Source organism: Humibacillus sp. DSM 29435 (assembly GCF_001758225.1).
GTDB lineage: Bacteria > Actinomycetota > Actinomycetes > Actinomycetales > Dermatophilaceae > DSM-29435.
This window is the reverse complement of sequence record NZ_MAST01000008.1, coordinates 1-56,436: the sequence shown is the minus strand read 5'-3', so window position 1 is coordinate 56,436 and position 56,436 is coordinate 1. Positions and strand designations below refer to the sequence as shown.

The 56,436-nt window shown below is 68.6% G+C and carries 57 protein-coding genes (1 of these 57 only partly in view); 19 read left to right on the top strand and 38 right to left on the bottom strand.

Features of this window, described 5'->3' with window-relative positions; all coding sequences use genetic code 11:
• Both BA895_RS06815 and BA895_RS06810 read right to left on the bottom strand, forming a co-directional pair.
• Positions 1-328, bottom strand: partial view of an RNA methyltransferase gene (locus BA895_RS06815; RefSeq protein WP_070191149.1) — the start only. 428 nt of this gene lie to the left of the window's left edge; 328 of the gene's 756 nt are visible here — the first part of the coding sequence; its start codon is at positions 326-328; the stop codon falls past the left edge of the window.
• 4 nt (positions 329-332) lie between these two features.
• Positions 333-809 (bottom strand): NUDIX hydrolase, encoded by a 477-nt coding sequence (locus tag BA895_RS06810; RefSeq protein WP_070191148.1) that lies wholly within the window; start codon positions 807-809, stop codon positions 333-335.
• A 148-nt stretch (positions 810-957) separates the two neighbouring features.
• Here BA895_RS06810 and BA895_RS06805 point away from each other — a divergent pair, with 148 nt between their 5' ends.
• The 3 genes from BA895_RS06805 (at position 958) to BA895_RS06795 (ending at position 3,240) form a co-directional block, all read left to right on the top strand.
• Positions 958-2,061 carry an LLM class flavin-dependent oxidoreductase gene (locus tag BA895_RS06805; RefSeq protein WP_070191147.1) on the top strand — a complete coding sequence of 368 codons (1,104 nt, stop codon included), beginning with the start codon at positions 958-960 and terminating at the stop codon, positions 2,059-2,061.
• Positions 2,058-2,687, top strand: a complete 630-nt coding sequence (locus tag BA895_RS06800) for a CE1759 family FMN reductase (protein WP_070191146.1) — start codon at positions 2,058-2,060, stop codon at positions 2,685-2,687. The genes BA895_RS06805 and BA895_RS06800 overlap by 4 nt, the downstream gene beginning before the upstream one ends.
• Positions 2,688-2,853: 166 nt before the next feature.
• A complete protein-coding gene (locus tag BA895_RS06795; protein WP_070191145.1) occupies positions 2,854-3,240 on the top strand; it encodes a DUF2695 domain-containing protein in 387 nt (128 codons plus the stop codon).
• A gap of 18 nt (positions 3,241-3,258) precedes the next feature.
• On the opposite strand, the gene BA895_RS06790 is transcribed toward BA895_RS06795, so the two are convergent.
• Positions 3,259-3,606, bottom strand: a complete 348-nt coding sequence (locus tag BA895_RS06790; RefSeq protein ID WP_070191144.1) for a GNAT family N-acetyltransferase — start codon at positions 3,604-3,606, stop codon at positions 3,259-3,261.
• Positions 3,607-3,631: 25 nt separating this feature from the next.
• Between BA895_RS06790 and BA895_RS06785 the strand changes: the two genes are divergently transcribed.
• Positions 3,632-4,252 carry an L-threonylcarbamoyladenylate synthase gene (locus tag BA895_RS06785; RefSeq protein ID WP_070191143.1) on the top strand — a complete coding sequence of 207 codons (621 nt, stop codon included), beginning with the start codon at positions 3,632-3,634 and terminating at the stop codon, positions 4,250-4,252.
• 52 nt (positions 4,253-4,304) lie between these two features.
• Entirely contained in the window at positions 4,305-6,242 is a 1,938-nt protein-coding gene (locus BA895_RS06780; protein ID WP_070191199.1) for an alpha-amylase family protein, read from the top strand.
• A 22-nt stretch (positions 6,243-6,264) separates the two neighbouring features.
• Here BA895_RS06780 and BA895_RS06775 read toward each other — a convergent pair whose 3' ends face one another.
• Genes BA895_RS06775 through BA895_RS06750 form a run of 6 tightly spaced genes read right to left on the bottom strand, consistent with a single transcriptional unit; the run spans position 6,265 to position 11,803 of the window.
• Positions 6,265-7,425: a DUF2332 domain-containing protein gene (locus BA895_RS06775; protein WP_083283062.1), complete on the bottom strand. Its 1,161-nt coding sequence runs from the start codon at positions 7,423-7,425 to the stop codon at positions 6,265-6,267.
• A 36-nt stretch (positions 7,426-7,461) separates the two neighbouring features.
• Positions 7,462-8,244, bottom strand: coding sequence for a putative hydro-lyase (locus tag BA895_RS06770; protein WP_070191142.1), 783 nt, complete (start codon positions 8,242-8,244; stop codon positions 7,462-7,464).
• Positions 8,241-9,122: a biotin-dependent carboxyltransferase family protein gene (locus BA895_RS06765; RefSeq protein WP_070191141.1), complete on the bottom strand. Its 882-nt coding sequence runs from the start codon at positions 9,120-9,122 to the stop codon at positions 8,241-8,243. The genes BA895_RS06770 and BA895_RS06765 overlap by 4 nt, the downstream gene beginning before the upstream one ends.
• Positions 9,119-9,799 (bottom strand): 5-oxoprolinase subunit PxpB, encoded by a 681-nt coding sequence (pxpB, locus tag BA895_RS06760; RefSeq protein WP_070191140.1) that lies wholly within the window; start codon positions 9,797-9,799, stop codon positions 9,119-9,121. The genes BA895_RS06765 and pxpB overlap by 4 nt, the downstream gene beginning before the upstream one ends.
• A complete protein-coding gene (locus BA895_RS06755) occupies positions 9,796-10,554 on the bottom strand; it encodes a LamB/YcsF family protein (RefSeq protein WP_070191139.1) in 759 nt (252 codons plus the stop codon). The genes pxpB and BA895_RS06755 overlap by 4 nt, the downstream gene beginning before the upstream one ends.
• Positions 10,555-10,564: 10 nt before the next feature.
• Positions 10,565-11,803 carry an NRAMP family divalent metal transporter gene (locus tag BA895_RS06750; protein WP_070191138.1) on the bottom strand — a complete coding sequence of 413 codons (1,239 nt, stop codon included), beginning with the start codon at positions 11,801-11,803 and terminating at the stop codon, positions 10,565-10,567.
• An 80-nt stretch (positions 11,804-11,883) separates the two neighbouring features.
• Here BA895_RS06750 and BA895_RS06745 point away from each other — a divergent pair, with 80 nt between their 5' ends.
• Entirely contained in the window at positions 11,884-12,582 is a 699-nt protein-coding gene (locus tag BA895_RS06745; protein WP_083283061.1) for a GntR family transcriptional regulator, read from the top strand.
• Positions 12,583-12,594: 12 nt separating this feature from the next.
• Here the strand turns inward: BA895_RS06745 and BA895_RS06740 are convergent, their stop codons facing one another.
• Positions 12,595-13,158, bottom strand: a complete 564-nt coding sequence (locus BA895_RS06740; RefSeq protein WP_254666360.1) for a DUF664 domain-containing protein — start codon at positions 13,156-13,158, stop codon at positions 12,595-12,597.
• A gap of 213 nt (positions 13,159-13,371) precedes the next feature.
• On the opposite strand from BA895_RS06740, the gene BA895_RS24340 reads away from it, so the two are divergent.
• Positions 13,372-13,809 (top strand): protein phosphatase, encoded by a 438-nt coding sequence (locus tag BA895_RS24340; RefSeq protein WP_070191135.1) that lies wholly within the window; start codon positions 13,372-13,374, stop codon positions 13,807-13,809.
• Between the two features lie 22 nt (positions 13,810-13,831).
• Complete coding sequence (locus tag BA895_RS06725) at positions 13,832-15,253, top strand: sulfatase (RefSeq protein WP_175442262.1); 1,422 nt, start codon at positions 13,832-13,834, stop codon at positions 15,251-15,253.
• 362 nt (positions 15,254-15,615) lie between these two features.
• Here the strand turns inward: BA895_RS06725 and BA895_RS06720 are convergent, their stop codons facing one another.
• The 7 genes from BA895_RS06720 to BA895_RS06690 are packed head-to-tail and all read right to left on the bottom strand — an operon-like array spanning position 15,616 to position 24,218.
• Positions 15,616-16,629, bottom strand: a complete 1,014-nt coding sequence (locus BA895_RS06720) for an N-acetylglucosamine kinase (protein ID WP_070191133.1) — start codon at positions 16,627-16,629, stop codon at positions 15,616-15,618.
• A gap of 1 nt (position 16,630) precedes the next feature.
• On the bottom strand, positions 16,631-17,890 hold the full coding sequence (locus BA895_RS06715) for a 6-phospho-beta-glucosidase (RefSeq protein ID WP_070191132.1): 1,260 nt from the start codon (positions 17,888-17,890) through the stop codon (positions 16,631-16,633).
• Positions 17,887-18,780 (bottom strand): carbohydrate ABC transporter permease, encoded by an 894-nt coding sequence (locus BA895_RS06710; RefSeq protein WP_070191131.1) that lies wholly within the window; start codon positions 18,778-18,780, stop codon positions 17,887-17,889. Before BA895_RS06710 ends, BA895_RS06715 begins: the two co-directional genes overlap by 4 nt.
• A 12-nt stretch (positions 18,781-18,792) precedes the next feature.
• Positions 18,793-19,803 carry a carbohydrate ABC transporter permease gene (locus BA895_RS06705; protein WP_217493839.1) on the bottom strand — a complete coding sequence of 337 codons (1,011 nt, stop codon included), beginning with the start codon at positions 19,801-19,803 and terminating at the stop codon, positions 18,793-18,795.
• 10 nt (positions 19,804-19,813) lie between these two features.
• Complete coding sequence (locus tag BA895_RS06700) at positions 19,814-21,154, bottom strand: ABC transporter substrate-binding protein (RefSeq protein WP_070191130.1); 1,341 nt, start codon at positions 21,152-21,154, stop codon at positions 19,814-19,816.
• Positions 21,151-22,371 carry an ROK family transcriptional regulator gene (locus BA895_RS06695; protein ID WP_070191129.1) on the bottom strand — a complete coding sequence of 407 codons (1,221 nt, stop codon included), beginning with the start codon at positions 22,369-22,371 and terminating at the stop codon, positions 21,151-21,153. The genes BA895_RS06700 and BA895_RS06695 overlap by 4 nt, the downstream gene beginning before the upstream one ends.
• The gene (locus tag BA895_RS06690) at positions 22,368-24,218 is read right to left on the bottom strand and encodes a glycoside hydrolase family 9 protein (RefSeq protein ID WP_217493838.1); all 1,851 of its coding nucleotides are present in this window, start codon (positions 24,216-24,218) and stop codon (positions 22,368-22,370) included. Before BA895_RS06690 ends, BA895_RS06695 begins: the two co-directional genes overlap by 4 nt.
• A 636-nt stretch (positions 24,219-24,854) precedes the next feature.
• Between BA895_RS06690 and BA895_RS06685 the strand changes: the two genes are divergently transcribed.
• Positions 24,855-25,079 carry a hypothetical protein gene (locus BA895_RS06685; protein ID WP_070191127.1) on the top strand — a complete coding sequence of 75 codons (225 nt, stop codon included), beginning with the start codon at positions 24,855-24,857 and terminating at the stop codon, positions 25,077-25,079.
• A 523-nt stretch (positions 25,080-25,602) separates the two neighbouring features.
• On the opposite strand, the gene BA895_RS23865 is transcribed toward BA895_RS06685, so the two are convergent.
• From BA895_RS23865 to BA895_RS06625, 12 genes are all read right to left on the bottom strand, one after another.
• On the bottom strand, positions 25,603-25,761 hold the full coding sequence (locus BA895_RS23865; protein WP_175442261.1) for a hypothetical protein: 159 nt from the start codon (positions 25,759-25,761) through the stop codon (positions 25,603-25,605).
• An 85-nt stretch (positions 25,762-25,846) separates the two neighbouring features.
• Positions 25,847-26,338 carry a universal stress protein gene (locus BA895_RS06675; RefSeq protein WP_083283058.1) on the bottom strand — a complete coding sequence of 164 codons (492 nt, stop codon included), beginning with the start codon at positions 26,336-26,338 and terminating at the stop codon, positions 25,847-25,849.
• 16 nt (positions 26,339-26,354) lie between these two features.
• Positions 26,355-26,816 carry a universal stress protein gene (locus BA895_RS06670; protein WP_070191125.1) on the bottom strand — a complete coding sequence of 154 codons (462 nt, stop codon included), beginning with the start codon at positions 26,814-26,816 and terminating at the stop codon, positions 26,355-26,357.
• Between the two features lie 81 nt (positions 26,817-26,897).
• Complete coding sequence (cadA, locus tag BA895_RS06665) at positions 26,898-28,775, bottom strand: cadmium family heavy metal-translocating P-type ATPase (RefSeq protein WP_371327699.1); 1,878 nt, start codon at positions 28,773-28,775, stop codon at positions 26,898-26,900.
• 62 nt (positions 28,776-28,837) lie between these two features.
• Entirely contained in the window at positions 28,838-31,228 is a 2,391-nt protein-coding gene (locus BA895_RS06660) for an excinuclease ABC subunit UvrA (protein WP_139142540.1), read from the bottom strand.
• A 90-nt stretch (positions 31,229-31,318) separates the two neighbouring features.
• The gene (locus tag BA895_RS06655) at positions 31,319-32,446 is read right to left on the bottom strand and encodes an FAD-dependent oxidoreductase (protein WP_217493837.1); all 1,128 of its coding nucleotides are present in this window, start codon (positions 32,444-32,446) and stop codon (positions 31,319-31,321) included.
• Positions 32,443-33,234 carry an alpha/beta fold hydrolase gene (locus tag BA895_RS06650; protein WP_139142534.1) on the bottom strand — a complete coding sequence of 264 codons (792 nt, stop codon included), beginning with the start codon at positions 33,232-33,234 and terminating at the stop codon, positions 32,443-32,445. The genes BA895_RS06655 and BA895_RS06650 overlap by 4 nt, the downstream gene beginning before the upstream one ends.
• A complete protein-coding gene (locus tag BA895_RS06645; protein ID WP_070191193.1) occupies positions 33,231-34,217 on the bottom strand; it encodes a LacI family DNA-binding transcriptional regulator in 987 nt (328 codons plus the stop codon). Before BA895_RS06645 ends, BA895_RS06650 begins: the two co-directional genes overlap by 4 nt.
• Before the next feature lie 37 nt (positions 34,218-34,254).
• On the bottom strand, positions 34,255-35,046 hold the full coding sequence (locus BA895_RS06640) for an HpcH/HpaI aldolase/citrate lyase family protein (RefSeq protein WP_070191121.1): 792 nt from the start codon (positions 35,044-35,046) through the stop codon (positions 34,255-34,257).
• Positions 35,043-35,954 (bottom strand): carbohydrate ABC transporter permease, encoded by a 912-nt coding sequence (locus BA895_RS06635; protein WP_070191120.1) that lies wholly within the window; start codon positions 35,952-35,954, stop codon positions 35,043-35,045. Before BA895_RS06635 ends, BA895_RS06640 begins: the two co-directional genes overlap by 4 nt.
• Complete coding sequence (locus BA895_RS06630) at positions 35,951-36,817, bottom strand: carbohydrate ABC transporter permease (RefSeq protein WP_070191119.1); 867 nt, start codon at positions 36,815-36,817, stop codon at positions 35,951-35,953. The genes BA895_RS06635 and BA895_RS06630 overlap by 4 nt, the downstream gene beginning before the upstream one ends.
• 76 nt (positions 36,818-36,893) lie before the next feature.
• Positions 36,894-38,201: an ABC transporter substrate-binding protein gene (locus BA895_RS06625; RefSeq protein ID WP_070191118.1), complete on the bottom strand. Its 1,308-nt coding sequence runs from the start codon at positions 38,199-38,201 to the stop codon at positions 36,894-36,896.
• Between the two features lie 211 nt (positions 38,202-38,412).
• Between BA895_RS06625 and BA895_RS06620 the strand changes: the two genes are divergently transcribed.
• The 4 genes from BA895_RS06620 to BA895_RS06605 all read left to right on the top strand — a co-directional run bounded on the left by BA895_RS06620 (position 38,413) and on the right by BA895_RS06605 (position 42,588).
• On the top strand, positions 38,413-39,423 hold the full coding sequence (locus BA895_RS06620) for an ester cyclase (protein WP_070191117.1): 1,011 nt from the start codon (positions 38,413-38,415) through the stop codon (positions 39,421-39,423).
• Positions 39,423-40,751 (top strand): 3-oxo-tetronate kinase, encoded by a 1,329-nt coding sequence (gene otnK / locus BA895_RS06615; protein WP_070191116.1) that lies wholly within the window; start codon positions 39,423-39,425, stop codon positions 40,749-40,751. Before BA895_RS06620 ends, otnK begins: the two co-directional genes overlap by 1 nt.
• Positions 40,748-41,371, top strand: coding sequence for a class II aldolase/adducin family protein (locus BA895_RS06610; protein WP_070191115.1), 624 nt, complete (start codon positions 40,748-40,750; stop codon positions 41,369-41,371). The genes otnK and BA895_RS06610 overlap by 4 nt, the downstream gene beginning before the upstream one ends.
• 77 nt (positions 41,372-41,448) lie before the next feature.
• Positions 41,449-42,588 carry a hypothetical protein gene (locus tag BA895_RS06605; RefSeq protein WP_217493836.1) on the top strand — a complete coding sequence of 380 codons (1,140 nt, stop codon included), beginning with the start codon at positions 41,449-41,451 and terminating at the stop codon, positions 42,586-42,588.
• 38 nt (positions 42,589-42,626) lie between these two features.
• On the opposite strand, the gene BA895_RS06600 is transcribed toward BA895_RS06605, so the two are convergent.
• Complete coding sequence (locus BA895_RS06600) at positions 42,627-43,058, bottom strand: YbhB/YbcL family Raf kinase inhibitor-like protein (RefSeq protein WP_175442260.1); 432 nt, start codon at positions 43,056-43,058, stop codon at positions 42,627-42,629.
• A gap of 170 nt (positions 43,059-43,228) precedes the next feature.
• Positions 43,229-43,813: a winged helix-turn-helix domain-containing protein gene (locus tag BA895_RS06595; protein ID WP_070191113.1), complete on the bottom strand. Its 585-nt coding sequence runs from the start codon at positions 43,811-43,813 to the stop codon at positions 43,229-43,231.
• Between the two features lie 52 nt (positions 43,814-43,865).
• Here BA895_RS06595 and BA895_RS06590 point away from each other — a divergent pair, with 52 nt between their 5' ends.
• From BA895_RS06590 to BA895_RS06575, 4 genes are all read left to right on the top strand, one after another.
• Positions 43,866-44,444, top strand: coding sequence for a dienelactone hydrolase family protein (locus BA895_RS06590; protein WP_070191112.1), 579 nt, complete (start codon positions 43,866-43,868; stop codon positions 44,442-44,444).
• Positions 44,445-44,544: 100 nt separating this feature from the next.
• Positions 44,545-45,030 (top strand): hypothetical protein, encoded by a 486-nt coding sequence (locus BA895_RS06585; RefSeq protein WP_070191111.1) that lies wholly within the window; start codon positions 44,545-44,547, stop codon positions 45,028-45,030.
• Positions 45,031-45,136: 106 nt separating this feature from the next.
• Complete coding sequence (locus BA895_RS06580; RefSeq protein ID WP_070191110.1) at positions 45,137-46,513, top strand: MFS transporter; 1,377 nt, start codon at positions 45,137-45,139, stop codon at positions 46,511-46,513.
• 120 nt (positions 46,514-46,633) lie between these two features.
• Entirely contained in the window at positions 46,634-46,996 is a 363-nt protein-coding gene (locus tag BA895_RS06575; protein ID WP_070191191.1) for an RNA polymerase-binding protein RbpA, read from the top strand.
• A gap of 201 nt (positions 46,997-47,197) precedes the next feature.
• Here BA895_RS06575 and BA895_RS06570 read toward each other — a convergent pair whose 3' ends face one another.
• The 7 genes from BA895_RS06570 to BA895_RS06540 form a co-directional block, all read right to left on the bottom strand.
• On the bottom strand, positions 47,198-47,770 hold the full coding sequence (locus BA895_RS06570) for an FxsA family protein (RefSeq protein WP_070191109.1): 573 nt from the start codon (positions 47,768-47,770) through the stop codon (positions 47,198-47,200).
• Positions 47,767-48,573 carry a polyprenol monophosphomannose synthase gene (locus BA895_RS06565; protein ID WP_070191108.1) on the bottom strand — a complete coding sequence of 269 codons (807 nt, stop codon included), beginning with the start codon at positions 48,571-48,573 and terminating at the stop codon, positions 47,767-47,769. The genes BA895_RS06570 and BA895_RS06565 overlap by 4 nt, the downstream gene beginning before the upstream one ends.
• Positions 48,554-50,239 (bottom strand): apolipoprotein N-acyltransferase, encoded by a 1,686-nt coding sequence (lnt, locus tag BA895_RS06560; RefSeq protein ID WP_070191107.1) that lies wholly within the window; start codon positions 50,237-50,239, stop codon positions 48,554-48,556. The genes BA895_RS06565 and lnt overlap by 20 nt, the downstream gene beginning before the upstream one ends.
• A gap of 70 nt (positions 50,240-50,309) precedes the next feature.
• Positions 50,310-50,714: a hotdog domain-containing protein gene (locus tag BA895_RS06555; protein ID WP_070191106.1), complete on the bottom strand. Its 405-nt coding sequence runs from the start codon at positions 50,712-50,714 to the stop codon at positions 50,310-50,312.
• Positions 50,711-51,460 carry an OAM dimerization domain-containing protein gene (locus BA895_RS06550; RefSeq protein WP_070191105.1) on the bottom strand — a complete coding sequence of 250 codons (750 nt, stop codon included), beginning with the start codon at positions 51,458-51,460 and terminating at the stop codon, positions 50,711-50,713. The genes BA895_RS06555 and BA895_RS06550 overlap by 4 nt, the downstream gene beginning before the upstream one ends.
• Positions 51,457-53,091 (bottom strand): lysine 5,6-aminomutase subunit alpha, encoded by a 1,635-nt coding sequence (locus tag BA895_RS06545; RefSeq protein WP_070191104.1) that lies wholly within the window; start codon positions 53,089-53,091, stop codon positions 51,457-51,459. The genes BA895_RS06550 and BA895_RS06545 overlap by 4 nt, the downstream gene beginning before the upstream one ends.
• Positions 53,088-54,221: an L-erythro-3,5-diaminohexanoate dehydrogenase gene (locus BA895_RS06540; RefSeq protein ID WP_083283055.1), complete on the bottom strand. Its 1,134-nt coding sequence runs from the start codon at positions 54,219-54,221 to the stop codon at positions 53,088-53,090. The genes BA895_RS06545 and BA895_RS06540 overlap by 4 nt, the downstream gene beginning before the upstream one ends.
• Before the next feature lie 135 nt (positions 54,222-54,356).
• Between BA895_RS06540 and BA895_RS06535 the strand changes: the two genes are divergently transcribed.
• Entirely contained in the window at positions 54,357-55,799 is a 1,443-nt protein-coding gene (locus BA895_RS06535) for a KamA family radical SAM protein (RefSeq protein WP_070191103.1), read from the top strand.
• Positions 55,800-55,840: 41 nt separating this feature from the next.
• Entirely contained in the window at positions 55,841-56,362 is a 522-nt protein-coding gene (ybaK, locus tag BA895_RS06530) for a Cys-tRNA(Pro) deacylase (RefSeq protein ID WP_070191102.1), read from the top strand.
• Positions 56,363-56,436 lie beyond the last annotated feature (74 nt).

The window sequence follows — 56,436 nt, the reverse complement described above, 5'->3', positions numbered from 1 at the left end:
TGCCGTCGAGCACGAGCACGGTGCGCATCGTCTGCTGCTCGAGCGCGACGTCGAGAGGAAGCATGCGGGGGGCCACCACGTCGGCGAAGACGCCCTGGTCCTGCCGCCCGTTGCCGGCCAGCTTCTTGACGCGTTCGGCGCTCGCCTCCTGCACGTCGACGCCCCGGCGACGCGCTGCCTGGCGGATCTCCCGGATGCCGCTGCCCCTCGCGCCCTCGGCGATGACGACCTTGTCGACGTGCAGGTCATCGTCGAGCAGCACCTCGTGCACCGGGTTTCGGCCGTAGACGGTGATGAACCTGTCCTTCGGGGAGATCTCGGCGCTCACCGCGTCAGGATGTCACAACGAGGTCGATCAGCCCCAGGTGCTCCGGGCGCAGCCGGCGGCGCGCCTCGGCGACGTCGACGAACTCGGCAGCCAGCACCTCGGTGCCGTCGGGCCGAGGAACCGCGGGCGCCGGAGCCCGAGCCGCGAGCAGCACCTCGATGCGGGGGCCACGCCGGGCGGCGGCTACCGGGGTTACCCGCACGACGCGAACGTCGGTCACCGTGAGGCCGGTCTCCTCCTGCACCTCGCGGACCAGGCCCTGTTCCCAGGTCTCGCCGACAGAGGCCCAGCCCGACGGCAGGCCGCACGGGTTGCCCATCCAGTAGCGGTGCACCTGTATGAGCACCCGTTCGTCATCGTCGAGCACGACGCCGGTGAGGCCAACCAGGAAGGTGGCCTCCCGCCAACGCAGCAGCCGCCACTGCCACCGCCCGCCGATGCGTCGCCAGACGGCGGTCGCAAGACGATGCACAGGTGCCATGGGGACACCCTGTCAGAGGCGACCCCGTTCGCTGGCGCCCTGGCTGAGGATCGGCGCAGCGGGGTGTCGGCCGGCGACCCACCGGGAATGCCCAGCCATGCTCTACGGTTATATGGTTGAATTCTTAACCACATAGGAGCTGAGAGACATGCAGTTCGGCATCTTCACCGTCGGCGACGTGACCACCGACCCCACGACCGGAGCCACACCCACCGAGCACGAGCGCATCACGGCCACCGTCGCGATCGCCAAGAAGGCGGAGGAGGTCGGCCTCGACGTCTTCGCCACGGGGGAGCACCACAACCCGCCGTTCGTGCCGTCGGCGCCCACCACGACCCTGGCCTACATCGCCGCCCAGACCGAGCGGATCCTGCTGTCGACCTCGACCACCCTCATCACCACCACCGACCCGGTACGCATCGCCGAGGACTACGCGACGCTGCAGCACCTGAGCAACGGGCGGCTCGACCTGATGATGGGTCGCGGCAACACCGGCCCGGTCTACCCCTGGTTCGGCAAGGACATCCGCGACGGCATCCCGCTCGCGATCGAGAACTACGCGCTGCTGCACCAGCTGTGGCGTGAGGACGTCGTCAACTGGAGCGGCCAGTTCCGCACCCCGCTCCAGGGCTTCACGGCCACGCCCCGCCCGCTCGACGGCATCCCGCCGTTCGTGTGGCACGGGTCGATCCGCAGCCCCGAGATCGCCGAGCAGGCCGCCTACTACGGCGACGGCTTCTTCTCCAACCACATCTTCTGGCCGGCTAGCCACACCAAGCAGATGGTGGCGCTCTACCGCAGGCGCTTCGAGCACTACGGTCACGGCAGCGCCGACCAGGCCATCGTCGGCCTCGGTGGGCAGGTGTTCATGCGCAAGAACAGCCAGGACGCCGTTCGCGAGTTCCGCCCCTACTTCGACAACGCCCCGGTCTACGGCCACGGGCCCTCGCTCGAGGAGTTCACCAGCCAGACGCCGCTCACCGTCGGCAGCCCCCAGGAAGTCATCGACAAGACGCTCGGCTTCCGTGAGTACGCGGGTGACTACCAGCGTCAGCTCTGGCTCGTCGACCACGCCGGGCTGCCCTTGAAGACCGTGCTCGAGCAGCTCGACCTGCTCGGCGAGGAGGTCGTGCCAGTGCTCCGCAAGGAGTTCGACGCCCTGCGGCCGGCTCACGTGCCCGAGGCGCCCACCCACGCCTCGCTGCTCGCCGCCACCAGCAGCTCCGAACCCGTCAAGGAGAACGCTCGATGACCACCTCCCACCTCGCCGTCATCACCGCCGGCCTCACCCAGCCCTCGTCGACGCGACTGCTCGCCGACCGCCTCACCGAGGCGGTCGTGCGGTCCGTGCGCGAGACCAACGACTCGACCGACGATGTTGTGGTGGAGGTCGTCGAGGTCCGTGATGTCGCCCACGACCTGACCAACCATGTGCTCACCGGGTTCGCCTCACCCGAGCTGCAGGTGCGCCTCGACGCGATCGCCGAGGCGGATGCCGTCATCATCGTGACCCCGATCTACGCCGCGTCGTTCAGCGGCCTGTTCAAGATGCTCATCGACGTTCTGCCCGCCGACGCACTTCGCGACACGCCGGTGCTGCTCGGCGCCACGGGCGGCACGTCACGCCACTCGCTGGCCATCGACCACGCCCTACGGCCGCTGTTCGCCCACCTCGGCGCTCTCGTCGCGCCGGTGGCAGTGTTCGCGGCGTCAGTCGACTGGGGCAGCCAGGATGCCGGTCTGCTCGGTGATCGCATCACGCGAGCCGGCCGGTCGTTCGCGGGACTCATCACGGGCGCGTCGAAGGTTCGCGCGTCCGACCCGTTCGACGATGTGACGCCCTTCGCCGAGCTGCTCCACGGCTCGTCGCGCGCCTGAGCCGGCATCCATCAGGCGTGGCGCGGGAGTTTGTCCACACCCGCGCAGATCATCCGCGGTCCGTCCACAGATCGCGGGTGACGGGTTCTCTCGACCGGGTGGTCGCGCTTGACTTCGTCGCAAGGACGGTTCGCCCGTGCCGGCCTCTGCAGACAGGAGCACCCGAGTGTCCAACGTGGTTCACATCCTCACCCGTCGCCCCCTCGACGAGCGGCTCGGCACATCGGTGCGGCCAGGGGAGTGCCTCGTCTGCTTCCTTCGGCGGATGGTCGGCGCCCAAGCCTGCCTGGGGTCGTTCACGTGGGCGGAGCACTACCGCCTCTCGCGTGCGCCGCGGGCCGTGGCCCTCGAGCGACGGCTGCGCGCCGAGGGCGCGACCTGCGACTGTGAGGTGCCGGGTCGGGTCTGGAGACTCAACGGCAGCCTCCTCGTGCGAGACCCGGCGTCCGGTGCGCTGGTCGAGCCCGACGAGCCGCCGCGCTGCTCGGCCTCCCGGCCCACGTCGACCAAACCGTGCGACAACTGGGGCCTGGTTCGCGACCTGGCCCTGTGACGCCGCCGCCGGGCCCTCTCAGTGGCGCAGCGCGGCGAGGTCAGCCTGAGTGGCTCTCGACACGTAAGCGGCATAGGGCTCCGGGTGATGCTCCACGAAGCGCGCGATGTACGGGCAGACCGCCACGATGGTTCGACCCTCTGCGATGGTGTCGTCGAGCGCAAACCTCGCCAGCACCTGTGCAAGGCCGCGACCGCCGTAGGTTTCGTCGACCTCGGTGTGGAAGAAGACGACCCGGTCGGAGCCTCCCTCCACGGGCACGACCACGTACTGAGCCTGCCCGATCAGCCGGCCCGCGTCACGCAGCTCGTAGCGACCCAGATCGGGGGCATTGACGACTTCTGGCGCAACATCCTCGGCACTCATCGGCCCAGCATGGCAGGGTGAGGTCATGGCGAGGTACTTCGACGTGCATCCAGTTGACCCGCAGCCCAGAGCAATCGGCCAGGTGGTCGACATCCTGCGTGGGGGAGGTCTGATCGCCTACCCCACCGACTCCTGCTTCGCACTGGGGTGCTCGCTCGACAACCCCGAGGGCAAGGACCGCATCCGGCGAATCCGGCATCTCGACGACAAGCACCACTACACGCTCGTGTGCGCCGACTTCGCTCAGCTGGGCCAGTTCGTGCAGCTGGACAACTCGGTCTTTCGAGCCATCAAGGCGGCGACGCCAGGGCCGTACACCTTCATCCTGCCGGCCACCCGAGAGGTGCCACGTCGACTGCTGCATCCGAAGAAGAAGACGGTGGGCGTGCGCATCCCCGAGCACCCGGTGGTTCGCGAGCTGCTGAGCGCGTTGGGCGAGCCGATCCTCTCGAGCACCTTGATCCTGCCCGACGACGACGACCCGATGACCGAGGGCTGGCTCATCAAGGACCGGCTCGACCACGAGATCGACGCCGTCATCGACTCGGGCGAGTGCGGGCTCGAGCCCACGACGGTGGTCGACTGGTCAGAGGGTGCCCCAGTCGTCACCCGGGTCGGCGCCGGAGACCCGGGCCCCTTCGAGTGAGCGGTCGGAGTGGATGTCGCTCCGTCGGGCACCGGTGCTGTTGGATCAGCACATGAACCCTCTCGCGGGCCCGACGAAGCAGTCGGTACAGGCAGTGTTGAACCAGCTGAGTGATCACGAACGAGAGACGATCGAGCTGCGGCTCGAGCGCTGGACCCCCGATCTTGTCGCCGCGCTGACGGTGCTCTACCCCGAGATCGACGTCGAAGAGCTCGTCGGGCGGCTCGCAGAGAGGGCAGTCCAGGCCTTCCGCGAACGCGACCCCGAGCTGAGGCGTCTTGACCAACGCCGGCTGCTCACACCCGACTGGCTGCAACAGCCGACCAGGTTCGGGTACGCCTGTTACACCGAACGGTTCGGTGACAACCTGGCTCGGCTGCCCGAGCACCTCGACTACCTACGCGACCTGGGTGTCGACTACCTGCACCTGATGCCGCTGCTGCGCCCTCGAGAGGGCGACAACGACGGCGGCTACGCCGTGCAGAGCTATCGCACCGTTCGCGAGGACCTCGGCGAAATCGACGACCTGCGAAACCTGGCCCGCACGCTACGCGGTCAAGGCATCTCGCTGGTGCTCGACCTCGTGCTGAACCACGTGGCCCGTGAGCACGAGTGGGCCGAACGAGCCCGGGCAGGAGATGACCACTATCGCCGCTACTTCTACATCTACCCCGACCGCACCGCGCCCGACGCGTACGAACGCACCCTGCCCGATGTGTTCCCCGACTTCGCCCCCGGCAGCTTCACGCATGACGACGAGGTCGACGGCTGGGTCTGGACGACCTTCAACGAGTGGCAGTGGGACCTCAACTGGGCCAACCCCGACGTGCTCGTCGAGTTCGCCGAGATCGTGCTCTTCCTCGCCAACCTCGGCGTCGAGGTGCTGCGCCTCGACGCCATCGCCTTCACCTGGAAGCGCCTCGGCACGAGCTGCCAGAACCAACCTGAGGTGCACGCCCTCACGCAGGCGCTACGTGCCGTCGCCCGGATCGCCTGCCCAGCAACGGTTTTCAAAGCGGAGGCCATCGTCGGGCCACGCGACCTGGTGCAGTATCTCGGTCAGGGCGAGCACGCCGGCCGGGTCAGCGATCTCGCCTACCACAACAGCCTCATGGTGCAGGTCTGGTCGATGCTCGCCACGGGCAACGTCGTGCTCACACGACAGGCCCTCTCCGCACTGCCGACGACCCCGCCCGCTGGCACCTGGATCTGCTACCTGCGCTGCCATGACGACATCGGCTGGGCGATCGACGACGGTGACGCCCGGGCCGTCGGGCTCGAGGGCTACGCCCACCGACGCTTCCTCTCCGAATGGTATGCCGGCGAGTACCCGGGCTCATGGGCCGACGGGCTGGTCTTCCAGGCCAACCCCGTCTCCGGCGACAAGCGGATCAGTGGCACAGCGGCATCCTTGCTCGGCCTCTCTGCCGAAGGGGACATGCCCGGTGACGATGCGGCTCTGGCCCGCCTGTTCGTCGCCAGCGCCATCGTGTGCGGCTGGGGAGGCATCCCGGTGATCTGGAGCGGTGACGAGCTCGGCATGACCAACGACCCACACTGGGCCGACGAGCCAGGCCACGAGGACGACAACCGTTGGGCCCACCGGCCTCGCCTCGACTGGCAGCGGGCCGAGCGACGGCACGACCGGGCAACCAGCGCCAGCAAGGTGTTCGAGGGGGTGGCCCACCTGGCCCGCGTGCGTGCTGCCCTGCCGCAGCTGCACGCCGCGGCCGACAGCACGGTGCTGATGCACACCGACGCCGGAGTGCTCGCCGTGGTGAGGTCGCACCCGAGCGGGCCGATGCTCTGCGTGTACAACGTGACCGACAGCTGGCGTCCCTTCGAGTACCGGCATTTCACCGAGGCCGGCATCCACCACCCGCACGATGCCATTGAGAACCGCGACATTCACATCGGCGACGACGGCATGGTCGGGCTCAGCCCCTACGCGGCCTGGTGGGTCGTCGAGGGACGCCCCGGCGTCAGCTGAGCGAGGCGACCGCCGCCGTCTGTCACCGCGCCGTGAGGTCGGTGAGGTCGATCCACAAGCCGTGCGGGTGGCAGGTACCCAGCACCAGCGGCTCGGTCTCGACGCCCTCACGCCAGCGCCGCACCGCCAGCACCGTGGAGTCGTCGCCCGCAGCCGGCAAAGGCAGCGGAGGCAGCGGGATGCCGGGCATGCAGCCCCACGGCTCGGCGGTGACCCAGCTGACCGGAACACCCTGTGCCGCCACGTGGTCGAGTACCTCGGCGACACGCGCACGCCGCTCTTTCGCGACGTACGTCAGCGCCCAGGAGCTGAAGACGACCACGTGCGAACCAGGGCCGGCGCCCTGCTGGGCCAACGCGACGACGGCAGCCAGGTCATCGACCATGTCGCCGCGCACCAGCGTAGGCGGACACTCCCGCGCCATCTCGATGGCGGCGCGAAAGCGCTCCACCCGGCCCGGTACATCGGGCCACAGGCAGGCCTCGAGCCACCGCAGCCCCGCCTCGTCGTCGACCGCGACGGGGTGAAGATCGACCCCGGCGCGGGTGACGATGCGGGGGAGAGGTGTCGCCATCGAGGGGGGGTCGGAGCGGTCCTGCCCGACGCAGACCACCGGGGCGTCGGGGTCACCGACGTGGGTGGTTCGATGTGCCGACCACCGCTCGATGCGGTAGTGGTCAAGGAGTAGAAGCAGACCCGCGCTGGCGCCCATCTCCACCAGCGCCACGCCGACACCCACGACGTCGGCGCAGGCCGCCGACAACGCAGCGGCGAGATAGACGACGCGGTTCACCTCGTTGGTCTGCGTCGAGTGGGTCGCGATCGCCGCCGTCAGCTCTTCGCGGTGCTCGAGCACCGTCTGGCGCACATCGGGCCACGGGTCTCCGTTCGGCACCCGTCCCTGCCCCACGACACTCGGGTACCACCGGGCGGCCGCGACGTCGGGCCGTCGCAGCACGAGGTCGTGCAGGGCGGCCAGCCACAGCACCGGTCGACGTTGGCCGGGGGAGGCCGCCAGCAGAAGGGAGGCCGTGTCGGCGTCTCCCGCCACTTCGCGGCAGATCGCGGAGTAGAGAGTCAGGTGGTTGTGGCTGCTGGCGAACTCGTCGAACATCGCCCGCACCCTGACGAGGTCGGGGACTCCCTCGGGGCCCTCGAGAACGCCGTCGTACCCACTGCTCATCACACTGACGCTAGCCTCCCACGACCTCGACCGCTGTCAGGGAACGACGTAGGCGCTGTCCTTCGCGTCGGTGATCAGCATGTGCCCTGGCGCATGACTGATCGCGAAGGCTGGGCGTGAGGCCATCACCGCGGCCTGCGGGGTGACGCCGCAGGCCCAGAACACCGGCACATCGCCGGGCTCGATGACGGGTGGGTCGCCGAAGTCGGGGTGATGGAGGTCGGTGATGCCCAGCACGGCCGGGTCGCCGACGTGCACCGGAGCGCCGTGCACTGCGGGGTAGCGGGAGGTGACCCGCACCGCGTCGACCACCTGGGCGGCCGGCACGGCACGCATCGAGACGACGAGCGGGCCCCCGAAGCGGCCGGCCGGCCGGCAGGGCCTGGAGGTGATGTACATGGGCACGTTGCGGTCTGCGTCGATGTGCCGCACCGGGATGCCGGCGTCGCGAAGCGGGTGCTCGAACGTGAAGCTGCAGCCGAGCAGGAAGGTGACGAGGTCATCGCGCCAGTGCTCCCTCGCGTCGGGCACCTCCGCCACGAGCTCGCCGTCGCGGTAGACCCGGTAGAGGGGCACGTCGGTGCGCACATCGCCGTCGAGGATGCCGCCGCCCACCTCCCCTGCGTCGATGACCTCGAGCACGGGGCACGGTTGGGGGTTGCGCTGGGCGAAGAGCAGGAAGTCGAAGGCGTCCTCCTTCGGCACGGCGAGCACGTTGGCCTGGGTGTACCCGGGGCACCACCCCGAGGTGGGGGTCACCAGTCCCTGGGCGAACCGGGCCCGGGCTGCTGGTGGTGTCATCTCGCTGGTCTCTGTCATCGGTTGCTCCTGTTGTCGTGGATGTGGAACCTGACGGGCTGGCCGGGTCGTGCCTGCGCCGCCCGGTCGAGGTCGTTCGAGCGCACCACGGCGATCACCGGATATCCGCCGGTGACCGGGTGGTCGGCCAGAAACACCACCGGCCGCCCGTTGCTCGGCACCTGCACCGCACCGAGCACGACGCCTTCACTGGGCAGCTCGCGGTCGACGTAGGCCGATGCTCGGCGCAGCGGGTCGCCCTCGAGCCGGATGCCGACCCGGTTGCTCTGCGATGACACCGTCCAGAGACGATGGGCCAGGCTCGACGGGTCGGCAAACCAGTCGTGGCGGGGCCCGAGGTCGACCCCGAGCGTGAGCACCTCCGGGAGTGGCTGCACTGGCGCGACATCGAGGCACGGGAAGCCGGTGCCCGACGGGTCACCCAGGGGCACGGTCGACCCGTCGGTGAGCGGCTCCGGGCCGACACCTGAGAGCACATCGGTGGATCGCGACCCGAGCACCGGGTCGACGTCGATGCCACCGCGGACCGACAGGTAGGTGCGCAGGCCGAGCGGAGGGATGCCGAGCACGAGCCGTTGACCGTGCCGCGTCGCGAACGGGGCGGCGAACGGTACCGGCCGATCGTCGAGTGACGCCGGGGCGACGGCGCCGCTCAGGACGAGCGTCTGGGCCCCCTCGATCGTGGCCTCGAGCCCACCGAGGGTGATCTCGAGGCCGGCTGACGTGCAGGGGTTGGCCAGCAACCGGTTGCCCAGGGCGAGGGCGCCGCGGTCCACGGCGCCCGACCCCCCTACCCCGATGGCGGCGAGTCCGGGGCGACCGAGGTCTTGCACCAGCACCGGAAGCCCGGTTCGGACGATGGTCAGGTGCCCACTCATGTCGCGCCCGAGTCGATGAACTGCACCGACCAGCCGGGCTGGAGCAGCGCCGGTGGGTCGCGGTCGACATCCCACAGTGTGGCGTCGGTGGTGCCGATGAGCTGCCAGCCCCCGGGGGAGGGCCGTGGGTAGATCCCGCTGAACGACCCGGCGAGTCCGACTGCGCCCGCGGGTACCACGGTGCGGGGTTCGGTTCGTCGGGCCACCTCGAGACGAGCATCGCCACCGGTGAGGTAGGCGAAGCCGGGGGCGAACCCGCTGAAGCCGACCCGCCACGGTGTGGCCGTGTGCAGGGCCATCACCTCGGAGGGGCTCAGGCCGCAGAGCCGTGCCACCTCGCGCAGGTCGGGGCCGTCGTAGCGCACCGGGATCTGCACGACCTGGTCGTCGCCCAGCAGGTTCTCTGCGACATCTAGGTCGACCAGCAGCTCCGTGACGGCGCGACGCAGGGCGGGCAGCTGCCCGGTCGACCCGAGGGTGACGAGGAGGGTCTCGGCTGCGGGCACGATGTCGACCACCCCGGCCCACGTCGTCCCGGGGCTCGCACCGTGGGCGGCGCTGCGCACCGCGGCGTCGGCGGCCAGCACGGCATCGAGGGTGCCGAGCTCGACCAGCAGAGCACTCTGCCCGCACGACAACAGGGTGGGCTCGACCGCCGATGGCGCGGTCGTGTTCACGCGAACGCCCGGATGCTCACACCCGACGCCGACAGCGCCGCCCGTACCGCTCGGGCGATCTCCACCGCATCCGGGCTGTCGCCGTGGGTGCAGATCGAGTCGGCCCGCAGCAGCAGGTCGCTACCGTCGACCGCCGTGAGCCGGCCCTCTGTGACCAGCCGTGTCATCCTCTCGGCAACCACCCGGGGGTCGTGCAGCACGGCACCCTGCTCCCGCCGAGACACCAACCGGCCCTCAGGGGTGTAGGCCCGGTCAGCGAAAGCCTCAGTGACACAGCGCAGCCCGGCATTCGATGCCTGACGAAGCAGCTCCGAACCGGGTAGGCCCACGATCGGCAGGGTCGGGTCGTACGCGACGACGGCTGCCACCACGGCACCAGCCTGGGCGGCGTGGTCGACCACCGCGTTGTAGAGGGCGCCGTGAGGTTTGACGTAGGCGACCCGGGTGCCCGCCGAGCGGCATACCCCGTCGAGCGCCCCGAGCTGGTAGATCACATCGGCGCGCAGCTCGTCGGGGCTCTCGTCGAGGAACCGGCGGCCGAACCCCGCGAGGTCGCGGTAGGACACCTGCGCGCCGACGGTGACCCCAGCCGCGGCTGCGAGCTCGCAGGTGCGCACCAGCGTGAGGGGGTCGCCGGCGTGGAAACCACATGCAACGTTGGCACTGGTCACCACCTGCAGCATCGCGGCATCGTCACCGAGATTCCACGCCCCGAACGACTCTCCAAGATCGGCGTTGAGATCGATGGTGTTCATGACGACAGCCTCAGGCCCACAGCGACGACAGGCCGCCCAGCGACCGGTAGCCGAGATACAGGGTGAGCAGCCACGCGAGAACCCCGATGACCAGCAGCCACGCGGGGTAGGCGTAGTCGTGCAGCAGGTCGCGACGGCGCCAGGCGACCCAGAGGATCACCGTGAAGCCGATCGGCAGGATGAGGCCGTTGAAGGCCCCGGCGAAGATCAGCAGGGTGACCGGTGCCTTGCCCAGCACGAGGAAGAGCACAGCGCACACCGCGATGAAGCCGACCGTGAGCAGGCTTCGGGTGCGCTCGGTGCTGCGGTGCGTGGTGAGGAAGGAGACGGAGGTGTAGGCCGCGCCGATGACCGAGCTGATGGCCGCGGCCCAGAGGATGACGCCGAAGGCCCGGAGCCCGAACCCTCCGGCGGCCTGCTCGAAGGCACTGGCCGCCGGGTTGTCGGCTGCGAGCGTCGCCCCACCGGCCACGACCCCGAGAATGGCCAGGAAGAGCAGCACACGCATCACGCCGGTGATCAGGATGCCGATGACCGAGGAGCGAGCGATCTGCCCCGCATAGCGGGTGCCCGTCATTCCCGAGTCGAGCAGTCGGTGGGCCCCGGCGTAGGTGATGTAGCCGCCGACGGTGCCGCCGATGAGGGTGGTGATCACGAGCCCGTCGATCTGGTCGGGTAGTACCGCATTTCGCAGCGCAAGTCCGACGGGAGGGCTGGCGGTGACGGCCACGTAGGCCATGAGCGCGATCATCACGATGCCGAGAACGACGACGATGCGGTCGACGGCCGCGCCGGCGCGCTTGACCAAAAAGATGCCGATGGCGAGAAGGGCCGAGAGGGCTCCCCCGATGCGTGGGTCGAGGCCGATCATCGCGTCGGTGCCGAGGCCGGTGCCGGAGATGTTGCCGATGTTGAAGACGACACCGCCGAGCACCACCAGCGCGGCAAGCGCGTAGCCGGAGCCGGGCAGCACCCGGTTGGCGAGGTCGTGGGCCCGCTCACCGGAGATGCCGATCACCCGCCACACGTTCAGCTGAACGGCAACGTCGACGAGGATCGAGACGAGGATCGCGAAGGCGAAGGCCGCGCCGAGCTGCACGGTGAACTCGGTGGTCTGGGTGATGAAGCCGGGGCCGATGGCGCTGGTTGCCATCAGGAACATCGCCCCGAGCACGCCGGCACGGCGACTCTTGGCGGGGGCTGGGATGGGGTTGTCGGTCACGTCTGCTGCTGCGTTCGTGTCTGCCATGGGACCCAAGAGTAGGGATTGTTGAACAATCCGGCAATAGGCATGACCAACAATATGTCGACCCTTGCTATCGTCTCCTCGTGAGCACCCGACCGTCCGACGCCGTGGCTACGCTGCTGGGCCAGCGCATCAAGGCCCCCACCAGCGCCGTCGAGCGGGTGGCCGACGTGCTTCGTGAGCAGATCGTCGACGGTGCGCTCCGGCCGGGCACCCAGCTCACCGAGGAATCCCTGAGCACCGCGATGCGGGTGTCGCGCAATACGGTTCGTGAGGCCTACTCGCTGCTCATCGGTGAACGCATCGCCGTTCGGGTACCCAACCGCGGTGTCTTCGTCGCGGCTCCTGACGTGGCTGCCATCACCGACCTGTACGCCGTTCGTGCCCTGCTCGAACCGGCCGCTCTGCGATGGGGTCCAGGTCTCGACGAGCGGGCGGTGGCGGGCCTACGCGCCGACGTCACCGAGGCGCAGCGGTGCCGAGAGGCCCACGACTGGGTCGGTGTGGCTTCCGAGAACCAGCACTTCCACCGGCACGTGGTGGCGGTCGGTGGCAGTGAGCGACTGTCGACGATCTTCGCGACCGTGCTGGCCGAGATGCGCCTGGTCTTCCACGAGGCGGGCGGACCGTTCCACGCGCCCTTCGTCGACCAGAACGTCCACATCGTCGAGCTGCTCGAGCAGGGCCACCGCGAGGCCGCCGCCGAAGAGCTGACCCGCTACCTCAGCGACGCCTGCGCGGCGCTCATCTCCGCGGTGTCGAAACCACCTTCGCACGGCTGAGGTCGCCGCAAGTCAGTAGCCGGTCTCGCCGTCGATACGTTCGCGCACGAGATCGGCATGCCCGTTGTGCCGGGCGTACTCGCCGATGAGGTGCAGGTACACGTAGCGCAAGGAGTACGGCCCCTTGCCGTCGTCGAACACCTCGTCGAGGTCATGCCCGGCGACAGCGGCATCCGCGGCCCGGGTCTCCGCGACGAACGCGTCGTAGTCGGCAGCCGCCGTGGCGGCGTCGACCTGTTCGAAGTCAACGTCGACACCGCTCCCGAAACCGTGTAGCGCGGCGACCGGCTCCTGTGCGACCCGAGTGCGGAACCAGACCCGCTCGACCTTGCGCAGGTGGCGCAGCAGGCCCAGCAGGCTGAGGTTCGACGGGGCGGCTGAGCGTTCGGCCAGCTGTTCGGCCGTGAGGCCTGCGCACTTCGCCAGCAGGGTAACCCGGTGCCAGCTCAGCAGGCCCGGAAGCAGCAGGGCCTCGGGCGCGGTCATCGACCCGTCCGGTCGGTCGGCGGGAGGTGCGATCCAGTCCATGGCCACCAGTGTGTCCTTCGAGCGCCTCTTGGCGCCAATGGTTCTCACGCCCGTCACTGTCGTCTTCACACCGACGACCCTGGGTCACGCCGTCGGCCCCACGGCGGCAGTGGCTCGAGGCGAGCCCTCGCCGTCGCGGAGCGGAAGCAACCCCGGTCGCGCACGGAGGCGGTGTAACGTGCCACGGATGTGGTCGTCGACCGGCTTGCGGAACCGCATCGAAGCCGCCTTGGCCGGCTGCCTCGCGGGCTGGCTCTGAACGTGGACGGTGACTCGTGCTGGGGGACCGACCAGAGCGGCATCCTCGAGCTGCCGTCGGGTAGGCGGCTGCGAGGTCGCGGACTCGGCCGACCGACGCCTCCGGGCGCGCCCCCACAGTTCGGCCTCTACCTGCTCGGAACGCGACCACCAGTCATGGACTGGTCGGCCCGGTGGCTGCGGTGGCGCGACTTCCGGCTTCCGGGCGACCGAGAGGACGCCGGCCACGCGTTCGCCGAGGCGTGGGGCAGAGCGGCATCCGAGCGGGTTGAGGTGGCCTGTCATGGCGGAATCGGCCGTACCGGAACCGCGCTCGCCTGCATCGCGATACTCGATGGCGTGACTGCTGCGGATGCCGTGGCGTTCGTGCGTGAGCACTACGACCCTCGGGCGGTGGAGACCATCCGGCAGCGGCACTTCGTCGAGCACTTCAACGGATGACAACGCCGATATCGTCATCTCCATGGGAACGACAGGAGACCACTCTCCTCCGGATGTGCTGCTCGTTTACACCGACCAGTGGCGTTGGGATGCGCTGGGCTGCGCCGGATGGCCTGTTCTCACCCCCAACCTCGACCGGCTCGCGGCTGACGGAGTCCGCTTTTCCAGGGCCGTCGTGCAGTCTCCGGTCTGCATGCCGAGTCGCGTATCAATGCTCACCGGCCGCCTCCCCTCCGACCTGCGCATCACCCGGATGGGTATCCCGGTGCCACCGGACACGCGCACGATCGCTGACCTGCTCGGCCACCGAGGCTGGCACACGGCCACCATCGGCAAGCTGCACTTTTTGCCCCACGCCAACCGCGACCATGCGCAACCGCATCCGTCGTACGGCTTCGACACCCTCGTCATCTCCGACGAACCCGGCGTCTACGAAGACGACTACCGGGCCTGGCTGCGCCGGATCGCGCCCGAGGCCCTCGACCAGCTCCCGACGGAGCTGCCACCCGCTGCAGCGGTGTGGCAGAACACCCTTGGCCACGTATCGGATGATGCTCAGGCCACGACCGGTCGCGACGACTTCGCCGACGCTCACGTCTTTGCGGCAGACGAGTCGCTGACCCACTCGGCCTGGGTGGCGACACGGACGATCGACCACCTGCAGTCGCTTCCTCCGGGGCAGCGCGCCTTCACGATCGCGAGCTTCTTCTCGCCACACGCGCCGTACCGGGTGCCTCAGCGCTTCTATGACCTCTATGACCGGTCCACGCTGCCGTTGTCCGTGCTTGCGCCGCTGGAACGCTCGCAGGCAGCGGCCGCTGGGCTGACCGAGGAGCGACTGAGGGCCATTCGACACGGGTACTTCGCGGCCTGTAGCGAGGTCGACTTCCATGTCGGTCGCATCCTTCGCGAGCTCGACCGGCTCGGCCGAGCTGAGAACACGCTCGTGGTGTTCCTGGCCGACCACGGTGAGTGGCTCGGCGACCACGCACGACTGGCCAAGGGATTTCCGGCTGACGACCCCGTGTCCCGAGTACCGCTCATCGTTCGTTGGCCCGGTCACACGATTGGTGGGCACGTTGTGGAGGCCGTGGTCGAAGCGCTCGACATCGTTCCGACCTTGCTGGAGGCGTGCGGCGTACCAGCGCCGCCCGAGCTGCAGGGCGACTCTCTGGTACCCATGCTTCGCGGTGCTCGGCTCGATCGGCCTGAGGTTGCGATCACCGAGCACGACGACTGGACCTCGATCCGCTCGGCCACCCACCACTATCTCGTCACCGCCGGTGGTGACGAGATGCTCTGGGACCTCTCAGCTGACCCGGGGGAGTACGAGGACGTCGCGGCCGAGGCCGCTCAAGCCGGCGAACTGGCCCGCCATCGCGGGCTGCTGCTGGCGCGGCTGCTGAGAGCCCGACGAACCCTCCCGCGCACCTGGCCCTACTGACCTCGTCGCCAGCGACACGCTGAGCTTCTTCTACCAGCTCGGAACCGCCTCCGGCCTCAAGCCCATGACGCGCCTCTACAGCACGAACGCGGCCAACATCTTCGGCTGGGGTGTCGCGGGTGGGGGACATCAACGGCGACGGGCTTCAGGACATCTACGGGCTGGTGTTGAACAACGCCCTGACGACATCGTCCTCCTCAGTACGGGCGGTCTGCAGTATGCACGCCTCACGCCGCCCCCGGCCGGCGGAAACGGACCGGCGGGCGCGACGCAGGTGATCGTCCTACCGGCAGAGCCCGTAGCACGCGCATTCGGCGCGAGGTTGTTCCACCGGTGACGGGTGTGACCCCGCCGGCCGTGAGTCAGGGGCCGGCCGCTGTCAGCGCCCGCAGTCGGTTCTTGGACTGCTGGTCGGCGCCGATCCGGTCGAGCCCCAGCAGGGCGGCCCCAACCACCGGGGGAGCAGTGACGACCCGGGTGCGCGCGTGGGGTGCCCGCTGGGCCAGCCGCCGGTCTATGCCGTCCATGAGCTGCGCGTGACCCGCCGTCAGCACGCCGCCTCCTAGCACGACGTCGATCGGCTCGTGCTCGACCCCGAGTCGCCGTAGGGCCGCCCAGGCCAGAGCCACGACCTCCTCAGCCTGCCGGTCGACGATGCGCAGGGCGATGTCGTCGCCGGCCAGAGCTGCCGAGAAGAGCACGGGGTTGAGACTCATGCAGGCGGGCCCGTCGACTCGTCCGAGGTGAACCGCCTCGATGAGCTCGGTCATCGAGTCGAGTCCCAGGTGGTGCGGAAGCAGCTGGCGCAGCACGGTGTCAGCGCCGCGGCCGTCTTCGGCGCGGGCGGCCCACCACATCGCCTCCTGCCACAGCAGCTCACCACCTCCCCAGTCACCAGAGATGTGTCCCACGGCGGCGAACCGCACCGTTCGCCCGTTGGGGAGCATCCCGGAGCAGTTGATCCCCGCTCCGCACACGACCGCGACACCTCGAGGCTCGTCGAGACCGGCCCTGAGCAGGCCGAACGTGTCGTTGTAGACCTCGGTGGCGATTCCCCAGCGACGGTCGACGAGAGCTGCGTGCAGGGCGGCCACCTCCGGTGCCAGGTCTGCGTTGGCGAGGCAGGCCGTCACCTGCTCGGCCAACACTGAAGTCTCAGCTCGTAGACCGGCGTTCAATCGCACCTTCTCGACCACTTCGGCGAGTCCTGCCACGGCGAGTTCTGCGCCCACGACGTGTGGGCGGAACGGGCCGCCCCGGGCGCTGGCCAACCACCGCCCGTCCCGACCTACGAGTGCGACATCGGTCTTGCTGTTGCCGGCGTCGACGGCCAGCACCCCGGCCAGACCCTCGGCCGCCCGCCGGTCTGTGGTCACGTCAGGCCCAGGCCAGGTAGGTGCGGTTGTGCGCGACCAGACGGTCGGCAAGCCTGGTCGCCACGTCGACCTGGCCCACGAGCGGGTGGGCGAGCAGGGCTTGGAACACCCGGGCGTACCCGCCCTTGAGCGCGGCCTCGAGGGCCAGCTGCTCGTAGGCCGTGACGGCACCGACGAGCCCGGCGTACAGCGGGTCGAGGGGCGCGACGGGCACGGCTATCACGCCAGACGGGTCGACCCGAGCGGAGGTCTCGATGACCGCGTCGTCGGGCAGGAAGGGCAGGATGCCGTTGTTGCGCAGGTTGACGACCTGGGTCGCCGGGCCGGCGCCGCTGCCGAGCAGAGCAGCGGTCAGCGCCACGGCAGCCTCGGAGTAGTAGGCGCCGCCGCGCTCCATGAGGAGCGCAGGTTTGGTGTCGAGGGACGGGTCGGCGTACATCTTCAGCAGCCGTGACTCGATCTCGCGCACGCGGGCGGCCCGGCTCGGTGACCTCCGCAGCTCGGCCACGACCTCGTCATGGGCGTAGTAGTAGCGCAGGTAGTAGGAGGGCACCACCCCCAGCTGGGAGATCAGGGCGGCCGGCAGCTCGATCTCGTCGGCAACCTCCTCCGACCGTCTGGCGATGATCTCCGGCAGCCGGTCCACCCCGTCGACGAGAACGGCACGCTCCCACGTGAGGTGGTTGAGGCCGACATGGTCGAGGCTGACGGCATTCGGCTCCACGTCGAGCATGCGCGCGAACCGCCGCTGGAACCCGATAGCAACGTTGCACAGACCGACGGCGCGATGGTCAGCCTGGAGCAGGGCGCGGGTGACGATGCCGACCGGGTTGGTGAAGTCGACGATCCAGGCGTCGGGGGCCCTCCGGCGCACGCGCTCGGCGATGTCGAGCACGACCGGCACCGTGCGCAGCGCCTTGGCCAGCCCGCCCGCCCCGGTGGTCTCCTGCCCGACGCACCCGCACTCGAGTGGCCAGGTCTCGTCCTGCTCTCGCGCGTCCTGACCGCCGACGCGCAGCTGGAGCAGCACCGCATCCGCGCCCTCGAGGGCAGGGTCGAGGTCGGTGGCAGTGGTGAGCCGGGCCGGATGGCCGAGGCGGGCGAGGATTCGGCGCCCGATTCCGCTCACGAGCGCGAGCCGCTCTGCAGCGGGGTCGACGAGAACGATCTCACTGACCGGGAGGGTGTCACGCAAGCGGCCGATACCGTCGATCAGCTCTGGGGTGTACGTCGATCCGCCTCCGACGACGACGAGCTTCATCCCTTCACCCCCGTCAAGGTGACCCCGTCGACGAATGCCCTCTGCGCGAAGAAGAAGACGATGATGACCGGCGCCATCACGAGCAGGGTCGCGGCCATGGTCAGGTTCCAGTTCGTGTGGTGGGCGCTCTTGAAGGTCTGGAGGCCATAGCTGAGGGTCCAGGCGGCCGGGTTCTCGCTCGTGTAGATCTGCGGTCCGAAGTAGTCGTTCCAGCAGTAGAAGAACTGGAACAGCCCGACGGCCGCGATGGCCGGCTTCATCAGCGGGAGCACGATCTTGGTCAGGGCCCGCAGGTCGCTGCAACCGTCGACCTTCGCTGCCTCGAGATACTCCCTGGGCAGGGTCAGCATGAACTGCCGCAGCAGGAAGATCGAGAAGGCGTCGCCGAAGGCCATCGGGATGATGAGCGGCCACAGCGTTCCCGTGAGGTGGAAGTCCTGCGCCCACACGAGGTAGAGCGGAACGATCGCCACCTGCGGCGGCAGCATCATCGTCGCGATGACCATCATCATGGCGACGGTGCGTCCACGGAACCGGAAGCAGGCCAGGGCGTAGGCCACGGGAATGCTCGACAGCAGGGTCAGGGTGGTGCCGAGCACCGCGTAGATCAAGGTGTTGCGCCACCACGTCGGGAAGCCGGGTGTGTGCCAGACCTGCACGAGGTTGTGCCACACGAACGGAGTCGGCCACAGGTCTGGTGTCAGCGACTGGCTGTCGCTCATCAGGGCGGTGAGACCGACGAAGACGAAGGGCAACACGAACAGGAGGGCCGCGGCCACGGCGAAGGCGTGCAGGGCGATCCACTCGAGGGCGGCCTTGGGGCTGCGGTGCTGCTTCCGGTTCGGGTCGGCAGCACGAGTGGCACCAGCCGTGCGAGCGGGAGAGGTCATGGTTGTCACCGGTCAGTCCTCCACAGAGAGAAGCCCGCTGCGACGGCGCATCAGCAGAGCGGCAAAGGCCATCGACAGCACGAACAGGATGAGGGCGACCACGCAGGCGGCGCCGATGTCGAACCGTTGGAAGCCAAGGTTGTAGACCAGCTGCGGAAGCGTCAGGGTCGAACCGGAGGGGTAGCCGGGTTCGACCTGCTGGCCGGAGCCGCCGATCTGTCCGCTGGCCACCTGCCCGGCGACGAGCGGCTCGGTGTAGTACTGCATCGTCGCGATGATGCCGGTGATGATGGCGAACCCCAGGATGGGTCGGAGGTGGGGAAGGGTGACGTGCCGGAAGCGGTTCCAGGCCCCGGCGCCGTCGAGCATCGCTGCCTCGTAAAGCTGCTGGGGCACATCGAGCAGCGAGGCCATGAAGATGACCATGAGGTCGCCGACACCCCACACCGCCAGCAGGGCCAGGGCGGGCTTGGACCACGACGGGTCGTTGAACCAGCCCGGTTGGGGCAGACCGAGCTTCCCGAGCAGGTGGTTGACGGGTCCGGTGCCGGGGTTGAGAAGGAAGACGAACGCCAGCGTGCCGGCGACCGGCGGCGCGAGATAGGGCGCGTAGAAGACTGTTCGCAGCAGGTTGCTTCCGCGCTTGATCCGGATGACGAGCATCCCGAGGGCCAGCCCTGACAGCACTCGGAGGCTCACGATGACCAGAACGAACCACAGGGTGTTGGCCAGCGCCGGCCAGAAGAAGGGGTAGTCGCCGAGAACGAAACGCCAGTTGGCCAGGCCGCTCCAGGTGGGTGTTCCGAACCCGTCGTAATGCGTGAACGAGAGCCAGCCGGTGGTCACGAGCGGATAGATGAAGAACAGGCCCGTGCCGAGCAGCCATGGCGACAGGAAGGCAAGGGTGCGCAACGTCTCGCGGCGGCGTCGCCCCTTGAGGGTCTGACCGGGTACCGACCGGCCCTTGATCAGCGGATGCCGGGCGCCTTGGATGCCGCGTGTCGACGCCGACTGCACGCTCACGGCTGCAGGCTCACTTCGCCCGAGCGACGTCGGTGTCGATCTGCTGGGCTGCCTTGGTCAGGCCAGCACCGAGGTCGCTCTGCTTCCCGGACTCGTACGCGTAGCCGACGTCCTGCAGGGTGAGCTGGTAGGCACCCCCGTTCGGGCTCGAAGGTGTGGTGTTGCTGTTCGCGTTCGAAGCGATGCTGACGAACGTCTGGAAATGCGGGTCCTGGCTGACCTTGGGAGAGCCGAGGGCGGCCTTCGTCGACGGCACGTTGTGGATCGCGTTGGCGAAGTTGACGACAGCGTCGGTGTCCGTCGTGAGGTACTTGACGAACTCCCACGCAGCGTTCTGCTTCTGGCTCGTCTTCGCGATGCCGACGATGGTTCCCGTGATGTAGCCCTTGCCGTACTGGTCGGCCAGGTTGTCAGGAACCGGGAACGGTGCCACACCGTAGTCGAGCTTGCCCTTGGCATCGTCGATCATGCCGGCCCGCCACTCGCCGTCGATGGCCATGGCGACCTTGCCGACCATGAACGGGTTGTTGTCGCTGAACTCGTCGCCGAAGGTCGAACGGTACTTCTCCAGCGGCGCGTAGCCTCCCAGCTTGTCGACCAGCCCCTTCTGCCAGTCGTAGGCAGCCTTGATGCCAGCATCGTTCGCGACGTTGGCCTTGCCGTCGGCAAAGTACTTGGGTGACCACTGGGCGGCGAAGTGGGTGATGGTCGACTCGTAGCCGTGGTAGTTCGGCATGAAGCCGAGCTGGGAGTAGCTGTCACCCGACATCTTGGTCAGCTTGGCCGCATCGGCGTCGAACTCCGACAGCGTCTTCGGAGGATCGGTGATTCCGGCCGCCTTGAACATCGCCTTGTTGTAGTAGAGCCCGTAGGCGTCACTCAGCAAAGGAAGCGCACACTGGTCACCGTTGTAGCTGGTGTAAGACAGCTGCGCTGCAGGGAAGGTGGCGGCGGGGTCGATGCTCGACTTCTTCAGCAACGACGTCAGGTCGATGAACGCCCCGGAAGAGCAGAACTCGCCGACGTTGTCGGTGGTAAACGACGACACGACGTCGGGGGCATTGGACCCTCCGGCCCGAAGCGCCTGGTTGATCTTGTCGTCGGTGATGTTGCCGACGGGCTTGACGTGGATGTTTGGGTGAGTCTTCTCGAACGCGTCGATGGTCGACTGGATCCCCTTGACCTCGTTGGGGGCACTCCACCCGTGCCAGAAGGTGATCGTCACATCCTTGGCGCTGGGGTCGTCGGCGGCGCCGGTCGAGCTCGAACCGATGCACGCCGACGCAGTGAGCACGACGGTGAAGCCGGCCGCGGAAGCGGCCAGGCCGCGACGGAGTCGTTGGTGGGTCATGGCTTTCTCCTTTGGACGGTTGCGCCCGCATGGTTGGCGGTCGAAGGGTGTGCGACGGTGTCGAAGATCTCGTCACGGGTGGCGACCAACGCGGTATGCAGCGCACCCGTGAGCACGGAGTGGGGTCGGACGGCCGAGAGGGCGAGCCGGGGCTGAGCGGCAGCGAGCGAGCCGAGCTCGTTGCCAATGAGGGAGAGCAACCGCGGGCCGCCGGCGGTGAGAACCTCTCCGGACAGGATGACCAATGCCGGGTCGACCACCGCGGTGATGGCTGCGGTGCCGACGGCGATGCGATGGGCGAGGGTTGACAGCAGCTCGTCACCGGGGCCGGGGCGCCCCAGCGCGGCGGTCACGGCGGCGGCGGCGGTGCTGGCGCGCAGGCCCAGCGACCGAGCGAGCCCCAGCACGGATGCCGCCCCGGCGAGCTGCTGAAAGCCTCCCGCGTTGCCCCGCCGCACGTCACGCACGAGTGGCGTCTCCGGCAGGGGGAGGAAGCCCACCTCGCCGGCTCCGCCAGTGGCACCGGTGTGCAGCTGACCGCCGATCACCAACGCAGCCCCGACACCTTCGTCGGCCCACAGCAGCACGAAGTCGTCTACGCCCTGGGCAGCGCCCACAGCCTGCTCGGCGACGGCGGCCAGGTTGACGTCGTTGCCCACCTCGACCGGCATCCCGAGCTCGTCGGTGAGCCGGTTGAGGAGGGCAGGGTCGTGCCAGCCGGGCAGGTGTCGGGCGTAGCGCAACCTCTTCGTTCTCGGGTCGAACGCACCCGGGGTGCCGATGCTGACCCGGTGCAGCCGGGAGGCCGGCATCCCCGCGCGGGCACAAGCGCCCTCAAGGGCACGAACGACATGCGAGACCGCGTCGGAGCCCGCCTTCCGCGGAGTGTCGTGGCGGTACTCGCCGACCACTCTGCCGGTCACGTCGGCGATGGCGGCCTCGATGCGCGACGGGGTGACGTCGAGGCCGGCGACGTACGCGGCGTCCGGGTTGACGGCGTAGAGCTGGGCTCGCGGGCCGCGACCGCCGTGCGTGTTGCCGCTCGCCACCACGAGTCCGGCTTCACTGAGGCGTGCCAACAGCTGCGACGCGGTTGGCTTCGACAGGCCGGTGAGGTCGCCGATCTGTGACCGGGAGAGCGGGCCGCGGTCGAGCAGCAGGTTGAGCGCGGCCCGGTCGTTGATGCCTCGGAGCAGTCGCGGGGTGCCGGCCGTCATCTGACGGTCGCCGTCGGGCGCAGGTGCAGCTGGGCGGCCGCGGCGAGAATGGCGGCGCCGGTCATGTCGAGAGCGGGTTCGTCTGTCTGCCACGAACGCACGTCATCGACGTAGCGGCTGGTCGCACTGTCGTATTGAGTTAGATGGTCGGCATTGGAGGTGCAGTGGACCATGCCCTGTTGAAAGCCACCGAGACCGCCGTCGAAGTTCTCCGCTCCGTTGGGCCCGTTCACGACGGCCCCCACGTCGACGGGTGGGGTGCCGTCGCTGTGGCCGTTGAGGTTCGCGACCTGGTGCTGCATACATTGGGGAAACCGGTCACCGACACCGACCATGGCCGTCACGCCCCAGGGGTCACCACCGAGCAGCCAGGTGCGGACCGTCGAGGCGAACGATGCGAATCGGTTGGTGCCGGTGAGGCCGTCGTAGAAGCCGGCCGTGGCGATCAGGCCGAAGGCGTGCGAGTTGACGTCGAAGTCGTCTGTGGCAGCCGGCGCCCCGAACGGGTCGACCCGGCTGTGGGCGACCCCGCGCTCCAGCTGGTGACGTAGGTCGGCCACCAGGTCGGCCCGACCGACCGCGAGATGGCGACCGGGGGAGTGGGCCATCGCCTGCGACAGGGCCACGTCGGCCAGCGCTGCCGTGTCGTAGAGGTTGAGCGTGTCGGTGCTGTGTTCGGCGATGAAGCCCTTGGCGAACCCGGCGCTGTCTCGCACGTAGCGGCCACTCGGTTGGTGCAACCGCTGCAAGGCGAGGGCGATCTCGGCCGCCCCGAGCTGCATGTCGTCACGCCAGGTGTCTTCGGGGTAGAAGGCGTGCGGCAGGGCGGTGACCAGGGGGCTGGGCGGGTGGTTCACGGCGGCCTTGGCGTAGAGGCTGGTTGCCATGGCCAGCTCGTGGCGGGCTCGGGCCGGATGGCCGTTCGCGTCGGCCTGCGCGGCCAGGGCGAACGCGGCCGAGACCCTGCCCACGAGGTTCGGGCTGATGAGCTCACCGGGCTGGTTGGCGGCGAACACCGGCCGGTGGGACACATATCGATCGGCCGCGGCGCTGTTGTGGTCGTCGACCTCCGGCAGGCGCCAATGGTCATGGTCGCCGGTGAACGTGCCGGCTTGGTTGCCGGAGCCGATCCCGACCTGCAGGTAGAGGATGCCGGTCGTGGGGTCCCACATCTTCTCGAGCCACGTCTCACCGTGCCGCGCTTCGGAGACCAGGCTCTTCGGTGCCCGGCCACCGAGAAGTCGGGCGCTGCTGTAGAGCACAACGTCGGCGTAGGCCGTGGAGTGAGTGAACTTGAGGTAGTCGCCCGCGTCGAACCACCCACCCTCGACGTTCAACGGGCCACCGACCGGGGTCAGGTCAGCGTCGGTGATCAGGTCGGAGTCCGTCTCCATGGTCGGCCACTCGTAGAGGGTTGCCGACGCGTCGTTGAGGTGAGAAGGCTTGCGAGACAATGCCCCCGGGATGACGTTGCGGCCATCGCGCTGGGTCTGGTCGAAGGCGACGCCATCGGTCAGCAGGGCGCCGTAGATGGTGCCGGCGTCGGAGACCTCGAAGCCTGCGGAGGTGCTGACCCCGCCAGCCGTCGTGACGCGGTAGCGGCCCGGCCTACGGACAGCGGTCAGGTCGACGGCGTAGACCGCGCGGTAGTGCTGGCTCCAGGCGCCGAGGGAACGGAGGGAGAGGGTGTGCGTGAAAAGCCTGCGGCCGGCATCCGTGGTGACGGTGTATGTCGTGGGGGAGTGGCTCGCGGTCAGCGGCCTGGTCACCATCAGGCGGCCCTGCTTTGCCTCGCCCGCCAGGTAGCCCTGTTGGTTCAGCCGCAGAACGCCGGTGGCCGTCGTCACTGCCGCGTTCGGTGCCCCAGTGGTTTCCGTGTGCATCGCGGGGCTTGCCGCCGCCGACGGGTACGCGGCGAGTGCGAGGCTCACCGCAATGGCGGCCGTCGTAGCCGTGAGCCGAGCACCCGTCTTGCGGTGTGTGGTTCGACCTCGATGCCGAGACACCGGCCCAGTCGGTTCGCTTGACTCCGGTCTGTCTGATCCCGCACGTGCCGGCCCTGGGGTCATGTCGCTCCGCAATCAATAGGAAACTTTCCTAAGAGTTTGCGCCGGGGAGGGCTCCAACGCAAGACCCTTCGCCGGTGGATCTTCGACGCTGAACTGCCGACTACGGCATGCCGTCCGAAATGCGCAGTATTCGTCTGCTCCGCAATGCTGGTCGGAGTGAGTAGATCTGTGCGGTGATCGTGGCCTCCGGGCTAGGGCAGGATCTCGGTGCGGGTCAGACCACGGGCAGACTCTGCTCACCGATCTCCTGAACTGGGGAGCCCGAGGTGCTCCGTCTGCTCGGGCCAAAGTGACATAATGTCGATTATCGGCGTTTGGACCGACTGAGGGCACGGCATCCAAGGGACGTTCGGCTCTGGCGCTGGCTGTGAGGGCGATGCAGGCTGAAGGCCTCGGAGTGAATGGGAGAGATCAATGACAGACCAGGTCCGGAAGCAACTGAGTGCCGCGTACGGCCGACTGATCCTGCAGATGTCCTTGGTGTGGGCAGCGACGCTGCTCGCAGCCGCCGTCGTGGACAAGGCGAGCGGCGACTTCATCTACCTACTCTTCGTGCTCATCACCGGCTTCAGCCTGTCCAGCGCAGTCCTGGAGTCCGGGCGCCGGCGCATCCTGGAACCCGCTCAGAACCAGTCCTAGTGGGCCGACAGGACCGAGCTCAAGTCACCCTGGTACGCCGGGGCGGCCTGCGTGACGGCCCGGCAACAGCCAGGCTCACCGCGCGGCCGATGATGAGCGCGGCCGCCGCGAGGGTGGCCACGACCTGGGCAGCGCTGTCCTTCGTAGCAGCTGTCGTTCTCGGTGGCTGTTTGGGCGACCCGCCGCCCGACCCTGCAACGGCACCCCTGGAGGTAGTAGTTGAGGGATGCGTCTTGAACCGTCCGGAGGTCGCTCCAGGCGCTCACGCTGTCGCCGTCGTCAACCACGACAAGCTCCAACCGGGTCAGCTCGTCGTGTCCGGCGAGGACGGCAAGCAGGTCCTCCGCGTGGCCATTGGTGGTGCCGAGCAGCTTCTCGTGACCACAACGCAGACCTACACCTTCACCTGCAGCGTCGGCGGCAGCCAAAGCACCTCAACGCTGGTGTCAAAGGCCCGATAGGCCGCCAGCACCGCGACGTGACCTCACCGACGACGCGAGGCTGTCGCTGTTTCACGATGCGCTCAGCGCTGCAGTGCCTTGCGTTTGACGTAACCGTAGGCCGCCGTAGCCAGGAAGAGCACGGCTCCCACGATGACCAGCCAGAACAGCCCCTTGATGACGAACCCCAGCACCACCAAGACGAGCCAGACGACGAGCAGCAGACCGAGAAATCCCAGCATCTTTCCTCTTCCTTTTTCACTAGACAAAAGAGCGAAACCAGTTTACCCAACGGTCAGAGCCCCGGTCTCAACGATCGCGCAGCGCTCAGCGAACGACGATCACGGTGCACGAGGCGCGTTCAAGCACATCGCGGCTGGTCGAGCCCAGCAACATGCCGCTGAGTCCTCCATGGCCTCTGGCGCCGACGACGAGCATCTGTGCCAGGTGCGAGAGGCGAGCCAGCTCTTCCGGAGCCCGACCCGACCGCACGACCCGGCTGATCATGACGTCAGGAAAGTCTGCCACCACGGGCGCCACGGCATCCTCCAGGAAGCTCTGCGTCGCGATGTCGGGGTCGGTGGTGAACCACCATGGGGACGAGCCCACCCGATCGTCGCTGGTCAGCGGGTAGAGGTGCCACACGGCCACAGCGAGCACGCCGCATCCCCGCGGCCGGGCCTGCGCACAGGCCCACCGCAGGGCCCGCCGGCTCTCCTCCGACCCGTCGACACCCACCACGATCGGCCGTTGGTCGCTGCTCTCGGCGTTGCTCGGCGGGTGTTCAGGGCCTGCCTCGACTTCGTTCTCGGCGTTCATGATGACTACTCGCTCCTCATCGCACAACGGCGACGCTGCAGTGACTGTGGTTGATGAGCCGCCGACTGACCGAACCCAGCAGCATCCCGGCGATGGCTCCGTGTCCGCGGGCGCCAACGACCACGAGCTCGGCCGACTCAGAGAGGCGGATCAGCTCGTCAACGGGATGCCCCTGCAGCACCTGGCGCCGGATCGTCACCAGGGGAAAGTCACGACCCACCAGCTCGGCCATGCTGTCCAACATGGCAAGCACCGGATCGGCAGGGTCGTCGTCACGCCACGGCCAGGTCGCGATGCTCAGGTCCTCGGGCAGCGGCGCAATGGTTCGCACGCACACTGCCATCACCTCACCCGGCTCGCCCGCGGCCGAGACGTGCTCACACGCCCACCGCAGCGCCTGCTCACTGGCCGCTGACCCGTCAATGCCAACGACGGTTCGGGAAACGGTTCGCGGCTCGGCCGCTGCCTCGGTGCTCAACGTAGTCTCCTCGCTGCTCAGGATGGTTGCTCACCTTTCATCCTGCGCACGACGCTCTATCTCCGGTAGGACCCTTCGGCCCTAACGGCCCGAGGCTTTGGTCCCAGCCTCGGCACTCCCGTGAGGGCGGTTTAGCGCGCCGCGGCCCGCCGTGCGGGCCCGCAGCGAGTTGCCGATGCTCGCGAGGTCGACGAGCTCCTGGATCAGTGCACCGACAATCGCGGGGATGAAGCCGAAGGCCGCCACCAGCATGAGCCCGACGCTGAGGCCGATCCCGAGCCAGATGCTCTGTCGCGACACGCTCACCGTGCGCTGACCGATCGAGACGGCCAGAGCCACCTTCGACAGGTCGTCGGTCATCACCACCACGTCTGCCGACTCGCTGGCGGCCGTGGACCCACGTGCCCCCATCGCCACGCCGACGTGCGCCGACGCCAGCACCGGGGCGTCGTTGACGCCGTCACCGACCATCATGACGGCTCTGAGCGGATGCCGTTCGACCACCTGAACCTTGTCCTCGGGCAGGCACTCGGCCCGGACATCGTCGATGCCGAGGTCGGCGGCCACGTGGTCGGCCGTCGCCTGGGCGTCCCCCGTGAGCAGCATGGTCTCCTGAACGCCGAGGTCGGCGAGATCGCGCAGGGTTGACGCGGCGTCGGCGCGAATCTGATCACGCAGCACCAGGGCCCCGACGTACGTCGAGTCGACGGCGACGTAGACCGCCAGCTCGCCGCTGATCAGGCTGACGGCCTCGATGGGTCCGGTCTGCTCAGCGACATAGCTGCGCTTGCCGATCACCACCTCGCCACTGGGTAGCCTGGCAGTCACCCCATGCGTGGCACGTTCCTGCGCCTCGTGCGAGCTCTCGAGCAACTGCTCGGCGGATGCCGCCAGGCGCAGCACCTCCTCCCCCGTGTGCGACGGTTCGGCGCGCACCTCGACGAGGGCAGGGTGGCCCACCGTCAAGGTGCCGGTCTTGTCGAACGCGACAGCTCTCACCTCGGCCAGGCGTTCGAGCACGTCACCGCCACGAATGATGATGCCGCTGTGTGACGCCCGACCCATGCCGGCGAGGAAGGCGACCGGCGGCGCAATCAGCAACGGACACGGTGTGGCGAGCACGAGCACGGCCGCGAACCGGCCGGCATCCCCCGACCAGGCCCAGGCCGCGGCGGCGATGATCAGCGACACCGCGGTGAACGGAACCGCGTAACGGTCCGCCATTCGTACCAACGGCGCCCGACGATCCTGGGCCTCAGCGACCAGGGCGACGATTCGCTGGTACTGGCTCTCCGCCGCCGGCAGGGTCGCCACCATCTGGATGGCAGATCCGCCGTTGAGCGACCCACTGATCACGCTCTCACCGTGGTGGCGGGTGACGGGCAGGCTTTCACCCGTGAGCGAGGACTCGTCGAGGGTGGCCTGCTCCGAGACCAGGGTGCCGTCGACCGGCAGCACCTCGGCCGGTCGAACCAGGAGGCGGTCGCCGGGCCGGATCGATGCCGCCGGCACGTCCTCGACCTCGCCCGTCACCGGATGTGTTCGATGGGCCAGCTGGGGGGTGCCCTCCAGCAACGAGCGCAGTTCCCGACCGGCCCGGTCACCGGCATACTCCTCGAGTGCTTCTCCCCCAGTGAGCATGAGCACGACGACCAACGCCGCCAGGTACTCGCCGACGGCCACCGTGCTCACCACCGCCGTCACGGCGAGCACGTCCACCCCCCAGTGGCCAGCGAGCAGGTCACGCACCATACCGCCGGCGGTGTAGGCGGCTATGGCCAGCGCGTAGGCACTTCCGAGCCAGAGCGCGGCCTGGCCCTGCCCTGTCCACTGGAGAAGCAGGACAGCGGCCAACACGGCCAGGGTCGTGGCTACGAGCGAGTAGGAAGAGACCAGCTCGGCCAGGCGACGGATGCCGCGGGCAGGCTCGACCTCGAGTCGAATCGACGACGCGTCCACGTTCACAGTGTGGCCCATGCGGTGCTCGACTGGAAACGAGCGGCCGCGTTCGTCGTGGTTCGCTACCGGGGCCCTGGGGCGACGTAGTCGGCGAGGTGCTCACCCGTGAGCGTCGAGCGGGCGGCGACCAGGTCAGAGGGCGTGCCCTCGAAGACGACTCGGCCACCGTCGTGTCCGGCCCCGGGGCCAAGGTCGATGACCCAGTCGGCGTGGGCCATGACCGCCTGGTGGTGCTCGACGACGATGACTGACTTGCCGGAGTCGACGAGCCGGTCGAGCAGGCCGAGCAGCCTCTCGACGTCTGCGAGGTGCAGACCGGTGGTCGGCTCGTCGAGCACGTACACCTCCCCCTTGTCGGCCATCTGGGTCGCCAGCTTCAGTCGTTGCCGTTCCCCGCCGGACAGCGTGGGTAGAGGCTGCCCGAGAGCCACATAGCCAAGCCCAACGTCGGCGATGCGTTCGAGGACCTTGACGGCGGGCGGCGTGCGCGACTCCCCCGCGGCGAAGAACTCCACCGCCTCGGTCACCGACATCGCGAGCACCTCACTGATGTCCTTCCCGCCCAGGCGATGCTCGAGAACGTCAGCCAGAAAGCGCTTTCCACCACACACCTCGCACGGCGTGGAGACGCCGGCCATCATGGCGAGGTCGGTGTATACGACGCCTGCGCCCTTGCAGTTTGGGCAGGCCCCCTCGGAGTTGGCGCTGAACAAAGCCGCGGTCACGCCGTTGGCCTTCGCAAAAGCCTTACGGATCGGGTCGAGCAGCCCGGTGTAGGTCGCAGGGTTGCTGCGCCGAGAGCCCTTGATGGCGCCCTGGTCGATTACCACCACCCCGTCACGTCCGGCCACCGAACCCGCGATGAGCGAGCTCTTGCCCGAGCCGGCGACGCCGGTCAGAGCGACGAGCACCCCGAGAGGGATGTCGACGTCGACGCACCGAAGGTTGTTGGTGTCGGCGCCCCGCACCTTCATCACGCCGGATGCCGTCCGCACCTGCTCCTTCAAGGAGGCTCGGTCCTCGAGATGCCTCCCTGTGATCGTGTCACTCCTGCGCAGGTCGTCGACGGTGCCTTCGAACACCACCTCTCCCCCGTCGCTCCCAGCCCCGGGGCCAAGGTCGACGGCATGGTCGGCGATCGCGATCATCTCCGGCTTGTGCTCGACCACGAGCACCGTGTTGCCCTTGTCGCGTAGTCGCAGCAGCAGGTCGTTCATGCGCTGGATGTCATGAGGGTGCAGCCCGATCGTCGGCTCGTCGAAGACGTAGGTGACGTCGGTCAGGGCCGAACCGAGATGCCGGACCATCTTGGTGCGCTGGGCTTCCCCACCCGAGAGGGTTCCTGACGGTCGGTCCAGGCTGAGGTAGCCGAGCCCGATCTCGACGAACGAGTCGAGGGTCTCGCCCAGAGCTGACAGCAGCGGCGCAACGGAGGGTTCCTCGAGGGTACGGACCCATGCGGCGAGGTCGCTGATCTGCATGGCGCAGGCGTCGGCGATGCTGGTGCCGTTGATCTTCGACGAACGCGCCTCAGCGTTGAGCCGGGTACCGTCGCACTCGGGGCAGACTCCGAAGGCCACGGCGCGCTCGACGAAAGCGCGGATGTGCGGCTGCAGTGACTCGACGTCTTTCGAGAGCATCGACTTCTGGATCTTCGGGACCAGGCCCTCGTAGGTGAGGTTGATGCCTTCCACCTTGATGCGCGTCGGTGCCTTGTAGAGAAGGTCGTCGAGCTGCTTCTTGGTGAACTTCCGGATCGGCTTGTCGGGGTCGAAGTAGCCACAGCCGCGGAAGATCCGACCGAACCAGCCGTCCATGCTGTAGCCGGGAACCGTGAGAGCGCCCTGGTTGAGCGACAGCGTGTCGTCGTAGAGAGCAGTCAGGTCGATGTCGGTCACCGAGCCGCGGCCCTCACATCGCAGGCACATGCCGCCGGTGATGGTGAAGGTGCGTCGTTCTCTCACCTTCCGGCCACCCCGCTCCTGCGTGACGGCACCGGCCCCGCTGATCGAGGCGACGTTGAAGGAGTACGCCTGAGCCGACCCGATCTGGGGCTGACCGAGGCGGCTGAAGACGATGCGCAACATGGCGTTGGCGTCGGTGGCCGTTCCGACCGTGGAACGGACGTCACCGCCCATCCGCTCCTGCCCCACGATGATCGCCGTCGTCAGCCCGTCGAGAAGGTCGACGTCGGGCCGGGCCAGAGTGGGCATGAAGCCTTGAACGAAGGTGCTGTAGGTCTCGTTGATCATCCGCTGGGACTCTGCAGCGATCGTCGAGAACACGAGCGAGCTCTTGCCCGAGCCGGAGACGCCGGTGAAGACGGTCAGCCGGCGCTTCGGCAGCTCGACGTCGACGTCCTTGAGGTTGTTCACTCGTGCGCCCTGCACGCGGATCAGGTCGTGGCTGTCGGCAACGTGGGCGCCGGGATCCCGGTTACCGGTCCGGGGCAGTGCGGTCTTGGTCGCCTGGGTGTTCACGCCGTTGATCGTGCCACGACGGTGCGCTCCACGGCCAACGTCAGTCTGGTGCGCTGGGCGAGCTCAGCGGTGATGGCTGGCCAGTGCGAAACGCTCGAAGGGGGCGACGTCGCCCGTGGCCAGGTCGGCCACGAGGCGGCCCACCACCGGAGCCAGCTTGGCACCGTGACCGGAGCAGGCCGATGAGACCACGAGCGGCCCGACCCGGTCGATGACGAAGTCTTCAGATGGGGTTCGGGTGTAGAGGCACGTGGTCTCGCCAAAGGGGTCGGGCCGCAGGCCCGGGAGCCACTTCTGCACGTAGTCGACCATCCGCTCTCGTGCCGCGTCGTCTATCTGTGGGTCGCGACGACGCGGGTCAGAGGGTCGGCCGACGTGTTCGGCAATCTTGCGGGCGTCAGCCGGCCCGCCGTCTCGGCCACCCGGCAGATGGTAGACGTCGAGGTCTTCGCGATGGATCGTCACCGGCCACACCACCGACTCGTCGACCCGTGGAAAATGGAAGACGCGGTGCTCGGTGACACTGAGAGACGGGAGCGGCATCAGGTCGCCGACGAGCCCCTCGCACCACGCGCCTGCCGCCACCACGACCCGCCTGGCTCGGACCGACCCATGGTCGGTGTGCACCATCGCCTCATCGCCCCGAGGCTCGATACCGGTGACCGTGACTCCGGTGCGCAGCTGCGCACCGCGCGCCGTCGCGATCTCGAGAAAGGCTTCCACTGCGCCAGCGGCATCCATCGTCCCAGCCTGCTCGTGGTAGAGCACGGGCCCGTCGAACCGCATCCCCGCCCAACGCTGCTCAGCCTCTCTCGCGCCCAGCAGCGAGTGGGGGATGCCGGTGCGCGTCATGGCCTCAGCGATGGCACGCGGGTCCCTGTCTCGCCCGTGGTCGATGCCGCCGGTGAGGCGCAGCAGCGTGCGCGAGCTCTGGGCCTCGAGCTCGGCCCAGAGGTCGAAGGCCTCGCCGGTCAGGCGAACGTAGTCGTCGTGGGGGTAGGCGCGTCTCACGATTCGCGCAGAGCCGTGTGAGCTGCCGTGAACCGTCGCCGGTTCGAACTGCTCGAGCACCAGGGTGCCGACATTCCGCTGGGCCAGTTGCCAGGTGCTTGCGGCGCCCATCAGGCCGGCGCCCACGACGACGACGTCGACGCGGGGCGGGAGGTCCGGCGCCCCCATGGTGTTGGTCACGATGACTCCTTGTCTGCCGGCAAGCCCGAAGGCTCGGGCTGCTGGTCGAGCGGGTGGTCGGATGCCGTGGATGCCGCTGCCGACCACCACGTGCGCAGCACCCGTGCCACCTCGCCCGGCGCCTCGAGAGGACTCATGTGCCCGGCACTGGCCATGACCTCGGTCACCGCGCCGGGGATGCACCTCGCGACCTCATGCTGCAGGTCCGGCGGACATACCTCGTCCTGGAGGCCGATGGCGACCAGCGTCGGCACGTCGATGGTGGCCAGCGTCGGCCGGCTGTCGGGCCTGGTGGCCTGAGCCGCCAGCTGACGGAGCAACCCGGTCGGTCCCACCACGTGGGCCATGGCCGCGGCGAGGGCCATGAGCTCTGGGGTGCGACGGTGTGCCGGCAGGGTCGCCACGGCCAGGTCGTTCGCGACGGCGATAAAGTCCCCCGACAACGTACGCGCGCGCAAGCTGGACCAGCTCTGTTGCTGTGCAGACGAACCCGGGCGGGCACTGGCGCTGAGCAGAGCGAGCCGAAGAACGCGGTGGGGCGCCTGACGCTGCATCTCGAGGGCCACGATGCCGCCGAAGGAGTGGCCCGCCAGCGCGAACGTCGGCGGTGCGGCAGCAAGCGCCCCCGCTGCCAGGTCGGCCACCGTGCTGGCGGCGTCGGTGCGGAGGCAGATCACGTCGTGGGTGGGGCCGAGACGCTCGAGCACACCCCGCCACAACGACTCGTCGCCCAGCATCCCACTCAGGAGCACCAAGGATGCCCGCTGCGGTTCGTGTTCTGTCGTCACCGCAGGTGGGTCCCGCGCAGCACAGGCGTCACGGCATGCACCTCGACGCGTGGCGGGCTGGTGTCGCCCGAGAGGCGCTGGAGGATGCGGACCACCGCGGAGCGCACGAGCGTCTCGAAGGGAATGCTGATCGTGGTGAGGTCGAACACCGGCCACGCCGCCTGGTCGAGGTCGTCAAAGCCCATGAGGGCGATGTCAGAGGGAACGGAGACGCCGAGCTGGCGGGCGGTGTTCAGGGCACCGATGGCGATGATGTCGTTGGCACAGAACACCGCGGTCGCGCGGTGGCGCCCCTTGAGCAGTTGCGGCAGCGCCTCGCGCCCAAAGGTGAAGTCGAACTCACCATGCATGACCCGGGAGTCGGGCAGCGTCAGCCCGGCCTCCTCGAGGCCCGCCCGGAAGCCCTTCTCCCGGTCTCGACCTGTGCTCGTGTCCTGGGGACCGAACAGGGCTCCGACACGCGTGTGGCCCGCATCGACAAGCACCTGGGCCGCGGCTCGTCCACCGGCCACGTTGTCTGCGACAGCGGCATCCGCCTTGAGTCCCTTGATGACTCGGTTGACGAGCACAAACGGCACGCGGCGACGGCGAAGCTCAAAAGGCAGCGTCGCCCGCATTCTCGCGGAGGTCATGATCACGCCGTCGGCCCAGCCACCGAGCAGCTGCTGCTCGAACTGCTGAAGGTCGCCGTGCTCGGCGAGGAGCGTCATCGAGTAGCCGCTCTGAGCCAGCCCGTCGTGCAGCTGCTCGATGAGCATCGGCCACAGCGGGTTGTCGAGGTCGGCCACCACGGCGATGCGCCTGGTCGCCTGGAGCGACAGGCTGCGGCCCAGCTCGTTCGGGACGTACCCGAGCTGTCTGGCCGCCTCCGCGACCCGCGCCCGGGTCGTCTCGGCGATGTTGGGGTCGTTGCGCAACGCTCTTGACACGGTCGGCTGTGAGACGCCGGCCGCTCGGGCCACGTCATGGCTCGTGACGCTCATCTCCCGCTCCTGAGGGTCGACGTCCACTGAAATCGCCTCAGTATCCAGCATGGGCGGCCCCGCTGGAGCGCTTTCCGCGGGTGATGGCCAGACGCTGGGCGGCGCCCTCGCGCAGGAGCACGACGTCATTGCCGGGGGTCACGAGGTCGTAGCCCTCCCCCACCAGTTCGGCCGCCATCTGCGCGTCTGCGCAGTAGGCACCGACGGCGACGCCGGCGGCGTGGCCGATCTCGAGCACCCTCGACAACGCTTCACGTACCTCCGCGGCGATCGGTGACGTGGCCGGGGCGACCCCCAGTGACAGGGCCAGGTCGTTCGGGCCCACGTAGACCCCGTCGAGACCCGGGACGGCGACGATCTCCTCGAGGTTCTCCAGTGCCTCACGCGACTCGATCATGGCCCACACCTGCACCGTGTCGTTGGCGTGCTCGACGTAGTCGGGACCGCCGTAGAGCAGTCCTCGGGATGGGCCGAAGCTACGCCGCCCCACCGGTGGGTAGCGACAGGCTGCCACCAGCTCGGTGCATTGCTCGGCCGTGTCGACGCTCGGGCAGATGACGCCGTAGGCGCCACCATCGAGCAGCTTGCCGATCTCGGCGAGGTCGAGGTGGCTACAGCGCACCATGGGCATCGCCGGGCCGCTACTGACGGCCTGGAGCAGAGTGATGACCCGGTCGAGCCCGAACATGCCGTGCTGGTGGTCGATCGTGACGGCGTCGTAGCCGGCGTGCGAGAGCACCTCAGCCACGTAGGGGCTGTCGCACGAGACCCAGGCGTTGACGACGAAACCCCCACCGTCGATGAGCTCCTTGACCCGGTTGCCCCTCATCCCTTGACCGCTCCGCCGGCCAGGCCGGCCACGAAGTACTTGCGCGCGAAGATGGTGATGAGCACGATCGGCACGGCCAACGCGAGGCTGAGAGCAGCGAGCGTCTGGAAGGTGGTGATGTCGTCGGCCCCTGCCTGGGCAGCGACGAACACCGGGATCGTCACCGCGTTGTTCTGGGTCAGCGTCAACGCCACGAGGTACTCCTGGAAGGCCAGGAGGAAGGCGAACATGCCCGCGGTGATGAGTCCAGGCCCACTGAGCGGCACGATGACCTTCCGGAAGGCCTGCAACCGGGTGCATCCGTCGATCATCGCCGACTCGTCGAGCTCAACGGGTAGCTCGCGGAAGAAGCCCGTGAGCAGCAGCAGCATGAACGGCATGTTGACGGCCACGAAGGCGATGACGAGGGCCACGTTCGTGTCGTAGATTCCCAGGGCTCGCGAGGCCTCGTAGAACGGCAGCACGACGGCGAAGCGGGGCAGCGCCCGAAAGACCAGCGCCAGCACGAGCAGGATCGGGCCGATGCGGCCGGCGTAGCGGGCGAACGCGTACGCCGCCGGCGCACCGATAAGGAGGCTGACGATCACGGATGCGATCGCCACGATCGTCGTGTTGCCGAGCACCTTTGCGAAGGTGGTTCCCTTCCACAGCTCGGTGAAGGCACTGAACTGCGGGGTGAACGACCACACCGGCGGGTTCTGGAACGCGTCAGAGAACGGTTTGACGGCAGTCAGGCCGGCCCAGATGAACGGGGCCATCATCAGTAGGGCGATCACCACCATCGCCCAGAAGGCCACCCACGACGTGCCGCCCTTGGCCGGGCCCTGCGCCTGTTGCGCGGCAGCGGCAGCGTCCTTGCGCGCCCTCCGGCGGCCGAGCAGGCCGCGAGAAACGTCGACGGCAGTCATGAGATCCCCCTGGCGTCACGCCACGTCGATCGTAGGAACGGAATGAGCAGCACCAAGGTGAGGATGATCGTGAGCAGGTTGACCGCGCTACCGATGCCGAGCCGATAGCTGTCGTTGAGGGCGATCTGGAAGACGTAGGTCATGAGCGACTCCGTGCCGAGCTGGGAGGCGGCTGGGGTGATGATGCGGATCGAGTCGAAGATCTTCAGGGCGTCCATGATGCTGATGACGCACACGAACGTGACGAGGCGGCCCAGGGCGGGAATGATCACGTAGCGCTGCTTCTGGAACCAGTTGGCTCCGTCGAGAGACGCGGCCTCTAGCGGCTCGTCCGGCATCCCCTGCAGGCCCGCGTAGAAGATCAGCACCGCGAAGGGGATCTCGTGCCAGAGCATGTGCATCGCGAGCAGGGCGCGGGCGGGCCATTCGTTGACGAGCCAGTCGATCTGCACCCCGAAGAGGTCGAGGAACCGGTTGACCGGCCCGCCGAAGATGTCGTTGAACAGCCACGAGAAGTCGAGCGCTCCCACCACGGTGGGCACCACGTAGGTGGCCAGCAGGATGCCGAGAAAGATGGCCCGGCCGTGTCGTGCCTTGTGCAGCGTCAGGGCGACGATGTAGCCGAGCACCACCTTGAGGGTGGTCACCACGAGGGCGAAGCCGACGGTGAACACGGCGGCATCGCGAAAGCGGGGGCTGGTCAGCAGCTCGCGGTAGTTGTCCAGGCCGTTGAACACACCGGCCTCACCGACCGGCACATTCTGAAAGCTCCACTGGATCGTGGCGATCAGAGGAATGACGAGCAGAGCGGCCATCAGGGCGATCGCCGGCCCTGACAGGGCAAAGAAGGTTCGGGTACGCATCCGGGAGCTGTCTCCTCGAGGAGTGGGGCCGCTGACCCGGCCGAGCCGGCCGGGTCAGCGTGACCAGAAAGGGTTGCTACTTGGCGTAGCCGGCGTTGGCGATCGCCTTGACGGCGGTGGCCTGTGCCTCGTCGAGAGCCGCCTGCGGCTCCTTCTTGCCTGAGATGGCGTCGCCGATCGGGGCTCCGAGCACGCTGTAGACGTCGGCCATGTAGGGCACCTGGTTGAGCGGCTTGGGGTCGGTGGCCAGGATCTCCTTGGCGCTGGCGGCGAACGGAATCGCACTCTCGTCGATGACGCTCAGTCGAGCGGGTAGCGCGTTGGGCAGCACTGCCTTGGCGGCGGCTTCGCTCGTGGCGACCGCTGCGAGCTGGAAGAGCAGGCCGGGGTCGACTTTCGAGTTCTTGGCCACCGCGAACCCGTCAACCGACAGGAACGACAGCGGTTTGCCACCCGCCTTGACCGCGGGTGGTGTCGCGAACGCGAACTTGTCGGCGTTCGGCGACTTGGTCTTGTCGACGAGCGGCGAGAGGCGGCCGGTCACCAGCATGCCCATCGCGGCCTGGCCGGTCTGCAGCTGGGTCGTCACCTCCGGGGAGGAGAAGCTGAGGGTCTGCGGCGACATGTAGGGCAGCAGGCTCTTCAGCTCGGTGACGGCCTCGACGCCCTCAGGGGTGTTGAGGGCGGGTACCGGCTTGTCCTTCTCGAAGTAGTCACCACCCAACGAGCGGATGGCCTGACCGAACAGGCCCTGGATGTCGTTGGCCGGGGCCATCGGGATCGCCAACGGGTACTTGATCTCTCCCGCCTCCTGGATCTTCTTCGCGACCGAACGCATCTCCTCGAACGTGGTCGGCGGCTTGAGGCCGAGCTTGTCGAAGATGTCCTTCCGGTAGACCAGGTGGTTGACGCTCCAGTAGGTCGGCAGACCGTACTGCTTGCCCTTGTACTCGTGGGCGGCCAGCAGCTTCGGGTCGATCCCGTCGAGCTTGAACTTGGCGGAGTCCTTCTTCATGAAGTCGTCGAGCGGAATCGTCCAGCCCCGGTCGGCGTAGAGCGGGTACACGGTGCCGAACTGCTCGATGAGGTCGTAGCTCGCAGTGCTGCCCGAGAGCGACTGAACGGCCCGTTGCTTCTGCCCGGTCAGGTCGGTGGCCGGGTGGTTGATCGTGAGCATGTCCGATGCGCAGTTCGAGGTGAGCACGTTGGTGAACGGATCGGTGGCCGCGCTGTTGTACGCAAGCACGTTGACCGTGGTCTTCGACGTAGGTTGCGTGATGTCGCACGCCACCTTGGTGTCGGAGGTGCCGACCTCGGACCCGGCGCCACACGCCCCGATCGAGACCAGCGCGGCGAGACCTCCAGCGACGACTCCCAGTCGCACAGACCGAGACGATGAGCGGGATATGACAGGCAGTACGGGCATGGACTCTCCTGGGTGGGTCAGCGTGCCAGTTCTTCGAATTCCCTTGATGGGCAGAGGGTTGGCCACTCGACGGGATCTAATGTATACGTATACAAGCGGTTGCTCCGTGGTAAGTCAAGGGCATCCATCCCATGTTTCGCCTATCAGACAGGAAAGGACCGTCACGCCGATGCACCTCAACCCGAGCGTCTACGCCCCCTTCGACTCGCCGGAGGACTACATCCTCGAGTGGACCGACCTCATCTGGGAGGACTACGGTCTCGGACGGCTCGGTGAGCACTACGCGAAGGACATGGTCGTGCACAGCGCCTACGGTCAGATTCGCAGCATGGAGAACGTGCTGCGGAAGTCGCTGGTGAAGAAGAGCGCCTTCCCGAACCGCATCGGCACCGCCGAGGACGTGATCTGCGAGGCGCGCGGTGACGACGCGTTCGTCAGCCATCACCGCGTGTTCCACTCCGGCCTGCAGCAGGGCATGTGGGACTACGGCGCTCCGACGGGCCGCGAGTCTGAGTCGCGCAACATCGCCATCTGCCTGGTGCGTGACGGGCTGGTCGAGCGGGAGTGGGTCGTGCGCGACGAGTGGCGGGTCGTCACCACCCTGGGGCTCGACCCCGAGGCCATCGCGCGAACCCTCGCCTTCACCGAAGAGCCCCAGGGGTTGTTCGGTGCCTCGGCGCCCGCCGCGGTCGCCGAGCGCGGCGAAAGCGGCCCCCGGCCCGACTCGCACCGAGGCGAGGCTGACATGATCGCCGAGTTCCTCGACACCGTCTGGCATCAACGTCACCTCGAACAGGTCGGGCGCTTCACGCACCGAGACCTGTTCCTCGACACCACCAGGGCCCGTGTACGTACCCGCATGCGCAACTACCAGAGCGACCTCACCCAGATGCTCGCGCCCTTCCCTGACGCGACGGTCGAAGTTCGCGACATCGCCGTCAACACGGCACCGGAGCAGGGCACCCGTATCGGCGTGCTCTGGCGCCTGCAGGGCACCTACGACGGGGCGCCGCTCTACGGCCCCGTCACCGACTCCCCCATCGAGATACTTGGGTCGTCTCAGTTCCTGCTGCGCGGCGGCAAGATCATCCACGAATGGCGAGTCTTCGACGAGATCGCCGTGATGGCGCAGGTGGCGAGGGCCAGAGGCGACGAACCACGTCCACTCACCCTCCGCTGATGAGCACCCACAGCGAAGCCTCCGTCGACCGCGGCGTTGGGCCCGTCAACCGGCCACCCTTCATGGGGTGCGTCGCCGACGACATCACCGGCGCCACCGACCTGGCCAGCGCCCTGTGTGACGAGGGGTGGCGAACGGTGCTCGTGCTCGGGGTGCCGACACCTCAGACCGAAGCCCCGCGCGACTGTGACGCCATCGTGGTCGCCCTGAAGTCGCGCACGCAGGCCGCGGAGCTGGCGGTCGCAGACAGTCTGGCCGCCATCGACTGGCTTACCGCACAAGGAGTCTCCAGGTTCTACGTCAAGTACTGCAGCACGTTCGACTCGACCGCGGCCGGCAACATCGGGCCGGTCACCGACGCGGTCATGGAGCACACGGGAGCCACCGTCGTCGTGCACGCCCCGTCCTACCCGCGGAACGGGAGAACCGTGTATCAGGGCCACCTCTTCGTGGGCCGGTCGTTGCTGTCGGAGTCCGGGATGGAACGCCACCCACTCACTCCGATGACAGACCCCAACCTGGTTCGCGTGCTCCAGGCGCAGACGCCCGCACCGGTGTTGCTGCTCTCCTTCGACGTCGTCACGGCCGACCCTGCCGGCACCCTCGCGCTGCTGTCCGACCAGACAGCCGGTAGTCGACGGCACGTCATCGCGGATGCCGTCACGGATGGCGACCTCGACCGGGTGGCGACCGCCGGCCGCAACCACGTGCTGATGGCCGGAGGCGCCGCCTTCGGGGCAGCGTGGGCCAGAGCCCTCGGTGCAGGCGGCCGACCCTCCCCCGTGTCGATGGCCGCGTTCGCGGGCCAGCCCGGCGTGGTGCTGGTGGGCAGCGCATCGGCCACCACGACACGACAGGTGGCGACCTTCGAGGCCGACCACCGGGTGCGACGCGTCACCGTCGACGAGCTGGACGATCCGGGTCAGGCCGCTTTGCAGCTCGCGGCCTGGGCCCAAGCCGAGCTGGCTCACGGCCCCGTCATCGTCACTGCCGACACGAGTGCGGCCGGCATCCAAGCCGCCCGAGAGCGTTTCGGTCATGAGGCGGCCTCCGAACGGATCGAGCGCACCCTTGGCCACACGGCCCGGAACCTGCTCGAACGCGGTGTCCGACGCCTCGTCGTGGCCGGTGGCGAGACGTCCGGCGCGGTCGCAGCCGCCTTGGGCATCCGGTCGGTGGGCATCGGGCCGAGCATCGCGACCGGCGTGCCCTGGACCGTGTCTGACGAGCCTCGCGTCGCGATCGCCTTCAAGTCGGGCAACTTCGGCGGCGACGACTTCTTCGCCGAGGCCCTCGCCTGTGTCGAAGATGAGGCGGCAACCTCATGACCGGCCGTCTCGAAACCGCCGCGCGCCGCCAGCTCGTCGAGCTCGGTCAGGCTCTCTATGACCGGGGCATCACGCCCGGTCGCACCGGCAACCTCAGCATCCGGCTGGGCGACCGCGCGTTGATGACCCCGACCGGGATCTCTCTCGGACGCCTCGACCCGGACGCCCTAGCAGTGGTGGATATCGGTGGCCATCGCGTGGCGGGCCCGGCACCGACCAAGGAGAGCGCCCTGCACCTGGCGCTGTACGAACGGTTTCCGGACATGGCGGCAGTCGCCCACGGACACACCACCCACGCGGTCGCCTGGTCGTGCCTACCCGAGATCGATCTCACCGACGCCCTGCCGGTGCTGACGGCGTACTACGCCATGCGCGTGGGTCGGCTGCCGGTCATCCCCTACGCGCCTCCGGGTGACCCTGCGCTCGCCGCCTCCCTCCGCCAGACCGACACGCGATGTGCCTTGCTGGCCAACCACGGGTCGATCGCCGCGGGCGCCGATCTGGAAGCCGCGCTCGACGCGTTGGAGGAGATCGAGGAGACAGCACGGATCGCATTCCTGCTCAGGGGGTCTGCGCCGAGATCCTTGACACCCGTGCAGGTCTCACGACTCACAGGCTGAGCCGGAGTATCCCCGGGCTTGCGCCGGGCGCTAAGCCTGTCCTAATCTGCATACGTATACACGACGAGAGGGAGTACGTGAAAACCATTGAGGTCACCGCCACCGAGGTCACGGCCGAGGAGGCGGAGCAGCGCACCATCCGCCGGGCCGAGCTGGTCCCCGACCGTTCGGCGTTCATCGACACGGTGCTGCCCCAGTGCGCCGGCAAGGAGAACTATGCCCTGATCGGTCCGGGAGTCTCCGAGAACCCGGATCAGGTCGTACCGGTGACCGCGCCGCACGGGTTCAACCTCGGCGTCGCAGCACTGCCGCACGGCATCACCAACTCCCTCCACCTGCACTTCACCGCTGAGGTCTTCAGCTGCATGAGCGGCAAGTGGCTCTTCCGCTGGGGCGTGGACGGCACCGACGGAGAGGCCCTGATCGAGCCGGGCGACGTCATCTCCATCCCGACCTGGGTCTTCCGCGGCTTCACCAACGTCGGATCCGACGACGGCTGGATGTTCTCGTCGCTGGGCCAGGACGAGACCGGCGGAATCCTCTGGGCCCCCTCGGTTCTCGCGGCCGCAGGTGAGATGGGCAAGTTTCTCTCGGCGAACAACGAGATGGTCGACGGCGAGCCGGGGCAACCCCCGGAGGGCGTCGCCTTGACCGAGCCACTCTCAGACGCCCAGCTCGCGGCACTGCCGCGCTTCGGCCTCGACCAGATGCGCGAACGGCTCGCCCAACCAGGCGACCTGCACTGGTCATCGAGCCCTTTCCTCGACTCCCGGCTGCACGGTGGCGGCGCCGAACTGGCTCTGGTCATTGGCTACGGCATCACCGAGGACCGCCTCCAGAACCCCAAGGTCTACAACCCGCACGGCTTCAGCATCGCCTGGTTGCGGGCCGAACCGGGCCAGGGCGTGAGCGCTCACCGACACGATGCTTCGCAGGTCTTCATGGTCATGGACGGCCGTTGGCGGATCACCCTCAACCGCGAGAACCCCGTGTCCTCAGAGATCGGCCCCCTCGACACCTTCTCGGTGCCGGTCGGCGCCTGGCGCCAGATCGAGAGCATCGGTGACCAGACCGGTCAGCTGGTGGTCATGACCGGAGGCGATGGGCGCGTACTGCTCGAGTGGGACGATGCCGTGGTGTCGGCCGCCCGCGAGCAGGGCCTCAGCCGCGACACCAACGGCTACCTCGCGCCGAGCGCCATCGTCGACCGCGACTGAGCAGACGCCCGGGTGTCCGTCGGCCGAGTGCGGCACCCTCAGTGGACTCGCGTGTACAACGCCTCGACGCTCGACCGGGCGCGCGCCACCCGGCCCAGCTCGCGCACCGCATCCGTCGGCGTCTTCGCGGTCGTGAGGTCGATGGGGGCGTCCAGGGCGTAGAGCGTGAGCCGGTAGCGGTGGGTCTCGCCTGCGGGCGGGCACGGCCCGTCGTAGGTCGCCTCCCCCAGGTCGTTGCCCCACTCCCGGGCTCCGGAGATGAGGGAGTGCTCGTCGATGCCGTCAGCGTCGGCGGGGATGCCGGTCTGGACCCAGTGCACCTTGGCGTTCTCGACGTCCACCATGGTCAGCGCCAGGGGGCCCTCGCCGCCCTTCCGCGCGAACGCGAGCTCGGGCGAGTAGTCATGGCCGGGGTCGTCGCACGTCGACGAACGCTTGAACCGCCCGTTCACGAAGCTCGAGCCCAACATGATGCGGAGGCTGACGCCGGCCCCCGCGGTGGCGTCCGCCGCAGTGCCGGGACTTGTGCTCGCGCACCCCGAGACAGTGAGGGCGGCGGCCAACCCCAGCCCGAGCATCGTCGGGCCGGGTCTCCGAGCGCCCAGTCGGCGCCGACGCACGGCCGCGGTCACGGCCGCGGTCACGGTCGGGGCTCCGGCAGCACGGGCTGTTCGCTGGGGTAGAGCCCGGCGACGAACCCGTAGACGCTCTCGCCCTCCCGGGGCAGCTCACTGAACTCCCGGATGAGGGCTTCGACCCGCCGCCAGAACGTAGCCGCCGTCTCAGGTGGGATGCGCACGTGTCGCAGGGTCGAGTACAGCGTGTCGTCCTCGTGCGCGGGAATCGACTCGGCCGCCGCCACCGAGAGCTCGTTGACGCACACCGGGGTCTCGGTCTCCCCCGGCCGGCGGACCACCGCGATCCGGAGCGTTCTGCCGGTGCGGCCGTAGTAGCGCTCGTCGATCGCACGGACACGTCGGGTGCGCACCACCCTCAACAACCCGGCATCCAGCAGCACGTTGACATGGTGGGCCACAGTGCTCTTCGGCCGACCGACGGCGCTCGCCAGCTCGGCCACCGTCGCGGCCCGCTCGAGCACGAGGTCGAGCACCGAGCTGCGCAGTGGGTCGGCGATCGCCCGGAGCTGGCTCGGCGTCGACACCACCACCGTGTCTGCGAGCTCGTAGTCAGGAGACATGCCCCGCTGGGGGCTATTGATCGACATTGTTGGATCAGTCTATAGTTCTCGATTGTTCCCGACAACAGAAGGCGAGACCATGACCGAAGTGTTGCTTTTCCACCACGCGGCCGGCCAGACACCGGGCTTCACCTCCTTCGCCGACACGTTGCGCGCAGCCGGACACACCGTTCACACCCCCGACGTCTACGAGGGCCACGTCTTCACCGATCTGGACGCCGGCCTCGCCCACGCCAAGCGGGTCGGCTTCGACGTGCTGCAGGAACGCGCGATCGAGGCGGCCAGAGCGATCCCGGATGCCGTGGTCTACGCCGGCTTCTCGATCGGGGCGATGCCGGCCCAGCAGCTGGCCCAGACCCGTCCGGGCGCGCTCGGGGCGTTGCTGTTCGACTCCTGCGCACCGGTGTCGGAATGGGGTGACACGTGGCCTGCCGGGGTGCCGGTGCAGGTTCACGGCATGGACGCCGACGAGTTCTTCGCCGAGGAGGGCGGCGACATCGACGCGGCTCGGAACCTCGTTTCCACAGCCCCCGAGGCCGAGCTCTTCCTCTACCCCGGCGACGGTCACCTCTTCGCTGACAGCAGCCTCCCCAGCCACGACCCGGTCGCCGCCGCCCGGCTCACCGAACGGGTGCTCGACTTCTTGTCGGCCCGCTGAGCGGCTCCAGACGGCTTCCCGTCACCGCCCTGCCGCGAAGGAAAATTCCCGGCATCCAACCGACCACGGTGGGACGATGGCTGGGGAGGGAGGTGCACCGATGGACCTGACGACCTTCTACGCCGTCGTCTCCGCGACCGGCTTCACGCTCGTGGGGCTCTGGTGGTCGGCCGTCGACCGTCGACGTGACCTGCTCGCCGACCCCCACACCCGTCGGCTCGTGGGCGGCGTGTACCTGACCTTCCTGCTCCCCGGCCTGATGGGCCTCTTCGCCCAGGTCGGCGGATCCGGCTCGTCTCTCTGGCGGTCCACCTTCGGCCTCACGGCCATCGTCGGGGCGTGGTCGACGCTGCGTCTGATCCGCGCCGACAGCGCCACGACAACACCGGGACCTTTCGCCCGTCACCGGTGGATCGTGGTGGTGCTCTATGCCGTCATCCTGCTGATGGGCCTGGCCCCCGCCGCTGCGGAGGCCGTCGGCCTCACGGGGCTGCAGGGGGCGGCCATGGCCGTGATCGCTCTGATCGTGGTGGCCCACGGCCTGGCCTGGGAGCTGCTCGCCGATGAGCCCGCAGTGAAGGCCTGAGCACAGTGGAACTCCCCAGGGTCAACCGTCTACCGGCGCTGAATCGATCGGCGTGTTCCGGCCCTGGCGACCCACCCTTGCGGCCGGATATGCCAGAGTTCGCGTCATGACCGACGTCGCCGTGAGTGGGGCTCGGCCCGAGACCAAGGAGCAGCGCGCCTGGTACTGGTACGACTGGGCCAACTCCGCCTATGTCACGACCACCGCGACGGTACTGATGAGCCCGTACCTCACCACGGTGGCCAAGGCCGCAGCCTGCCCCGGCCTTGCCGACGACGCCGAGTGCACCAACACACTGTCGGTGCTGGGCATCCCCATCGCTCCCGGCTCGCTCTGGTTCTACACGATCACCTTCACGACGATCCTCTCGGCCCTCGTGCTGATCTTCGTCGGCGCAGTCGCCGACCGCAGCCCGCACCCCACGCGGCTGTTCGGCGTCTTCGCGTGGGTCGGCGCCCTGGCGGCCTCGCTGATGTTCTTCGTGGCGGGCACCGGCTGGCAGCTCGGTGTGCTGCTGGTCGTCATCGCCGGTATCGCCCTCGGCAGCTCGCTGGTGGTCTACGACTCGATCCTGTGCCGCATCGCCAACGAGAACGAGCGCGACCGGGTCAGCTCCAAGGGCTGGGCGTTCGGCTACCTCGGCGGCGGGCTGCTGCTCGCCCTCAACTTCGGCCTCGACCTCTTCCACGGGAAGCTCGGCCTCGACCGGGCCTTCGCCACCCGCATCAGCATCCTGTCGGCCGGGCTGTGGTGGGCCGGTTTCACGATCATCCCGTATCGCGGGCTGCGCCACCTCACCGGAACGGTGGAGACCCCCGTCGCCCGCACGGCCGGGGTCGTGGGCGGCAGCATCCAGCAGCTGCGCACCACGCTCGGTGACCTGCGCAACTACCCCCAGACCCTGCTCTTCCTCGTCGCCTACCTCTTCTTCAACGACGGCATCCAGACCGTCATCGGCAGCTCCAGCGTCTACGGCCAGGAGGAGCTCGGGTTCGCTCAGGGCACCGTGCTCGGAGTGTTCCTGTTCGTGCAGTTCGTGGCCTTCTTCGGCGCGCGGCTCTTCGGCCGGCTGGCGGCCCGTATCGGGGCCTGGCGCACGGTGCTCAACGGCGTCTGGCTGTGGACCATCGTCGTGGTCGTCGCGTTCTTCGTGCCCGACGGCTCCCTCGTGCTCTTTCTCGTGCTCGCCCTGCTCATCGGCATCGTGCTGGGCGGCACCCAGGCGTTGTCGCGCTCGCTCTACAGCCAGCTCATCCCCCGCGGTCGTGAGGCGGAGTACTTCAGCCTGTACCAGGCGATGGAACGAGGGACGAGCTGGCTCGGCACCCTCATCTTCGGGCTCGTGTACCAGTTCAGCGGCAGCTACCGGTGGGCGATCATCGCCCTGATCTTCTTCTTCGTCGTCGGCGGGGTGCTGCTGTCCAAGGTACGGATGCGCGAAGGCATCGAGCAGGCGGGCAACCCGGTGCCCCTCGTCGTCTGAGTGCGACGCGCCCGGGCTGAAGGGGTACGGGAACAAGGCAACGCTTTCGGTCGTTCAAGCGTCTGAGAGGGTATGGCACTCATAGTGCCGACCAGAAGCAGATCTTTGGAGGGGGCCATCATGGCCGATCGAGCATTGCGCGGGTCCAACCTTGGGTCACGCAGCATGGAGTCTGACGAGAACGTCGTCCCGAGTGAGCGCCAGCTCACCGCTTACCTGTGCTCTGACGGGCACCGCACCGAGCTGCCCTTCTCCATCGAGGCCGAGATCCCGGCCACGTGGGAGTGCCGTTGCGGTCTTGCGGCGAAGCTGCAGGGTGGCGGGCCGGAGCCCGAGCTCAAGCCGGTCAAGCATCAGCGCACGCACTGGGACATGCTTTTGGAGCGTCGTTCGATCCCGGAGCTCGAAGAGCTGCTCCAGGAGCGCCTGACGCTGCTGCGTGAGTCGCGCGGCGAGAAGCCGCGCCGCCGCAAGACCGCCTGACCCGAGCCCAGACGTTCGCCCGAGGAGCCCGCCCCGTTCGTGGGGGCGGGCTTTTCGTCGTGCGGATGCCGCCCAGCCCAGCCCAGCCGACCCGCCAGTCGTCCCGCCAACCGAGCCGCCAGCCCAGTCGAGTGGCCACTTTCGTACACTCCTCGCCCGTACGGAACTGGCCACTCGACTGGGGGGCGAGGCCGGGGTCGGTCAGGCCGAGCCCGATGGGGGGTCATCGTCGTCGATGATCTCGCCCTGCACGACCTCATCGCTCGACTCCGACCGGCGGGGCCCCTGCGGGCCACCACCTCCCGCGGAGCCTGGGCCCGCCGGCCCACCGGTCACGCGCGGATCGGTCGTGAACGCGTCGGTCTGGGCGATGACCCGGCTGGTGATGGCTGCGGTGAGCAGGTTGCGAGCGACGGGTCTGGTGAACGGCAGCACGAGGAGCAGGCCGACGATGTCGGTGATGAAGCCGGGGCCGGTGAGCAGCAGACCGCCTGCCAGCACGATGGTGCCATCAGCGATCTCGCGAGCCGGCATCCGCCCGCTCTGGGCTGCGTTCTGCAGAGCCCGGAAGGCCTTGGAGCCCTCGCGGCGGATCAGCCACATCCCGAGCAGTGACGTCGCGACGATGAGCAGGAACGTGGGCCAGGCGCCGATCGCCTGTCCGACGGCGATGATGACGATGATCTCCAGGATCGCCACGAGCAGCAGCACCGCGGCGGCGATCTTGGTGGGGCGCAGTGCGCGACGGCTCGGCGGAGTGGTGGGCATGGTCATGAGTCGACGCCCTCCTTCGGTCGGGGTTGCAGGGCCGCCACCGGCCGGCGCTGCAGGCGGGAGCGCACCTGCCCGGCGCGATAGGTCACGCCCCACCTGGTGACATTGGTGAGGGCCTCACGGATGATGTCCTTGCCCATCTTCGAGACCCCGATCTCACGCTCGACGAAGGTGATCGGCACCTCTACGACGGTCAGTCCGGCGCGAACGGCCCGCACGGTGAGGTCGATCTGGAAGCAGTAGCCCTGCGACTCGACGCCCTGCAGGCCCATGGTGCGCAGGGCATCGGCCCGGTAGGCCCGGTAGCCCGCCGTGGCGTCGTTGACGCGCATGCCCAGCATCAGCTTGGTGTAGACGTTGGCGCCGACGGAGAGCACCTTGCGGTGAGCCGGCCAGTTCTCGACGGCGCCGCCCTGCACCCAACGCGCCCCGATGGCGAGGTCTGCCTCGTTGAGCGCCGCGAGCAGCCCGGGCAGCTGCTCGGGCTGGTGCGACCCGTCGGCGTCCATCTCGACCAGCACGTCATACCCACGCTCCATGGCCCACGCGAAACCGGCGAGGTAGGCCCGGCCGAGCCCCTGCTTGCTGGAGCGGTGCAGCACGTGAACCTGGTCATCGGACCGGGCCAGCTCGTCGGCGACGATACCGGTGCCGTCGGGCGACCCGTCGTCGAGCACGAGCACGTCGGCGGCCGGCACGGCAGAGCGCAGACGCCCGACGATGAGCGGGAGGTTCTCGCGCTCGTTGTAGGTCGGGATGAGCACGATGGCCTTGCCCACCGGCTCACGTGTCGTCTTCGTCATCGCTGTCCTTCGTCGAGTCTTCGGCCATGGTCCACCCGGGCCCTGCCTGCTTCGTGGTGGTCCGCGCACCCCTGCTGGTGACGAGCGACATCCCGAGCATCACGATCAGTGCGGCGGCGGCGGCCCATTCGGGTGCCTCACCCACCCGGGTGGCCATGGTCGTGCTGTCCCGCAATGGTAGAGCCCCGCGAACCACTGCCTGTGTGAACAACGACGTGACCTGGTGCGCGGTTCCGTCGGGCGTGATCAGGGCGCTCTGGCCCACCGTCGACACGTGCACGACGCTGCGTCCGAACTCCATGGCGCGCAGGCGGCTGATGGCCAGCTGCTGCGGCGACTCCGCCGTGAAGCCGAACGTCGCGTTGTTCGTCTGCACGACGAGCACGTTGGCTCCGGCCTCGACGGCATCACGCATGATGTCGTCGTAGGCGACCTCGAAGCAGATCGCGAGGCCGGCTCTGATCTGTTGACCCTGAGTGCCCGTCACGGTGAACAGGCCAGGAGCCGTGCCCGCCACGAAGTCGCGCGAGACGAGGTCGACCTCCTTGCTGAAGAGGCGCCAGAACGACCGGTTGGGGATGTACTCGGCGAAAGGTACCGGATGCCGCTTGACGTACTCGTCGGTGAGCCCCTTGCCGGGTTCGAACAGCAGGCTCACGTTCGAGAGCCGGCCCGGTGGTTCCTCGAGCAGACCCCCGACGATCAGGGGCCGTTTCAACGCGTCGACGGTTTCGAGGATCAGCGACTTCGCGTCCTCGTTGCGCAGCGGGTCGATGTCGGAGGCGTTCTCGGGCCAGACCACGAGGTCGGGCGCCGGCGCCCGACCGTCGGTGACGGCTTCGTTCGCCTTGAGGGTGGCGGCGACGTGGTTGTCGAGCACCGCTCGGCGTTCAGCGTTGAACTCCAGGCCGGGGCGGGCCACGTTGCCCTGCACGCCGAGGAACTGCGCCGGCGGCCCGTCGGTCGGGATCGGCACCGCCAGGCCGATGACGCCGAGGGCGAGCGCTGCCACCGCCGGTGCGGCGACCACTGCTCCGGCGCCCAGCGGCATCCGAGATGGCGCCCGACGGGCCCGGCCGTGCGCGGCTAGGTGGACGCCGCGGGTGACCGCCAGGGCGAGCAGGCCCCCGCACAGGGCGATGACGAAGGCCACGAGGGGTGGCCCTCCGAGGGCGACGATGCGCCCGAACGGCGAGTCGGCCTGACCGAACGCGAGCTTGACCCACGGGAAGCCGCCGTAGGGAAGCCTGGCTCGCAGACCCTCGGCGACCACCCAGGCGAGGGCGAAGGCCAGCGGGCGGATGCCGGCCTCCGTGTTGCGCGCGTCGTTGCGCGCGTCATCGCGCGGGCGGACGCGGCTCAGCCGGCCGTAGGCGGCTCCCAGCACGCCGAAGAACATCGCCTGCAACCCGGAGAGCGCCAGCCACGGCAGGGCTCCGACGTAGATGCCCGACCACGACAGGGTCGGCACGAAGAAGGCCAGCCCGGCCAGCAGTCCGAGCCCGAAACCGCGCCGTGCCCCGGCCCCCGTGAGCGTCCAGGCCAGCAGGGCCAAGGAGAGCGGGGCGGCCACCCAGATGTCGTAGGTCGGGAAGGCGAGACACAGCACTCCCCCGCTGGCCAGGGCCGCCACGACTCGAGTGACGGAACGGGGAGACGGGCGCACGGGCTCACCGTATGCCCCAGCCTCTCGAGTCGAGAGGGCAGTTCGCGCTACGGCCCCTCTACGGTGATGGTCAGGGGATGACGACGGTGCCGCGGGCGGTGGTGGCCACGACAGGAGGGTCGAGCATCTCGGCCGAGCCGGCGCCGCGCTCGGGAACACCGCGGCCGACGACGAGCACCTCGAACTGCAGCTCGCGAGAGCGGCGACCCACCCGCACGATCTCGGCGGTGATCTCGATGACGTCGCCGGCCTGGACGCGCCCGGAGAACTGCACGTCGCTGTAGGAGGCGAACAAGCCCTCGTCGCCGTCGGTGACGATGCACATCTCGGTCGCCACGTCGCCGAACGCAGCCAGCGAGTAGGCCCCGTCGACGAGGTTGCCGGCGTAGTGGGCGTGGTCGTAGGACACGTAGCGCCGGTGCACCACCCGCAGGCCGACCTCGGCCCGGGTCGGTGCTCTGCCTGGCTCGCTCATGGGTGCATTCCCTTCCTCGTCGTCATCTCGTGCACGAGATAGCTGGCCACCTCGCCCGGGGTGGTTCCCCGCCCGAAGATGCGGTCGACGCCGAGCGCGGCCTCCGACCCGTCTTCGAACCGGGGGCCACCGGCGATGAGCACCGGCACGGTTCCCGCCGGGTAGGCCTCACGGAAGGCCGCCGACATCTGCGTGGTGTTGTGGATATGAGCATCCTTCTGGGTGACGACCTGGCTGACCAGCACCGCGTCAGCCTTCTCGGCCCGCGCCTGCTCGACGAGCTCGGGCACGAGCACCTGGGCGCCGAGGTTGACGACCGTGATCTCGCGGTAGTACTCGAGCCCCTTCTCGCCCGCGAAACCCTTGATGTTGAGGATGGCGTCGATGCCGACGGTGTGCGCGTCGGTGCCGATACAGGCCCCGACGACCACGAGCTTGCGCCGCAGGGTCTTCTTGATGGCGAGGTTCACGTCCTTGGCCGACAGCAACGGGTACTCACGCTCGGTGACGTGCACGTCGTCGAGGTTGACCAGGTGGGTCGAGCTGCCGTACACGACGAAGAAGGTGAAGCCCTCCCCCATCGACTTGGCGTGCACCAGCATGGCCGGCTCGAGCCCCATCTTGCGGGCCAGCTGCAGGGCCGCCCCTTCGGCTTTCTTGTCGTGTGGGATCGGCAGCGTGAACGACACCTGCACCATGCCATCGCCGGTGGTGTCGCCATACGGGCGAATGATGCTGCTGCTCATGGCCTTCCCGTTCTTCCAGCCGGCACCGCAACCCCGGCATCGAGGGCCGTGATCGCCGGGTTGTCGTAGTCGGCCGCGCGTTCGGCCACCCCGTCAAGGCCTTTGCCCTTGTGGGCCGGTCGTTTCATCAGGCCGAACGTGCCGTCGCCGATGGCCGAGAGCAGTGGTGCACCTGCCGTATGCCCCGTGCCGGATGCCGTGTCGTTCACGATGCGTTCGAGCAGGTCGACCGCCTCCGAGAGCACCTGGCGGGCCCGGGTCTGGATGAAGCCGTCGCGCGGCGGATGGAAGTCCTCGGTCAGACCGCTGGCCGCGCTCATGACATAGCGCACGTTCTGGAGCGCGAGGTCGCGGTCGGACAGGAACGGGGTGACAACGGCCTCGGTCATCATCCCGACGAGCAGGATGCTCTGGCCCGTCATCGCGCCGACGAGGTTGAAGAAGCCGTCGAGCAGGTAGCCGCGGAACACGTCGCCCGTCATGTGCTTCGTCGGCGGCATCCACTTCAGCGGCGCGTTCGGGAACAGCCGCCGGGCGAGCATGGCGTGCGCAAGCTCCATCCGGAAGCTGTCGGGCAGGTCGGGGTTGATCTCGAAGGCGTGGCCCAGGCCGAGCTGCCAGTCCCGCAGGCCCGCCTCCTTGGCGAACCGCTCGTTGAGCAGCTGGCTCACGGTGACCGTGTGGGCGGCCTCGACGGCATCCGCCGTGGTGAGGTAGTTGTCTTCTCCGGTGTTGATGATGATGCCGGCCCGCGCGTGCACCTGGCGTGAGAACCGTTGGTCGACAAAGGTTCTCACCGGGTTGATGTCACGAAAGAGGATGCCGTACATCGAGTCGTTGAGCATCATGTCGAGCCGCTCCATGCCGGCCAGGGCAGCGATCTCGGGCATGCACAGACCGGAGGCGTAGTTGGTCAGGCGCACGTAGCGGCCGAGCTCCTTGCTGACGTCGTCGAGGGCGGCGCGCATCAGCCGGAAGTTCTCCTGGGTCGCGTAGGTGCCGGCGAACCCCTCGCGGGTCGCACCCTCGGGCACGTAGTCGAGCAGGGACTGGCCGGTGGAGCGGATCACGGCGATGACATCAGCGCCCGCGCGGGCCGCGGCCTGCGCCTGCGGGATGTCCTCGTAGATGTCACCGGTGGCCACGATGAGGTAGATCCACGGCGTGGTCTTCGGGTCGCCGAGCCGCTTGACGAGCCGCTCTCTCGTGCGGCGGGAGGCGTCGATCGTGCGTAGGCCGACGCCGACTCCCCTGGCGGCCGCTCGGCGAGCCGCCACCGCTTCCCGTCCGGTGGGAAGCCGGAAGGCGACGTTGCCACTGGCGGCCTTCTGCGCCAACGTGATGAGGTCGGGCGCTTCGCCCCGCCGCAGGGCGTCGTAGACCGGGGTGGTCACGCCGTGTTCCAGACCGACCTCGCGGCGCACGGCATCCACCAGATGGTTGACCCAGGGCACTCGTTCGTGGTCGGCGCCCGAGAGCCCGGCCAGGCGAAGCGTGGCCCGCTCGACCGAGACGGTGGTGTGGCTCTTGGCGATCTTCACGACCGGCGCGGCTGCGCGCCGCGCGAGCGACCGCGCCCGGCGCACGACAGCCGGGTCGAGCTCGAGGGTGGCCGGTGTCGTGGTGCTCACGTGTCTGATCCTCCCGCAGCCGGCCCCTCATGGGCCAAGCGCGCCTCGAAGAGGGACCGAACACCGGGCACCTCCCGTAGGAGCGACAACGCGAGCTCCGCGTGGCCCGGCGCATAGCCGTTGCCGACGATCATGCGCACGTCAGCAGCGAGACCCTCAGCGCCGAGTGCCGCCGCAGAGAAGCTGGTCGCCATGCTGAAGAAGATGATCGTGCCGCCCTGCGCCGTGGCGAGGATCGCGGGCTGCTCGCACCCGGGGGCGTCGACGCACACCACCGTGACGTCGGCCGGACCACCCGCTGCCTCGACGGCGGCGCTCAGCCCGAGCGGCGAACGAGCATCGGCCAGTACGACGGCATCGGCCAGGCCGGTCGGCTCGAGCAGTGCGACCTCCCTCTCGACCGGCACGACCGCGATGAGGCGACCGGCCCCCGCGCGCCGGGCCGCCGCCAGCGAGAGGCTGCCCGACTTGCCGGCGCCGCCGAGCACCAACACGGTTGGCGACGGAACCTTGCCTGCGGTCTCGCCGACGACCCGCTCGACGAGGGCAGGTGCGCCGCAGACATCCATCACCATGAGCGACAGTCGCGGGTCTAGGTCGTCGGGCAGAGCAGCGGCGATGCTGCGACCGAAGAGGATCGCGTGACCGCGAGCCGGCACCTGTTCCCCACGCCCGTCCCAGCGAGACAGCCCGTCGGTGATCACCAGCGGGGTCAGCGACAACGACACCAACGTGGCCACCCGGTCGCCGACGGTCAGACCGAGCGGGCTCTCGGGCCCGACCTCCTCGACGGTGCCGATGAGCATGCCTCCCGATCCCGTGACCGGGTTCTGCATCTTGCCGCGGGCGGCCACGATCTCGAGCACCTCCGCGCGAACGGCGCCACCGTCGCCATGGTGCTTCTCCGAGAGCTGGCGAAAGCTGGCGGCGTCGAGATTGAGGGTATCGACCGCGATGCGCACCTCGTCGGGCCACAGCTCGGAGCGGGCGTCGAGACGCTGGGCCGCTTGGGGCAACGGCACAGCATCCCCGTCTACTCGCGGCCGGTCGAGCACCCGGTGCAGCCCGACCGGCGACGAGACACGGGTGGGGGCAGGCGCCCTGAGGGCGGGGTCAGCCGGGTGTGACACGTTTGCAGATCCTTCGGTCGAGTCGGTTCAAAACCGAAAATGCTCCGCCAGCCTAGGGCGACCAACGGATGAACAACGGCAGATTGAGTGCTCAAGATGATTGAGCTACCCCATGCCTACCGCTAGCCTGACGGAATGAGCAAGGTGCAACAGCCCTATGCCTACCGACGTCGCGAGCTCGTCGAACCCGACTGGACCCGGTTGCCGGGTTGGCGGCAGGTGACCGCCGCCGACTGGGACAGCGCCCAGTGGCAACGCGCCCACTGCGTCAAGAACGTCAAACAGCTGCGCGACCTCATGGGTGACCTGCTTGACGACCGCTTCTACGTCGACCTCGAACGCGACCAGGCCGAGCGCGCCACGATGTCGATGCTCGTCACCCCCCAGATGCTCAACACCATGGTCGACGGCGTGCAGGCGCCGATGCCGGCTGCCGGGCACGACTTCACCGAGGCGTTCTACGCCGACCCCGTGCGCCGCTACATGCTCCCGGTGTTCAGCGACCGACGCACCGACTGGCCATCGCACCCACACTCCTCCCGTGACTCGCTGCACGAGCACGACATGTGGGTGGCCGAGGGCTTGACCCACCGTTACCCGACCAAGGTGCTCGCCGAGCTGCTGTCGACCTGCCCCCAGTACTGCGGCCACTGCACACGGATGGATCTCGTGGGCAACTCCACTCCGCAGGTCGCCAAGCTCAAGTTCGACCTCAAACCGGTCGACCGTCACGCGTCGATGCTCGACTACCTGCGCCGTACGCCCTCGGTGCGCGACGTCGTGGTCTCAGGTGGTGACGTGGCGAACATGCCCTGGAAGAACCTCGAGGTGTTTCTCGACCAGCTGCTCGAGATCGACAACATCCGCGACATCCGTCTGGCCACGAAGGCTCTGATGGGTCTGCCGCAGCACTGGTATGCCTCCGACGTCGTCGACGGTGTCGGCCGGGTCGCCACCACCGCCCGGCAGCGTGGCGTGTCGCTCGCGATCCACACCCACGTCAACGCGGCAGCGTCTGTCACGCCCGCGGTGCAGCGGGCCTCGCGGGCGATGTTGGATGCCGGCGTGCGCGACGTGCGCAACCAGGGCGTGCTGATGCGCGGGGTGAACAACTCGGTCGAGGCGCTGCTCGACCTGTGTTTCGCCCTCAGCGACGGGGCGTCGATCACGCCCTACTACTTCTACATGTGCGACATGATCCCGTTCGCCGAACACTGGCGACTCTCGCTCGGCGAGGCCCAGCACCTGCAGCACTCCCTGATGGGCTACCTGCCCGGGTTCGCCACGCCGCGGATCGTGTGCGACGTGCCGTTCGTGGGCAAGCGGTGGGTGCATCAGCAGGAGCAGTACGACACCGAACGTGGCATCTCCTACTGGCGAAAGAACTACCGCACCTCCATCGAGGGCGACGACACCGAGGCGCTCTCGCGCGACTACGTCTACTACGACCCGATCTACACCCTGCCCGAGGCGGGGCAACGGTGGTGGCGTGAGACCACCGACCATGACGCGCTGCTCGCCGAGTCCGCGACGCGGGCAGCAAGCAGCCGCTTGGTGGCCGAGTCTCAGCTCGTCTGACACCGGCTTGGTCTGAGATGGCCGTCTCCTAGACTCGGCTCGTGAACGCCCCCTCCACCGGGTCGTCCCGCGGAGCGGGCCCGACAACGCCCGCGACGCTGTGTCTTGACCGGTCTGGAGTGACGTACGTGCGGCACTCCTACCATCCTGATCCTGATGCCGCGAGCTTCGGGCTCGAGGCCGCCGACGTGCTCGGCGTCGACCCGGCTCGCGTGTTCAAGACCCTGCTCGTCGAGACGGCCGGGCAGGGTGCGCCGCGGCTGGCCGTTGCGGTGGTCCCTGTCGTGGGTCAGCTCGACCTCAAGGCCACTGCCGTCGCCCTCGGAGCCAAGTCGGTGTCGATGGCGAACCCGGTCGCGGCCGAACGCAGCACGGGCTACGTCATCGGCGGCATCTCACCCATCGGCCAGAAGCGCACGCTGCCGACGGTGCTCGACGACAGCGCTTTCGACTTCGAGACGGTCTACGTGTCGGGTGGCCGCCGGGGGTTTGACCTCGAGCTGGCTCCGGCCGACCTGCTCGCAGTCACAGGTGGCTCGCGGGCTGTCGTCCGTCGTTCCTGACGGGCTACGGCCCCGCCGTGGCAACCCCGCCACGGTCCGATCCCCGCGCTCCCGGCCCGGCATCCACGGCGGCA

Bases quoted from the DNA above. Each gene is read 5' to 3' on its own strand.
- BA895_RS06810 (WP_070191148.1), bottom strand. From the start codon at position 809: ATGGCACCTGTGCATCGTCTTGCGACCGCCGTCTGGCGACGCATCGGC.
- BA895_RS06805 (WP_070191147.1), top strand. From the start codon at position 958: ATGCAGTTCGGCATCTTCACCGTCGGCGACGTGACCACCGACCCCACG.
- BA895_RS06800 (WP_070191146.1), top strand. From the start codon at position 2,058: ATGACCACCTCCCACCTCGCCGTCATCACCGCCGGCCTCACCCAGCCC.
- BA895_RS06790 (WP_070191144.1), bottom strand. From the start codon at position 3,606: ATGAGTGCCGAGGATGTTGCGCCAGAAGTCGTCAATGCCCCCGATCTG.
- BA895_RS06785 (WP_070191143.1), top strand. From the start codon at position 3,632: ATGGCGAGGTACTTCGACGTGCATCCAGTTGACCCGCAGCCCAGAGCA.
- BA895_RS06780 (WP_070191199.1), top strand. From the start codon at position 4,305: ATGAACCCTCTCGCGGGCCCGACGAAGCAGTCGGTACAGGCAGTGTTG.
- BA895_RS06775 (WP_083283062.1), bottom strand. From the start codon at position 7,425: ATGAGCAGTGGGTACGACGGCGTTCTCGAGGGCCCCGAGGGAGTCCCC.
- BA895_RS06770 (WP_070191142.1), bottom strand. From the start codon at position 8,244: ATGACAGAGACCAGCGAGATGACACCACCAGCAGCCCGGGCCCGGTTC.
- BA895_RS06765 (WP_070191141.1), bottom strand. From the start codon at position 9,122: ATGAGTGGGCACCTGACCATCGTCCGAACCGGGCTTCCGGTGCTGGTG.
- BA895_RS06755 (WP_070191139.1), bottom strand. From the start codon at position 10,554: ATGAACACCATCGATCTCAACGCCGATCTTGGAGAGTCGTTCGGGGCG.
- BA895_RS06750 (WP_070191138.1), bottom strand. From the start codon at position 11,803: ATGGCAGACACGAACGCAGCAGCAGACGTGACCGACAACCCCATCCCA.
- BA895_RS06725 (WP_175442262.1), top strand. From the start codon at position 13,832: ATGGGAACGACAGGAGACCACTCTCCTCCGGATGTGCTGCTCGTTTAC.
- BA895_RS06715 (WP_070191132.1), bottom strand. From the start codon at position 17,890: ATGAAGCTCGTCGTCGTCGGAGGCGGATCGACGTACACCCCAGAGCTG.
- BA895_RS06710 (WP_070191131.1), bottom strand. From the start codon at position 18,780: ATGACCTCTCCCGCTCGCACGGCTGGTGCCACTCGTGCTGCCGACCCG.
- BA895_RS06700 (WP_070191130.1), bottom strand. From the start codon at position 21,154: ATGACCCACCAACGACTCCGTCGCGGCCTGGCCGCTTCCGCGGCCGGC.
- BA895_RS06695 (WP_070191129.1), bottom strand. From the start codon at position 22,371: ATGACGGCCGGCACCCCGCGACTGCTCCGAGGCATCAACGACCGGGCC.
- BA895_RS06685 (WP_070191127.1), top strand. From the start codon at position 24,855: ATGACAGACCAGGTCCGGAAGCAACTGAGTGCCGCGTACGGCCGACTG.
- BA895_RS23865 (WP_175442261.1), bottom strand. From the start codon at position 25,761: ATGCTGGGATTTCTCGGTCTGCTGCTCGTCGTCTGGCTCGTCTTGGTG.
- BA895_RS06675 (WP_083283058.1), bottom strand. From the start codon at position 26,338: ATGAACGCCGAGAACGAAGTCGAGGCAGGCCCTGAACACCCGCCGAGC.
- BA895_RS06645 (WP_070191193.1), bottom strand. From the start codon at position 34,217: ATGAGCGTCACGAGCCATGACGTGGCCCGAGCGGCCGGCGTCTCACAG.
- BA895_RS06640 (WP_070191121.1), bottom strand. From the start codon at position 35,046: ATGAGGGGCAACCGGGTCAAGGAGCTCATCGACGGTGGGGGTTTCGTC.
- BA895_RS06635 (WP_070191120.1), bottom strand. From the start codon at position 35,954: ATGACTGCCGTCGACGTTTCTCGCGGCCTGCTCGGCCGCCGGAGGGCG.
- BA895_RS06630 (WP_070191119.1), bottom strand. From the start codon at position 36,817: ATGCGTACCCGAACCTTCTTTGCCCTGTCAGGGCCGGCGATCGCCCTG.
- BA895_RS06620 (WP_070191117.1), top strand. From the start codon at position 38,413: ATGCACCTCAACCCGAGCGTCTACGCCCCCTTCGACTCGCCGGAGGAC.
- otnK (WP_070191116.1), top strand. From the start codon at position 39,423: ATGAGCACCCACAGCGAAGCCTCCGTCGACCGCGGCGTTGGGCCCGTC.
- BA895_RS06610 (WP_070191115.1), top strand. From the start codon at position 40,748: ATGACCGGCCGTCTCGAAACCGCCGCGCGCCGCCAGCTCGTCGAGCTC.
- BA895_RS06600 (WP_175442260.1), bottom strand. From the start codon at position 43,058: ATGTTGGGCTCGAGCTTCGTGAACGGGCGGTTCAAGCGTTCGTCGACG.
- BA895_RS06595 (WP_070191113.1), bottom strand. From the start codon at position 43,813: ATGTCGATCAATAGCCCCCAGCGGGGCATGTCTCCTGACTACGAGCTC.
- BA895_RS06590 (WP_070191112.1), top strand. From the start codon at position 43,866: ATGACCGAAGTGTTGCTTTTCCACCACGCGGCCGGCCAGACACCGGGC.
- BA895_RS06585 (WP_070191111.1), top strand. From the start codon at position 44,545: ATGGACCTGACGACCTTCTACGCCGTCGTCTCCGCGACCGGCTTCACG.
- BA895_RS06580 (WP_070191110.1), top strand. From the start codon at position 45,137: ATGACCGACGTCGCCGTGAGTGGGGCTCGGCCCGAGACCAAGGAGCAG.
- BA895_RS06575 (WP_070191191.1), top strand. From the start codon at position 46,634: ATGGCCGATCGAGCATTGCGCGGGTCCAACCTTGGGTCACGCAGCATG.
- BA895_RS06570 (WP_070191109.1), bottom strand. From the start codon at position 47,770: ATGACCATGCCCACCACTCCGCCGAGCCGTCGCGCACTGCGCCCCACC.
- BA895_RS06565 (WP_070191108.1), bottom strand. From the start codon at position 48,573: ATGACGAAGACGACACGTGAGCCGGTGGGCAAGGCCATCGTGCTCATC.
- BA895_RS06555 (WP_070191106.1), bottom strand. From the start codon at position 50,714: ATGAGCGAGCCAGGCAGAGCACCGACCCGGGCCGAGGTCGGCCTGCGG.
- BA895_RS06550 (WP_070191105.1), bottom strand. From the start codon at position 51,460: ATGAGCAGCAGCATCATTCGCCCGTATGGCGACACCACCGGCGATGGC.
- BA895_RS06535 (WP_070191103.1), top strand. From the start codon at position 54,357: ATGAGCAAGGTGCAACAGCCCTATGCCTACCGACGTCGCGAGCTCGTC.